Source organism: Actinoplanes palleronii (assembly GCF_016862315.1).
Classification (GTDB): domain Bacteria; phylum Actinomycetota; class Actinomycetes; order Mycobacteriales; family Micromonosporaceae; genus Actinoplanes; species Actinoplanes palleronii.
Map to the genome: position 1 here is coordinate 1 of NZ_BOMS01000002.1, position 51,307 is coordinate 51,307.

Consider the following 51,307-nt stretch of genomic DNA (forward strand, 5'->3'; position numbering starts at 1 on the left):
GTCCGCACCTGCCATGACTCAGTACTTGCGGTCCGGGAGGGCGGCCTTGGCCTGCTCCTGGGTGAAGGTGGTCTCCTGGGTGAGGATCCGCTGCTCGACCGACTCGCCGGCGTGGACCTTCTTGGCCAGCTCCATCAGCTGGGTGCCGAGGAGCGGGCTGCACTCCACGATGTAGTTGATCTTGCCGGCGGCGAGGGCGGTCATGCCGTCCTTGACCGCGTCGACCGTGATGATCTTGATGTCCTTGCCGGGCACCTTGCCGGCCGCCTCGATCGCCTCGATGGCGCCCAGACCCATGTCGTCGTTGTGCGCGTAGAGCACGTCGATCTTCGGGGTGGACTGGAGGAACTGCTCCATGACCGTCTTGCCGTCGGCGCGCTTGAAGTCACCGGTCTGCGACTTCACGATCTTGATGTTCGGGTTGGCCGCGATCGCGTCGGCGAAGCCCTTCTGCCGGTCGATGGCCGGCGCCGCGCCCGTGGTGCCCTGCAGCTCGACCACGTTGATCGGGCCGGTCTTGCCCGCGGAGTCCTTGACCAGCCAGTCGCCGGCCTCCTTGCCCTCCTTGACGAAGTCCGAGCCGAGGAAGGTCTTGTACAGCGAGGTGTCCTGCGAGTCCACCGCGCGGTCGGTCAGGATCACCGGGATGTCGGCGTCCTTGGCCTCCTTGAGCACCGCGTCCCAGCCGGACGTGACCACCGGCGAGAACGCGATGACGTCGACCTTCTGGGTGATGAAGCCGCGGATCGCCGAGATCTGGTTCTCCTGCTTGCCCTGGGCGTCGGAGAACTTCAGCTCGATACCGGCGGCCGGGGCCGCCGCCTTGATGTCGTTGGTGTTCGCGGTGCGCCAGCCGCTCTCCGCACCCACCTGGGAGAATCCCATGACGAGCTTGCCGTCGTCGCTGCCGCCGGCGGCGTCCTTGTCACCACAACCGGCCAGCGCGGACACGGCCAGCAGGCCCGTCATCGCTGCTGCCGCCATCATCTTCACGCGCACCATAACCTCCTGAGACTGTTACCGTTAACAAAAGAGCAGCGGAGGGCACACGGGTGCCCTGGCCGCGAAGATCTCCCTCGATGCTGCGACCGGGGTCACAGCTTGCGTTTCGTGAGTGTTACCGTTCTCAACGTGATCGTCAAGAGATCAGCATCGTTGTTTCAGGCAGATTGCAAGAACGCCGGTTTCACCCCAGGTCATCGAACGACTACCTGCTAGGAATCGTCCAATGCCGACCTCAGACCCGGCGCCGGACGTCGAACCGGCTGCCCCGATGCCCTCACCCGTCCTTCGGCCGCGATCCGGCAAGGAGCGGGGAAGCGTCATGCGCGACGTCGCGAAGCTGGCCGGCGTGTCCCACCAGACCGTCTCCCGGGTGATCAACGATCATCCCAACGTGCGGACGGAGACCCGCGAGCGTGTGCTCGCCGCGATGCGCTCGCTCAACTACCGGCGCAACCTCGCGGCGCGCACCCTGGCCACCCGGGAGTCCCGGACGCTCGGCATCATCGGCTTCGAGACCACGTTGTTCGGTCCCGAGTCGATGCTCTACGGCATCGAGAGCGCCGCCCGCGCAGCCGGATACCTGGTCAGCGTCGCGACCGTGCGCGAGCTCGCGCACCACCCGGTCCTCGAGGCGGTCGACCGCCTCGCCCAGCACGACGTCGACGGCATCATCGCGATCGCCCCGAAACCCGCCGTGACCACCGCGCTCACCCACGCGCCGGCCGGCCTGGCGTGCGTCGCGGTGGGTGGCTCCGGTTCCGGCGTCGAGCCCTTCCCGACCGTACGGGTGGACAACGTGACCGGCGCCCGCCTCGCCACCCAGCACCTGCTCGACCTGGGCCACGCCACCGTGCACCACGCGGCCGGCCCGCCCGACTGGCCGGAGGCACAGGCCCGGGTCGACGGCTGGCGCGAGACGCTCTACGCGGCCGGCGCGGTCGTCCCGGCGATCTCCCCCGGCTGGTGGGACGCCGCCGCCGGCTACGAGCAGGGCCGCCGCCTGGCCGCCGACCCCTCGGTCACCGCGATCTTCGCGGCCAACGACCGGATAGCGCTGGGCGTGCTGCGCGCCCTGCACGAGTCCGGCCGCCGCGTCCCGGACGACGTGAGCGTCGTCGGTTTCGACGACATGCCCGACTCCGGCTACTTCATGCCGCCGCTCACCACCGTGCACCAGGACTTCGCCGAGATGGGCCGCCGCGCCCTGGCCCTGCTGCTGCACCACATGGCCCGCGCCGACGGCGCCGACCCCCCGCCGAACGTCCTGGTCGCCCCGGACCTGGTCCTCCGAGCCAGCACCGCCCCCCGCTTCGACTGACCCCTTCCGCTCCGGACCGCGGTCCCCTCAGGCGCTTTTTCACGGTACGAATGTGCAGTCCCGCCCGCGGGCTACAAGCCACGCCCCGCCCGTGAGGCCACCGCGACGCCCTGCCCACTCCCGACCGCCGCGCGCCTCCCGCCCCCGGCTGGCTCTCACGGTTGCCTCGAGCCCCTCGAAGGGACCGCCAGCACCAGCCCGGGTCTCGCGCCGACGAGCGGACCCGGGGGGTGGCTGGTTCTCAGGGGTGCCTCGATCGCAGGGAGACACCCCTCACGACCAGCCGGGGTGGGGAGGCGCGGGGCGGTCCGGGGTGGCTGCGGCCTCGCGTGGCCTCACGGGCGGGACGTGGCTCGTAGCCTACGGACGGGCGCTCCTCGTTCGTACCGTGAAAGGGCGGACCGGAAGGGCGCGGACCTGGGCGGGACGGAGGTCCGGTGGTGGCTACCGGTGGGTACAGTGCGCGCCATGATGGAGGACGGGGTTCCGGCGTTCGGGCTGCTGGTGTCGGCGTTTCTGGTGCTGGTGCCGGCCGGGGTGGGCCTCTTCATGATCTACCGGGGGCTGCGGCACTGGAACCGGGCGCGGCGGCTGATCGCGACCGGGGAGCGGGCGGTGGCCGTCGTGATCGACAACTCGGTCGAGTCGCACAGTCACGGCCGGATGAGCTTCCTCCCGGTGGTCACGTTCCGCACTCAGCTCGGCCGTGAGGTACGCACGGTGATCGCCGAGAAGCGCAGCAACCTGTCGCACGTGCCCGGCACGCAGCACACGGTGGCCTTCGACCCGGAGCAGCCGGAGCGGGCCGTGCCGATCGACGGGCAGGGCGCCGGTATGGCCGGAGCGGTGATCGTGGGGGCGATCTTCCTGCTCTTCGCGGGGGTCGCGTTCTTCATGACCAGCCTGATCTTCCTGTCGCCGGACAGCCCGGTCTTCGACGACGGCACGTTCGGCGACTTCCCCGGCAGCTTCCCCTGAGTCGTCGCGAGGAGGATTCAGCTCACCCGCAGCGGTGAATGAACCCGCTCCGCACCGCTCACGCCGATTACAGTCCGAGGGGTGGTCGACGGCGACAGCGAACCCCCGTCCCGCGGAGGCGTCCCCGGCTGGCTACGCCGCCGGCGGCACCCGCGACTGTCCGGCACGCTGCGTGTCCGCGGCCCGCTCGGTCACGACGTGACGATCCCGTTGCGCGGCCGGGCCGCCGTTCTCACCCGCAACGGTTCCGGGCTGCCCGGCCACGGCGACGTCTGGGCGGTGCACACCGACCCGCAGGCCACCGCGGTCAGCCTGATGATCAGTTACGGTCGCACCGACGATCCGGCCGACCGGCAGACCGGGCTCTGCCCACCCGGCGCGACCATCACCCTGGCCGGGACCAGGTTCACCTGGCACCGCCCGGCCACCGGTGAGACGCCGGTCCCGCCCGCCGCCGCGATCCCCCGGCCGCGCACCGGCAACGGCGCTCCGGCAGCGGGCCACGAGCCGGGGGCGAATCGCAACACCCGCGCCCCGTTCCCGCGGTCCGGCAACGCCCGACCGGCGCCGGTCGGGCTCCGCCGGCGGGTCCGGGCGATGGTCCGCGAGATCACCGGCCGCTGAGGGACCGGACGATCAGCGGCCGCTGAGGGACCGGGCGGCGATCAGCCGCCGATACGCCTCGAACGCGGGCTTCGGCGTGTAGTCGTCGCGCAGCAACCCGAGCCGGAAGACCGGCTCGACACCGCCGGAATCCGCGTCCCGCAGCGCGTGGTACTCATACACCTCGATGGCCAGCCGCTCGGCGAGCCCGGCGACGATCCCGACCACCAGCTCCAGCACCTCCACCTGACGTTCCGCGCTCCGGCCCGGCCCGGTCCCCCAGCCGTGCTCGGTGATGTGCAGCGGCAGCGTCGCCGGGAGGCCGGCCGCGGCCAGGCTCGACTCCCGGAACCCGATCAGCGACCCGGTGACGATCGCGGCGAGCCGCCCGGCCGGGACGGGCCGGAAGACGTCCGGGAAGAAGTCGAGCCCCACGTAGTCCAGCGCGGAGCGGAACTCGTCGCCGCCGCGCCGGCCCAGGTCGGTCCAGAACTCCTGCGCCGGGTCGAAGTCCAGCGTGGAGTTGCAGCCGATCCGGACGTCGAGGCCGAGCCGCGTGGCCTCCCGCTTCGCCTCGATCACCCCGCGGATCAGCGCGTCGCGGACCGCCGGGGCGCCGCCGTCGCCGCCCGGCCCGGCGTGGTTCGGCTCCTCGGTGATCTGCAGCGACGCCAGCCGCGGTCCGTGTGTCCGGAGCTGATCACGCAGGAAGGCGAGCCAGCCGGTGAGGTCGGCGCCCGGTTCGCGGAAGCAGGCCACCAGGTCGAGGCGGCGCGAACCGGTCGCGTACTGCTCCGGCTCCGGCGGGGCGGCCGGCAGTCCCGCCCCGGCGTCGGCGTAGTGCACGTAGCCCCGGACCAGGAACGGGTGGTCACCGTGCAACGCGGTCAGGGCCGCCTCGATCCGGGCCGGGTCCTCGGCCGGGCCGGGCTCGCATCGGCGGTGGCGGCGCTGCGGCGGGCGTTCCTGACCGAGCTCGATCACGGCGCGGCGACGCTCGGGATCAACCCGGGGATGGCGGCGTTCTGGCGGGTGGTCGAGGAGAGCGCGGCGCTGCGGGCCCGGGTCCGGCAGATGCGCGACCGGGCCGAGGAGTTGCTCGCCGAGACGTTGCGGAGCGAGACCGGCGCGACCGGGGACGATCCGATGCCCCGGATCGCGGCCGCGCTGCTGGTCGCGGCGGATGCCGCGCTGCACGCCGAGATCCGGCGCCGGGTCCAGGCAGAACAAGACCCCGATGTCGTACGGGCGGAGGCCCGGCGGATGGCCGGGGCCGCGTTCGACGTGCTGGAGAAGGGGCTTCCGGCGTACGCGGTACGGCGTACGGCGAAAGCCCCTTGACCGGAAGTTATTGCCGGCCCGGGCGATGCTCCCAGCCACGCCCGGGCCGGCGGGCCGCGCCATCCCCCTGACCCGCTCTCAAAGGCGGGAGAAAGCGGCAACCCGAGAGGGCGCATCACGTTCTGTTCGGCACCGGCCGCTCGCTGCCGCGACGGCCGGTTACGGATGCGTCCCCGGGTGGATCAGGACTTGACGCCCGGGTTGCCGTAATAGGCGCCCGGGCCGTGCTTGCGTTTGAAGTGCCGTTCCTGCAGGTGCTGCGGCGTGAACGCGGCCGGGTTGAGCGCCAGCGTCTTGATCGCCATGTCGGCGACCGCCTCGACGATGATCGCGTGCTCGACCGACTTCTTCGGGCTGACGCCCCAGGTGAACGGGCCGTGGTTGGCGACCAACGCCGCGGGCATGGCGGCCGCGGCCTCGTCGTCACCGATCAGCTCGATGATCACCTGACCGGTGTTGAACTCGTAGTCGTTCGCGCACTCCTCGGGGGTGAGCCCCCGGGTCACCGGCACCGGGCCGTTGAACGTGTCGGCGTGCGTGGTGCCGAGCAGCGGGATGTCCCGGTCGGCCTGCGCGAACGCGACCGCGTTGGCCGAGTGGGTGTGGGTGATGCCGCCGATCGAGGGCCAGGCCAGGTAGAACGCGCGGTGTGACTCGGTGTCGACCGAGGGTCGCAGGTCACCACCGAGCACCTTGCCGGTCGCCAGGTCGATCGGGACGAGCATGTCGGGGGTGAGATCGTCGTACGACACCCCGGACGGCTTGATCAGGAAGAGCCCGGCCTCACGGTCGACGCCGCTGACGTTGCCCCAGGTGAGCTGGGCCAGTCCGGCCTTCGGGATGATCTGGTTGGCCAGCCACACGTCCTGGCGCAGGGCTTGCGATCCGATCGTCACGATGCCGCTTCCTTCCACCCGGTTGTTAACGCTAACTATAGGTGATCACGGGCTCGTGGTGAACTGGCTTGTGAGCGTGAACACCGAGGGTTACCGCAGGGTGGCGACCTCCGCGGCGACCCGCTCACGCAGCGTATCCGGCAGCGGTGCGTATCCGGCCCTCGACGCGGCAGCCTGACCCGCCGGACTCGCCGCGTGGGCCAGGAAACCGCGGGCCACCGCCGAGGCGCCGGTGCGGCACACCACCTCGTACGTCACCTGCACGAGCGGGTAGGCACCACCGTACAGATCCGGGTAGTTCACCTCGAGCCGTAGATCGCCGGTACTTCTCGCGGACGCGACGGCGGTCGCCGCGGCCTGGTCGGTGGGCGCGGCGAAGTCGCCCCGCGCGTCGCCGACCAGGGCCATGGCCAGCTCGTTCACCCGGGCGTAGGAGGCCTCGGCGTAGCCGATCGCGCCGTCGGTGCGGGCGATCGCCGCGGCCAGCCGGTCGCTGCCGGACCGGGCCAGACCGCCCGGGGCCGGCCAGGCGCTGCCCGGCGGGTAGGGCCAGTCCGCCCGGGCCGCGCCGGCCAGGAAACGGGTGAAGTTCGCGGTGGTCCCCGAGCTGTCCTCGCGGTGCACCGGGCGGATCGGGGTGGCCGGCAGCACCAGGCCCGGGTTGTCGGCGGCGATCGCCTTGTCACGCCAGGTGGTGACCTTGCCGTTGAAGATCTTCGCGATGGTGGCCGGGGTCAGCCGCAGCTCGGCGACGCCGGCGACGTTGTAGGCGAGCGCGATCGGGCCGATCACCAGGGGCAGGTGCGCGGCCGGGGTGCCGCCGCAGCGGGTGGTGGCGGTGGCCTGTTCGGTATCGGTCAGCGGGGCGTCGGTGCCGGCGAAGTCACCGGTGCCGGCCAGGAACGCGCGCACGCCCGCGCCGGAGCCGGTGCTGTCGTATCCGACGGCCGCCTCCGCGCAGGCGATCTGGTACTGGCGGATCCACTCGTTGATCGCGTTGGCCTGGGCCGAGGAGCCCTGGCCGCTCGCCGCACCCGTCGCGCACGGTACCGGGTCGGCGGACTCGGCGGGCTCGTCACAACCGGTCAGCAGCAGGAGGAGGGCGGCCAGGGCGGCCGCGGGGAGCTTTCTCACGTCGTACCTCTCAGCGGTTGTCGGCATCGACCGTCGGCGCACCGCAAGCGTTCCGCGTCCGTCTCAGCGATATTCCGCGAGGCGCCGGCGGACGCCGAGCGGGACCAGCAGGATCACCAGACCGAGAACCACCAGGGGGATGCCGGTCCAGCCGCGCAGCGTGCGTTCCGCGCCGCGCAACGCCCGGTCAAAACCCTGCTTCCGTACGGCGGTGACCGCGCCCACCGCCGCGTCGAAGTACGCGAAGTCGAACGCCGCGTCGCCCCGGCGGATGCCGGTCAGCGCGTCCACCGCCTCGCCGGTGCGACCAGCATCAGTCAGCTGCAGCACCTTCTCGTGATCGCGCCGGTAGGCCTGCCAGCGGCGCAGCGCCTCGTCCCCGGCCAGCGCGCCGACGCCCGGCCCGTCGCAGCCCTCGCCGGTCACGCAGCCGGACTTGCCGGCGAACCCGTCCCGGTAGAGCGCCAGGTTGCCGCTGACCAGGTACCGGCTGGTGTCCGCGGCGGCGTCGTACCCGACGGCGCGCAACCGGGACAGCTCCAGATAGGGGTTCAGATCAGCGGCGCGGGCGCCGGTCATCCGGGTGGCCTGCGCGGACAGCACGACGACCGAGGCGACCGTGATCAGCAGGCTGAGCCCGGTCGCGGCGAGCAGCGCCGGGTTCCAGGACCGGCGGAACCGGCGGGCCAGCCAGACCTGCAGCACGACCAGGAGTGCGAGCAGCGTGCCGCCGAGCAGCACCGCCAGGGTCAGGCCGACGGATTCGGTGACACGTTTGGCGGAATACGCCTCGTCGAGGCGGGTGGTGGCGGAGTCCCGGAGTTGCTGGGCGGCCGGGAGCAGACGAAGGTGAAGGATATTGGTGGCCTGGGTGAAATAGCCGAGGGCGTCCGGCGGCAATGCACCCGCGGCGCCCTTTTCCCCGGCGGCGAGGGTCTGACCGATGCGCTGGTGATAAACGGCAAGTCCGTCCAGGAGATCGACCGGCGCCGCGCTGCTCATCAGCAGTCGCAGGTCGGCGTCGACCTGCCGGGACCGGGACCGGTAGGCGCCCAGGGCGTCCACCCGGGTCCCGGCCAGCGCGTCCGCGTCGCCGGTCAGCAACAGCCGGGTGACCTGCGCGTCCATGTCGCTGAGCGCGAAGTAGAGGTCGGCCGCGGTGGCCGCCTGGGGCGCCGCCTCGCGGCCGATGATCCGGACCTGGTCCTGCACCCGGGCCATCACCAGACCGGTCGCGGCGAGCAGGGCGGCGGCCGCGGTCACCACGAGCGCCGACCAGAGGCGCAGACGGGCGGGGGTTTCGTTCCTTGTCGCTTCCCGGAGCGCTGACACGCGGGTCACGGTAATCCACCACCGCAATTCCCCGAAATCACGCTCTCGCGTTCATCTCACGTTTCTCGCGTGTCATTCTTCGCTTAATCCTTCGTATTTCAGGAAACGGCGAGAGCCGCATAAATCACCGGATCGTGGGCGGAGAGCAGGGTCAGGTCCGGCTCGGCGCGCTGATGAAGGTCGGCCAGCCGGGCGTGGTTGGCCCGGACCATGGCCCGGTCGAAGGCGACCCCGGTCTCGGCCAGGCGCAGACCCAGCGGTACGCGGTCGCCGGTCAGCGTGCCCCGGTGGTAGAAGGCGTCACCGCAGTGCAGCAGCCAGCGGGAACCGGTGTCGACGGCCACCGCGGCGTGTCCCCGGGTGTGGCCGGGCAGCGCGACCAGGACGAAACCCGGTGCGATCCCGGTCAGCTCCTTCGCGGCCGCGAACCCGCGCCACGTCTCCCCGGCCGGGGTGTGCTCGACCAGGTCGGGGCCGTGCGCCCACTGCACCGCGCGGAACCGGCGGCGCTCCTGAGCGGTCGAGGGACGCAGCGCGCCCTGCACCTCGGCCGCGGTGACGTGCACCTTGGCGTGCGGGAAGTCGGCCAGGCCACCGATGTGGTCGAAGTCGAAGTGGGTGACCACGATGTGCCGGACGTCCTCGATCCGGAACCCCAGCCGCTCGACCTGGGCGGCCGCGGTCTCCGCCGGGGCCAGCACCGGGCGCAGCAGGTGCCGGGGCGGGCCGAGGCGGGTGGCCGGGTCGGCGAGGTCGGCCCGCCCGAACCCGGTGTCGACGAGCACCAGGCCGGCGTCGCTCTCGGCCAGCAGCACGTGGCAGACCAGGTCACCGCCGGGGACGCGCATGGTGCCGCAGTTGAGGTGATGGACCCGCACGTCGTTCTCGCTCTCCCGGTGGGCCTGGTTTCCGGGTCATCCTCGCTTGACCCTGCCCCAGGGGCAAGGTTCAGCCTGGTTCCGGGTCCTCGAACGGGCCGGCCGCCCTGCTCTCTCGCAGGGCGGCCGGGTGACGGTGGGAGCGGGTGGGGTCAGTGGCGGGTGGGGTGGTGCGCCGGGCGGCGGGCGGCGTCGTGCCGCCGCAACTGCGTCGGGTCGGGCAGGCCGTGTGCGGCCGAGAGGCCGTCCGGCTGCTGCAGCAGGTGTCCCTCGGCGACCAGGTCGGCCAGCAGGCCGGTCAGGCGGGCGTCGAGGTCGGTGGACCGCCGGGCCGACCAGCCGTAGAGCCGGGTGACCGCGGCCAGCAGGTCGTCGACCGGCAGCATCCCGCCGTCGATCACCAGGTTCTCGCAGGCGACGACGAGCTCGGCGTCGGAGACCTGGTCGGCCTTGCGGGCCACGCCGCCGGCCCGCTGCCGGACCACCGGGAAGGCCTGGTCGGGGTCGCCGACGAAGGTGCCGTCCCAGGCCACCCCGGCCTCCTCGATCGCGGCCTCGATCGCGGACCGGGCCGGGCGGGTGATCCGGGCCAGGCCCCACTCCTCCCGCATCCGTTGCAGGGCGACGCTGATGTGCACCGGCCCCTCGATCTCGGCCAGCCGCTGCACCGCGGCGATCAGCTCGGGCCGCAGGGCCGGGTCGGTGAGGACCGCTTCCGGCGGCAGCGGCGCCAGGTCCGCCTTCCGGTAGGGCTGGGCCCACTCGTCGGCGTGCGACGACCGCGGTTCCGCGGCCGTCACCGGCTCGTGATGCGTCCAGCCGGGCGGGGCGGCCATCGTCTCCTCGAACTCGGCGACCGCGGCCGCGATGTCCGGCTGCCCTTCCAGGGCCTGGTACCACGCCTGCCGGTGGAGATCCTCGCCGGCGCGCAGCGTCTGCTCGGCCACCGTCGCCGCGGCGTCGGCCAGGTCCGGGTCGAGGTTGGCCGACTCGGCCAGCTCGGCGCGGACCTGTGAGATGGCCCCGAGCCGGTCGGCCGGTTCGGCGGTCTCGTGCAGCCCGGCCAGGAACTGCGCGGCGGCCGCGGCCAGCTCCTCGGTGCTGACGCCGAACCGGGCGGCGACCTCGGTGAGGTCCTCCCGGCTGGCGGCGGTCTGATCGGCGGGAGCGGCGGTGGGCCACTCGATCAGGGTGGGGGTGCGCTCCGGCTCGGCCGGCGCCTCGCGCTCCCCGTGACGGCCCGCCGATCCTTCCCGCTCCTCGTGGCGGCCGGCCGGTTCCTCCCGCTCCTCGTGGCGGCCGGTCGGTTCCTCCTGGGCGGCGGGTGCGTCGGAGCGCAGGGTGGAGGGCCATTGCAGGGACGTCTCCGGCTCGGGCCGGGTGGCGGACGGCCACGCGACCGACGGGACCCGCCGCCGGCCGGTCCCGGCCGGCTCCGCACGGGTGGCCGTGGGCCACTCGATCGGCGACGCGTGCCGGCCGACGGTCTCGGTGGGCTCGTCGCCGGCGGCCGAGGGCCACTCGATCGACGCGGCGTGCCGGCCGGCGGGCCGCTCGGCGGTCGCGGAGGGCCAGGTCACCGCGGAGACGCGCGGCTCGTCGGCGGCCTGGTTGACGGTGGCCCAGGTGTCGGCGGCCGCGGGCTCGGTGCGGTTCGCCGTGGGCCAGGTGACGGTGGAGACCGTCGGCTGGTGTGCGGTGGGCTCGGGTTCCTGGTCGCGGGTCACGGCGGCGGGCTGCCGCTCGTCGGCGTTCCTCGGGGCGGCGGTGGGCCACACGAAGCGGTCCGGGTCCTCGGCACGGACCGGGGTGGAGGCGGGCCAGCCGGGGCTCTCACCCTGGTCGGTGCGGAGCTGGGCGACAGCGGTCTCCAGGTTCGCGCCCAGGTAGGCCTCGGCGGCCGCGAGCTCCTCCGCGCCGGCCTGGGCCGCGGCGAACTGCGCCGAGAGCCGGACCAGCCGGTCGTGCCCGGCCGGGACGGTGTCCTCCTCGAGGATCTCGGTGAGGACCGGTTCGGCGGGCGACGCCCACGGATCCTCGGCGGGAACGGCCGCAGCGCGGACGAGCGGCGGCTCGTCGTGATCCGCATCGGCCACCAGGTCGGCGTCGTGGATCTCGGTGGAGAACCCGCCGGCGACGGCCGGCGACAGGTCCGTGATCCGGGGACCGTCGGTGGCGTGGGCGGCGGCCAGGTCGGCCTCGGCGGACGCCTCGGCCTCGGCCAGCCCGACGTCGTCGGCGTCGGTCCAGGCGTGGAGGTGCGCGGGCTCGACGATCTCCGGGAGGTCGCCGGGCGGGGTCGCGGCGGGCGCCGGCGCGACTCCGGAGACCGCGGCGGCCAGCTCCTCGACGGAGATCGGCTCCCGCTCGACCCGCTCGGGCTCCGGCCCGCTCGCGCCCCGGGCCGGGGCGGAACGGGCCCCGGACCCCTGCTCGGCCGAGCCCCGGGCGGGGGCGAAGGCGGCCGCGCTCATGTCGTACGTGAAAGCGGTGACGGTCTCGGCATCCCGATCGCCGTAACCGGCGGCGTAGCCCTCCGCGGCCTCCGCGACCGGGTACTCCGCGGCGCCCTCGGGCGCCGGCGACACCGGCGCGATCTCCTCGGCCGCATCGGCGGTGGCGACGGTCAGCTCCGGCGCCTCCTCGTCCGGCAGCGCCGCGAACGCGGCCTCGATCGCCACCCGCAGGCGGGTCTCCTCGCCGGCCCGGTCCAGGTACCAGGCGGTCCCCCAGACCCGGTGCAGCTTCCAGCCGAGCCCGTCGAGCAGCTGCTCGCGCAGCCGGTCCCGGTCCCGGGCGGTCGGCGCCGAGTCGTAGGACGTGCCGTCGCACTCGATGCCCAGCGCGTACGGGGCGTTGCGCCGCGACGAGCGGGGCACCGCCAGGTCGATCCGGAACGCGCCGGTGCCGACCCGGGAGTTCACCCGGTATCCCCAGCCGCGGATGACGTCGCGCACCGAGTCCTCGAACGGGGTCTGCGACTCCTCGGACTGCGGTTGCTCCTCCAGGCCGAGCGCCGGGATCCCCCGGGCGGCGTACTCCAGGTACTCGCCCAGGCGCTGCATGCTGTCGTCGCCGTCCGCCAGGTCACGGGCCCGGACCGCGGAGACCACCTCGATCCGCCGGCGGGCGCGGGTGATCGCCACGTTGAGCCGGCGCCAGCCGTCCGGGCCGCGCAGGCCGCCCAGCTCGCTGCCGATCGCGAAGATCACCACGTCGCGCTCGTCGCCCTGGACGACGTCCAGGTCCTTGATGAAGAAGCCGCGCAGCCGGTCGTCCTCGGGCGGGACGACCATGTCCGCGACCGCGGTCTCGATCTCGAAGGCGTCCTCCGGCGTGCACACCACCACGCCGAGGCTCAGGTCCGGCCGGGTCACCAGGTGGTGCGCGATCCGGGTGGCGACCAGATCGGCCATCGACTGGTCACCGGTGGCCGGGTACAACTGCACGCCGCGGTCCGGGCCGGACGGCGCCCAGGCCGGGAACGTGTTGAGCCGCCCCTGGTAGAACGCGTGGTTGGCGAAGGCGATCAGCGACTCGTCGCGGCTGCGGTAGTGCGTGGTCAGGTCGATCGTGCGGAACGCCCCGCAGCTCAGGGCCAGCTCCAGGATCGAGCGCGGGTCGCCGCCGGGGATCGGTGCGGCGGTGAGTTGCCGGTCGTCGCCGCAGACCACCAGGGCGTTGCCCCGGTAGACGCAGGTGATCGCGTCCGGCACCGGCACCCGGGAGGCCTCGTCGATGATCACGACGTCGAAGGCCAGGTTGATCGGGAGCAGCCGGCTCACGTCGGCCGGCGACATCACCAGGCACGGCTTGACCGCCATGGTGGCGTGGGTGGTCCGGGCCAGCAGCTCCCGGACCGGCAGGCGCCGGCCCTGCTGGGCGGCGGACGCCCGGAGCAGGGCGGCCTCGCCGGCCGCCGACTCGGCCGGCTGGAGCGCGTCGACGGCGTTCATCACCTCGGCCGCGGCGGCGCGCTGCAGCAGCGCGTCCCAGTGCCGGAACTCCTCGACCAGCCGGTCCCGGGCCACCGCGTCGAGCGGGGACAACCGGTCGTCGTCCCGGATGATCGTGTCGGCCCAGGCCTGGAAGAGGGCCCGGCCGAGCACCGGCAGGATCTGCTCGACGGCCAGGTCCTCGCGGGCGCAGAAGTCGACGACCGCGTCCAGGCCGTGCTCGGCGAGCACCGCGCGGGCCGACTGGTGGTCGAACCACTCCTGCTGGCCGCGACTGTCCTCGAGGAGTTCGCGGATCAGGTCGCGGGCGGATTCCCGCTCGTCCAGGGCGGCGCCGAGACCGGGGTGCCGGCTCGGCGCGAAGGCCCGCAGGATCCAGTCCCGGGTGGCCTGCCACTCGGTGACCCGGGCCGGCAGGCTGTCGCTGGGCCGGCTCCGGCCGAGCGCCGCGGCCTGCTCGGGGGTGAACGCGATGTCCCCGCCGTTGCGCACCCGCCGGGCCTCGGAGGTCCAGGCCATCGCGGCGGCGAGCGCCTCCACGTCGGTCTGGTGGCCGCGGTAGGCGGCGCCGAGCACGGTGGCGTACTCCTTGGCGTTGGCCGTCAGCGCCGTGGCCGCCTCCGACGCGCTCTCCCGCAGCAGGCCGATCGAGGCCGCCTCGGCGAGGGTGAAGTCCCGGCTGGCCGCCGCGCTGTACGCCTGGACCAGCTCGGCCACCGCGGTGAACGGCTCGACGTGGGCGCGCAGCCAGGTGACCGCGTCGTGGATCGGGCCGGCGCCGAGCTGGGGCCGGGGCGCGGGCTCGGGGGCCGGACGCAGCGCGGCCGTCCACCTGGCGAACTCCTTGGTGGCCTCGCCGACGATCCGGATGATCGCGCTGTTCGGGGTCGGTGCGCAGATCCGCTCGATGATCGAGGGCAGCGCCTCCGGCGGGGTGACCTTCAGGGTCTCCTCGGCGGTGGCCAGCGCCCGCTCCAGCGCCTCGAAGTCGGTGTCCTGCCGCTGCCAGTGCCGGCCGAGGATGCCGGCCTGCTCGGCCTCGGCCTCGTCCAGCTCCTGCAGGGCGCGCTTCCAGGCCGCGGCCGCGTTCAGGTTGGCGACCGCCTCGGAGCGTTTGACGTCCGGCCGGGCGATCTCCGCGGCCGCCTTCTTGTCCCGCCGGTAGTGCGCCCCGAGCTTGCGGATGCCCTTGTGCTCGTGGGCGAACCGCTCGGCCAGCTCGTCCACCGGCTCGGCCAAGGCCTCCTCGCTGAAGTGCTCGCGGGCCCGGGTCTCGGCGGCCTTCACCACGTTGACCACGCGCCGCAGGTTCCGCGCCGCGGCGTGCGCGGCGGTCGTGCCCAGGTTGTCGAACCAGGCCGGTTCCGGCTTGTCCGGCCGGGCCAGCAGGTCGACGATGGCGGCCAGCCGGGCCAGGTCGGTGAACGCGACCACGTTGGGCAGCCCGAGCCGGGCGGTGACCCGGTCCAGGCTGTGCTGGTGCTGCTCGATCCGGTCGGCCTCGTCGGCGAAACGCCGGGCCAGACCCCGGGCCTGTGCGGCGGTGAGCGGCAGCAGCTCGACCGCGGGCGGCTTGAGCTGGGCCAGGCTGGGGATCATCGGCAGCTTGCCGGGGGCCGGCAGCGTGCTCCAGGTGACCCCGGTCCGGGTGCGGACCGCCTCCTCGGCCTGGTTCAGCGTCTTCAGGTGGCGCAGCAGCCCTTCGGCGGCCCGGGCCACCGGCTCCAGACTGGGCATGGTGAGCCACTCGTCGGCGGCCTCGGCCGGCCGCCGGGCGGCGTGCCCGACCAGCGTGGTCAGGGTGATCGCCTCAGCGATCGTGCCGATCAGGAACGCCTCGGCCAGCGGGTCCCGCTCGATCGCCTCGGCCAGGTGGTCCAGGGCGGCCTGCGCCTGGTGCAGCCGGGCGTCCAGGCGGTTGTGGTCGATCACGTCGCGCCAGAGGAAGTCCTCGCCCTCCCGGGCCGGGCGCCAGGCCCGGCCGAGGCGTTCGGCGGCGTCCCGGACCCGCTGCAACGACTGGGTGGTGAGCGGGATCAGCAGCTCCGCCGGGGCCGGCGCCTGCGGCACGTCGGTCATCTGCGCGCACATGCCGAGCACGTCGTGCAGGCGGTGGCCGAGCGGTTCGCGGACCTCGTTCATCGCCTCGGCGTACGCGTTGAGCCGCTGCCGGTGGTCGCGCAGCGCCGCGCGTTCGTCGGTGGACAGGTCCGGCGGCGGCAGCGGGATGAAGTCCAGCGCCGCGGCCAGGGCGGCCGCCACGTGGTCCCGGCCGGTCCGGCCGCTGTGCAGCTCGAGCAGGTAGTCGTCGAGCCCGAGCGGGGTGAGCCGGTCCCGGACGGTGTCCAGGGCGGCGGCCTTCTCGGCGACGAACAGCACCCGCCGGCCGGCGTGCATCAGCCCGGCGATCATGTTGGCGATCGTCTGCGACTTGCCGGTGCCGGGCGCGCCCCGCATCACGAAGGTGCGGCCGTGCAGCGCGGCGCTGACACAGGCCCGCTGCGCGGCGTCGGCGTCGAGCACCAGCGGCACGTCGTCCGGGGTGGCCACCTCGTCGATCCGGCGACCGGCGACCACCTCGAACTTGAACGCGTCCGGCTGCGCCTCGGGGGTGCTGGCCAGGGCCCGGATCACCGGGTGGGCGAGGATCTGCCGCTCGTGGTCGAGCAGGTCGGTGTACATCACCTCGCGGTGCACGTTGAACCGGGTGAGCAGCACCGCCTCGTCGGAGTGCCAGTCCGGGTGGTCGCCGAGAGCGGCGTCCAGCCGGGCCCAGAACACCGTGACGTCCAGCGCCGCCAGGCTGTCCACCGCGGGCAGCTCGATGTGGTGCCGGCGCAGGCAGATGTCCAGCGCCGGGTTCACGATCGGATCCTCGGCGCGGGCCCGCAGCCGGGGATAGTCCTGCGGGTCCGGGGTCACCAGGTCGACCGGGATCAGCAGGATCGGGCTGACGTGCTCGTTCCCGCCGTCCCGCCAGCTGACCGTGCCCAGGCCCAGATAGAGCGTGGCTACGCCCTGTTCCAGCAGGTCACGACGTGCGGAGCGCCGGAGCTCCCGCAGCGTGGTGTCCATCTCCGCGTCGGCCATCGCGGTCTGGAAGACGTGCGCGGCCCGTGGCCGCGGACCTTCCGCCTGTTCCTCGACCCCCAGGAAGCCGCACTCGCGACCCTGCTGGAGCGCCTCGACGATACTGCGCGGCGAGGGGCTGACGATCTCCACCACACCAGGCGCCGTAGTCCGCACGTCGATCAGCGGATTCGCGCCGGTCAGATCCAGCAGCCCATCCCGCCACTGTTCGAGTGTCGCCCGTACCCGGGCATCAGGCCGCCCGGTCAACCCGTCCGATTGATCCCACCGCATTTTTCCATTCCAGCAAGGCGACGGGCCGCATGGTGGCGTTTTTTCGGGTTAATCCGACGTTTCGCTCGGATCGGACCAACTTGGCGACACACCCGCCCCACCCGCCCCAGATCAGTCCCAGGTCGGGACCCACCACTGCCAGCCGGAGGGTGCGAGCGGCCACGCGGCCTCCGGTCGCCAGCCCTCCGGCGGGTACCACCCGTCCGGCGGGGTCGGCCAGCCCGGCGGCACCTGGAACTTGACGCCGGTGGGCGCGACCGGGATCGGCGGGTGCCGGTTCGGGTCGGGCGCGGGCGACACCGGCGCGGAGCCGGTGACCGTGGCGGCGTGCTGCTTCATCACGGCGCTGAGCGCCGGGATCACCGTGGTCTCGGCGATCTCGCCGGAGCCGCCGAACAGGCCGGCCGGCTGCCCGCCCCCGGCCGGGCTCACCGGCGCGTTGCCGCCGAACTGCCCACCGGCCGGGCTCACCGGGCGGTTGCCGTCGAACAGCTGCCCACCGGCCGGGCTGACCGGGCGGTTGCCGTCGAACGACGGCCCACCGGAGGGGCTGGTCGGCGCGCCACCGAACGACGGCCCACCGGCCGGGCTGACCGGCACGCTGCCGTCGAACAGGCCGGCCGGCTGCCCGCCGCTCGGGCCGGCCAGTTGCCCGCTGCTCGGGCCGGACGACAGCCCACTGCCCGGGCCGACCTGGCGGCTGCTGTCGAACAGGCCGGTGGGCTGCCCACTCGGAGCGCTCCCACCGAACTGCCCCGGCGATCCGCCGAGCTGGCCGGACGATCCACCGGCCGGGCTGGCCGGCATGGTGCCGCCGGGCATCGGCGAGGTCGGCACGCCCGGGATCGGGTGGGCCGGGACGCCGGGGACGACCTGCTCCTCGGGCGCCGGGGTCTTGCCGGCGATCGTCGGCACCGGGCCGCTGACCGAGGCCGCCCAGCTCGGCACCGGGCCGCTGGCCTGCACCCAGCTCGGCACCAGCTCGCTGCGGTCCATCCAGGTGGGCTGCGCGTCGCTGGGCGCGGACGCCCAGGTCGGCACGGCGTCGCTGGTGGCCATCCAGCTCGGCACCGCGGAGGTGCCGGCGGCCGGCAGGTCCGGGCCGGTCGACGTGGCCAGGACCGGGGTGGTGGTGGCCGGCGGCGAGACCGGTGCGACCCGCCCGCTGGTGGCGAGCCGGGCGGCCGGGCCGGCCACGCTCTCCGGCAGGTCCTGGACCCGGGCGACGTAGAGCAGCACCTCGGTCTTGTTGACGTTGCTCTTGACGATGGCGCGGGCCGCGACGACCAGGCCCCTCTCGGACTGGTACCGCAGCACCGGGGTCAGCTCGACGCTCATCTTCGGGCTCAGGTCACCGACCCGGATGTCACCGAGGCGCACCTCGACCAGGTGGTCGGCCATCTCGTGCAGGGTCACGTACGCCCAGCACTCGCCCTCCGGCCGCTGGAACGGGGCCAGCGCGTCGGCGTGCCGCTCGTACCCGTTGACCTGCAGGGCGGAGCCGGTCGGCAGCAGCCGGTGCTCCTGGCGGGGCGGGTCGTTGGCCGGCACGATCATGTGCGGCTCGGCCAGGTCGAGGCGGATGGTGCCGACGAAGGCGGGCGGGCGGCCGTCGTACTCGCCCCACTCCCGGCCGTGGATCTGGGCGTTCACCTCGGGGACCAGGTTGCGCTTGGTCAGCGCGGTGAGGACGTGCACGTACCGGGCGGCCTCGGGGCGCGGCAGGTGGCCGAGCAGCGCGGTGCCGGACCAGACACCGACGGCGTTGCGATCGTGGCGATTGCTGCGGTCGGGTATCAGCTGGACCGGTACGGTCAGGTCGGTTCCCTGTGGGTTGAAGTCGCCGTTGAAAAGCGCTCGTATCGCCTTGGCGTAGTGAGTCTCGCCGACGACCTCGGCACTTGCCCAGCCCGCTTGTCCCCAGAGTTGGAACCGATTTGCCACACGCGAACGCTAGTGTCTGCTTTCCGTCAGCAGCGTCGTCCATACGGATGACTACGCTCAGCCGGACGGACCGTATCTAAAAGATCAACTCTCCGCTGCCAGCGCGCGGTCCAGGTCAGCGAGTTGCCCGCCGATCTGGCCGAGGGTGAGCAGTCCGCTACCGGAACCGGCCCATTCGGCCGCGGCGGGGGCCAGCGCGGTGCGTGCCCGCAGCATCGCCGCACGGTCACCGGCCGCCAGCGCCGCCGTCGCCACCAGGCTCCAGAGCGCCTCGGCGAGCAGATCCGGCGGCGGGTCCGGGAGGTCCCGCAACTCCCGGTGGTCCCAGAGCGGCAGGACCCATGTCCGGTACGGCCCGAAGTCGTCGCCCCGCTCCCCCAGCGGCAGCCCCCGCCGCACCCGCACCCCGAGCAGCGCCAGCGGCACGAGCCCCGCGCTGAGCCCGGGCATCCCGGCGCCGTCCAGCCGCGGCGCCAGCTCCCGGTAGGCCCGCTCGACGTCGGCCGGCGGAGCGCCGGTCATGTCCAGCCGCAGCGCCGCGTACCCCTCGGTGAACACGCCGACCAGCGGCAACTCGTAGCGCGCGCCGAGCGCACCGGCCGCCGCCGCGTGCCGGTCCGCGCCGGCCAGGTCGCCGAGCGCGGCCCGCCCCTGAACCCGGATCAGGTGGCCGAGCACCTCGGCGGTGACCAGGCCGTGCCGGGCGGCCAGCCCGATCAGCTCCTCGCCGATCGCGTCCCGGTCCGGCGCCAGCCCGGTCCGGTGACAGCTCTGCAGGTAGACCGCGTTCAGCGCGAACGCCAGCAGGCCGGGGTCGTCCAGCCCGCGGGCGATCCGCTCGGCCTCCCGGGCGCACTCCCGCGGCCACGGGTCGGTGGTGCCGCGCGACTCGCACGCGACGGTGGCCAGCAGCCGGGCCCGGGCCGCGTGGTGGCCGGCCGGCAGCGCGGCGAGGGTCCGGGCGGCGGCCGCCACGATCCCGGCCGCCTGCTCCGGGTCGTCGGCACGGGTCCAGACGGCCGGCACGTCGTAGGCGCCGATCACCCGGGCGGCCAGTTCCGGGTCGCCGAGCTGTTCGGCCGCCGCGACGGCCGCGCTGCGCTGTTCCCGGGCCGCGGACAGGCCACCGGCGCCGGTCACCGCCAGGTTCCGCAGCAGTCCGACCGCCGACTCCAGCCGGACCCGGGTGCCCGCGACCCGGTCATACGCCTCCGCCGCCCGGGCCAGCACGCCGGCGGCCAGGTCGGGGCCGGGCGGCACCTCCGCTGCCGGGCCGGGGCCGCGCGCCGGGCCCGTGACCAGGTCGAGGGCCGGGGACTGGCGCAGGACGTCCTGTTCCAGGCGGCGCAGGGCCGGGCCCGGGTCGACGCCGAGCTGGCCGACCAGCAGGGCGCGGGCCCGGCGCAGCACGGCGAGCGCGTCGCCCTGCCGCCCGGTCCGGTAGAGCGCCAGGGCCAGCAGCCGCCAGCCCTCCTCCCGCCACGGGTGCTCGGTGACGTAGGCGTCCAGATCGGGGACCGCCTCGGCGGCACGGCCCCGCTCGAGGCGGGCGGTGGCCTGGCGCTCCAGGGCGCGCAGGCGCAGCTCGGCGAGGCGGGCGCGGTCGGCGGCGGCCCACGGGGCGTCCGGGAAGTCCGCGTAGGCCGGGCCGCGCCACCAGCCCAGCGCCTCGTCCAGCCGGGCGAGCGGTGGGACGGCAGGGGCGTGGACGATCTCCTCGAAACGCCAGGCGTCGACGGTGCCGGGGGCGGGGCGGAGGGCGTACCCGGAAGCCTCGGTGACCAGCAGCGTGCCCGGCGCCCGGCGGATCCGGTCCGGTTCCACCGCCCGCCGCAGGGCAGCGACGAACGTCCGCACCGCGGCGATCGCGCCGCCCGGCGGCGCCACCCAGAGATCGGCGACCAGAACGCCGACCGGGACCACCCGGCCGCGGGCGACCAGCAGGCGGGCCAGGACCGCGCGGTGCATCGGGCCCTTGAGGGCGATCGGCGTGCCATCGGCCCCGGCCGCGGCCACCGGCCCGAGCACCGCGAAGTCGGTCACCCGCGACCCTCCTACTCGCTGATCTTGATGACCATCTTGCCGGTGTTCTCGCCCCGCATCAGCCCGAGGAACGCCTCCGGCGCGTTGGCCAGCCCCTCCACCACCGTCTCCGGCGCCGAGATCTGCCCGGCCCGCAGCCAGCCACCGACCTCCTCGACGAACTCCGGCATCCGCTTGCCGTGGTTGCCGACGATGAAGCCGCGCAGGGTGAGCTCCTTGCCGATGGCGAGGGCCAGGTTGCGCGGCGCGGCCGGCGCGGACGTCTCGTTGTACTGCGAGATCGCGCCGCAGAGCGCGACCCGGCCGAACTTGTTCAGCGAGCCGATCGCGGCTTCCAGGTGCTCGCCACCGACGTTGTCGAAGTACACGTCGATGCCGTCCGGGGCCGCCGCGCGCAGCTGCTCGCGGACCGGGGCGTCCTTGTAGTTGAACGCGGCGTCGAAGCCGAGGTCGTCGACCAGGTGGCCGACCTTCCCGGCGGAACCGGCGCTGCCGATCACGCGCTTCGCGCCGCGCAGCTTGGCGATCTGCCCGACCACGCTGCCGACGGCGCCGGCCGCGCCGGAGACGAAGACCGTGTCGCCCTCGCGGAACTGGGCGATGTCCAGCAGGCCGACGTACGCGGTGAGCCCGGTCATCCCGAGCAGCCCGAGGTACGCGGAGAGCGTGGGCGCGGCCGCCGGGTCGATCACCCGTACCTTGGCGGCGTCGGTCACCGCGAAGTCACGCCAGCCGAGCCCGTGCACCACTGTCGCGCCGACCGGCACGCCCGGCGAGTTCGACGCGACGACCTGGCCGATCGCCCCGCCGTCGAGGGCCGCGCCGAGCGGGAACGGCGGGACGTACGACTTCACGTCGTTCATCCGCCCCCGCATGTACGGGTCGACCGACATGAACTGGTTGCGGATCAGCACCTGGCCCTCGCCCGGCTCCGGGGTGGGCAGCTCGACCAGCTCGAAGTTGTCGGCGGTCGGCCACCCGCTGGGCCGGCTGGCGAGACGGATCTCCTGCATCAGTTCCTCCACACGTCGTCGTTACTCCTCGACAGTATGTCGAAAAACTCGACACTGTGTCGACTCCAGCCGGACAGCCGCGTTACCGTGATCGGCATGAGCACCGCCCCCGCCGGCCGACGCCGCGGTCCCAGCAAGGGTGACCTGCGCGAGCAGGCGATCCTGGCCACCGCCCGGGACCTGCTCAGCCGCAAGCCGCTCGACGCCATCACCATCGACGAGCTGGCCGCCGGCGCGGAGATCTCCCGGTCCAGCTTCTACTTCTACTTCGACTCCAAGCTCGCCGTGGTGGTCGCGCTGCTGCACGGCCTGGCCGGCGAGGTGGGCCGGGACGCCGGGCCGTGGCTGGACGGCGCCGGGCCGGACGAGCCGGCGCTGCGCCGTTCGCTCGCCGCGCTCGCCGCTCTCTGGCGCGACCAGGGCCGGCTGCTGACCGGCGCGCTGGCCGCCGCGCCCGGCTGCCCGCCGATCGCCCGGTGGCGGGCCTGGCTGCGCGAGGCACACGTGGAGCGGCTCGCCGCCCGGATCGCCCGGGACCGGGCCGCCGGGGTGGCGCCGCACGGTCCCGCACCGCGGGTGCTCGCCGAGATGATCGACGACCTGCGCACCGCGGCGTTCGCCGCCGCGAGCGACCCGGAGGGACTCGTCGACGACCTGGTCGTGGTCGAGCTGCGAATGATCTACGGGGTTCTCCCGGCTCACCACGCGGAAGGATGATCTACAGGATTCTCCCGGCTCACCATGCGGAAGGATGATCTACGGGGTTTTCCCGGTTCACCACGCGGACGGGTGATCCGGCAGGCACCCTGGGATCATGCGAATCGGTGTCATTGGAGCAGGTCAGCTCGGCGGCACGCTCGCCACGTGGTGCGCCGAGAGCGGGCACGAGGTCGCGGTCACGTCCCGGCACCCGGACCGGCTGACCGACCTGGTCGAGCACGGCGACGGGCACATCCGGGCGATGACGATCCCGGAGGCGGCGTCGTACGGCGAGGTGGTGTTCTTCGCCCCGAACTGGGAGTCGGCCAAGGAAGCGGTCGACCTCGCGCACCACGCGCTGGCCGGCAAGGTGGTCATCGACGCCACCAACCCGGTGGCCACCGGCACCGTCCCCGGAGAGACCGGCCCGGGTGGTCTCGGCTCCTTCGCGCCGGGCTTCCCGTCCACGCTGGACATCCCGTCGGTGCTGACCGTGCCGGACGGCCCGTACGGCAAGAGCGGCCTGGAGACCCTGATCGAGTGGGCGCCGGAAGCGCACTGGGTGAAGGCGTTCAACACCATCAGCACCGACGTGCTGGGCCGGCGGCGCGGCCACGACCCGCTGCTCGCCGAGTTCCTCTGCACCGACCAGCGCGACGCCCGGCTGGCCGCCTGCCGGATCATCCAGGAGCTGGGGTTCGCGCCGTTCTTCGCCGGTGGCGCCGAGGCCGCCCGGCTGACCGAGACCGGCGGGCCGCTGCAGCGCCTCGAGGTGGACGTGCAGGACGCCAAGGACGTGCTCGCGGAGGCGCTGAGCCACGTGCGCTGAGCGCCGCCGGGCATAGACTCCGGCCGGTGGAGATAGTCGAGCTGCTGGCCTCACCCGCGCACCGCTTCGAGGGCCGCCCGGCCGACGGCCCGGCGCCGGCCCCGGACGGCGAACTGGTCCCGGAGGTCAGGGTCCGGGCCGGTCTCGGCATCGTCGGCGACCGCTACTTCAACCACGCCGCGCACCGCGACGCGGCGATCACCGTGATCGCCCGGGAGTCGCTTCCGGACGGTGCCGGCCTGGCCCAGGCGCGGCGCAACATCCTGGTCGCCGGGCTGCGCTTCGGCGAGAAGACCCTTGACGACCTGGTCGGCGCGGTGCTCACGCTGGACTCCGGCGACGGGCCGGTCCGGCTCGCGGTGCGCCGGGCCGCCAACCCGTGCGCGTGGATGGACGTCAGCATCGGCCCGGGCGCGTGGAAGGCGCTGCGCGGCCGGGGCGGGGTCCGCTGCGTGCCGCTCGACGACGGGATCCTGCGCGTGGGACCGGTCCGGGCCACTCTGGAGGACTTGCCGCCAGCGCCTCAGCGATGACCGCAATCGGTCGATAGTTCTACGTCAGACGTCCGGCAGGAGGTGGCGGGTGACGACTGGCTACCGGCTCTCGCTGGCCCGGACCGTGCTGTTCGCCCTTCTGTACGCCGCCGCCGTCTACGCCGGCCGGCGCACCGCGATGGTCGCCGACGGGGTCAGCCTGGTCTGGCCGGCCGCCGGCGTGGCCGCGGTCTGGTGCTGCGCCCAGCGCGGCGCGCCCACCCGCCGCCTCGACCTGCTGCTGCTCGCGGGGATCCTCGGCACCGGGAACTGGCTCACCGGCGCCTCCCCCGCGGTCGGTGTGGTCGCCGGGCTGGTCGGGCTGATCGAGGTGGGTGTCTTCCTCCGCGCGCTGCGCCGCTGGCGGCCGGGCCTGTGGGGCGCCGGCGGCAGCGAGACCCTGCGCTCGCCGCGCGACCTGTGGGCCCTGCTCGGCGCCGCGCTCGCCGCCAGTTGCGCCGCCGGCGTCAGCGGTCTGCTGGGCCGCTGGCTGGTCACCGGCTCGATGCCGATCGCATCCTCGATCATGTCGATGGCCCGGCACCTGACCGGCATCCTGATCATCGGGGCGGCCGGGATCTGGGTCGGCGCGGCACTGCGCGCCCGCCGGAAGATCCGGCGGCCCTCCTTCTGGCGGTCGGTCGAGGTCGCCGGTCTTCTCGCGGTGAGCGTCGCGGGCCAGATCAGCGCTTTCGCGTACGATCACCGCCTCCCGTTGTCGTTCGCCCTGCTCGGGTTCACCGTCCTGGTCGGCACCCGGCTGCGCACCCCCTGGGTACTGGTGCACAACTCGGTGATCAGCGCCATCGCGGTGCAGTACACGCTGCTCGGCTCCGGCCCGTTCGCGCAGGTCGGCGACATCGACCAGCGCACCGTGCTGGTCCAGCTGTTCTGCGTGCTGGTCGCCCTGGTCGGCCTGGCCCTGTCCCTCGGCCGGGACGAGCGGCACACCCTGCTCACCGCGCTGGCCGAGGAGAAGTCCGAGCTGCACGCCCGGCAGGCCGAGCTGGCCGCCCAGCAGGAGCAGGCCTCGCACCACGCCGACCTGCTCACGGCGATCATCGACTCGATGGCCGACGGGCTCGCGGTGATCGGCCCGGACAGCCGGGTGACCCTGCGCAACCCCGCCGTGACCGAGCTGCTCGGTGAAGACGAACCGGCCCACCTGCGGGCCCTGGCCGGCGAGGACGTCCGCGGGGTGGACATGCCGGTACGCAGCCCGGGGGTGCCCGAGGGACGGGTGGTACGGGTGACCGCCACCTCCCTGCCGCACCCGGACGGCACCCGCAGCGCGGTGGTGCTCTTCCACGACGTGACCGCGGAACGGCGGCACCGCGACGAGCTGACCAACTTCGCCGGGGTGGTGGCGCACGACCTGCTCAACCCGCTGGCCAGCGTGGACGGCTGGACCGCGGCGGCGCTGGAGGCGCTGGACGGCGTACCGGAGCACCCCGGTCTCCACCAGGCCCAGGACGACCTGGCCCGGCTGACCCGGGCCTCGGCGCGGATGCGCGGGCTGATCGACGGCCTGCTCTCGTACGCGACGGCGCGGGAGGCCACTGTCGCACCGGTCGTGGTGGAGCTGGCCGAGGTGGTCGCGGACATCGTGGTGGCCCGCGCGGACGCGGCGGTGGCGGCCGGCAAGCCGGAGCCCCGGTTCAGCATCGGGCCGCTGCCCGCCGTGCGGGCCGATCCGGTGCTGGTCCGGCAGCTGGTGGACAACCTGGTCGGCAACGCGATCAAGTACACCGGGCCCGGGGTGGTGCCGGCCCTGGAGATCAGCGCCGTCTCGTCACCGGCCGACCCGCTGGTGACGGTGCGGATCGCCGACAACGGCATCGGCATCCCGGACGGGCAGCACGAGGCGATCTTCGGCAACTTCCACCGGGCCCACCTGACCGGCGACTACCTCGGCACCGGCCTCGGCCTGGCCATCTGCAAACGGATCGTGGAACGCCACGGCGGCGTGATCAGCGCCGCGGACCACCCGGGCGGCGGCTCCTGCTTCGAGTTCACCCTCCCGGCCGTCACCGGCTCGCCGACGTCCGCTCACACCAGGATGTTGACCGCACTGCCCTGATCCATCCGCGCGATCGCGTCCCGGCTCGCCAGCACCGCGACCTTGTCGCCGTCGAGTTCCGGCCGGTCCGCACCCTGCAGCACGTGATCGAAGAGCTGCTGGCAGTCACCGCGCAGGCGGAGCCACGCGGCGTGCGTCTCCCAGGCGGTGGACGGGGTGGACGTGCCGATGCTGATGCTCATGGGAGGCTCCTTGATCACTTCGAGGGGTCGCTCTGTCGAGGGCCCGACCATCGGCCGCCATCGGCGGAACTGAGGTTTTCCCCACGCGCTTCTTCCGGTCAGGTAGCGTCGGAACGTCTGCCGCACACCGAGCCTGGCGGGGAGAGATCGTGATCCTGTCGACGCACACCGCCCGGTCCGCCGCTGACGCCCTGGCGTGACGCCGGTGTGGCTCGTCCTGACCGCGGTCCTGCTCGCCCTGGCCGCCGGCGCCGTGCTGGTCCGCCGCACCAGCCTGCGCCGGGAGGCCGGCTCGGGCGACGCGAGCGCCGGGCCGGACACCCTGGCCAGCGCGCGCCTGATGATCGCCGAGCTCGGCGAGGCGCTCCGGCAGCGCGACGCCGAGATCGAGCGGATGCTGGCCGACCGGGCCGAGCAGGCGCAGGCCACCGCGCTGGCCCAGAAGCAGAACAACCAGCGGCTGCGGCGCCGGGCCAAGGAGGCGATCGACGGCACCGCCGCGGTGATCGGCACCAAGCTGGAGGACGTGGTCGTGCAGGTCGGCGCGGCCCGGGACGCCGCGGCGGCCACCCACGAGCGGGTCACCGTCACCAACGACGCGGCCGAGGCGCTGGGCCGCCGGGCGCTCAGCGCCGACGAGGCGGCCACCGCGCTGAACGCCAGCCTGCGGCAGGTCGCCGGGATCGCCAGCGTGATCTCCGGGATCGCGTCGCAGACCCGGCTGCTCGCCCTGAACGCGACGATCGAGGCGGTCCGGGCCGGCGACGCGGGAAGCGGTTTCGCGGTGGTGGCCGACGAGGTGAAGAGCCTGGCCGACACGACCGCGACCTCGACCGAGCAGATCACCCGGACGATCGCCGCGCTGGAGTCGGACGTGGCGCAGATGGGCCAGACGCTCAGCGCGATCATCCACGACGTCGGTGACATCGAGGACACCATGCGCCAGCTCGGCGGGATCGCCGATCAGCAGCACGCCATCGTGCAGCAGCTGCACCGCAGCGTGGACGCCACGATGGCGCAGATCGGCGACCTGTCCGACGTGGCCGAACGCCTGGAACGCCGCCGGCACGACCGGCTCAACGCCGAGGGTACGGTCCGGTTGCGGGTGCCGTCCCGGCCCACGCCGGTCGACGCGCAGGTGGTCGACCTGAGCTCGGACGGGCTGGGCTGCACCGTCCCGGCCGACGTCCGGGTGGCGATCGGCGACGTCGTCCGCACCGAGTTCACCATGGACGGCCTGGGCGGTTCGGCCGAGGCCAAGGTGATGCGCCGGACAGTGCGGGACGGTCTGATCGAGATCGGTCTGCAGTTCCAGGACCTGCCGACGACCACCCGCAACGCGATCGACAGCTACCTGACCACGCTCGGCGGCGACGTCGACTGATCCGGCAGCGGGTCCATCAGGTAGCGCTGCACGGTCGGCCCGACGATCGCCACGATCGTCTCGGACGGCACGGACGCCAGCGGCTCCACCTTGATCACGTACCGCGCCATCGCGACGCCGACCATGTGGCTGGCGGCCAGGGTGATCCGCAGCGGGCCCTGCTCGTCGTCGAGGCCGAGCTTGGGCACCGCCCGCCGGAGGATCTGGGTCACCACGAACTCTCGGAACAGCCGGGTGGTCCACTCGTTGCCGACCGCGGAGCGCAGCAGGGCCACCCCGGCCGCGCCGCCAGGCCCGTCCCAGATCGTCAGGAACAGCCGGACGAAGCGCTCGCCGACCTGGCCCAGGTCTCCCTCGGCGACCGCGTCGAGCAGCTCGGCAGGGTCCATCGGCGCCTGCATCGCGGCCAGGAACAGCTTGTCCTTGGTGCCGAAGTAGTGGTGCACCAGGGCCGGGTCGACCTCGGCGGCGGTGGCGATGGCACGGATCGAGGCGCCGTCGAACCCCTTGTCGGCGAACGCCGCCCGCGCGGCGGTCAGGATCACCTCCCGGGTGTCCTGGTTGCCGGGCCGCCGCCCGGTCCGTCGTGCCATCACAAAACCCCTTCCGGTACGACGCGGCCGCTACCCGTCGTACGCGATCATTCTGTCCTGCGTCGCAACGTCGCGGCGCCCACCGCGAGCGCCACGATGATCGCGCCCAGCACGACGCCCAGGTCACGCCACATCGTGCCGGTCGGATCGGCGTGCTGGCCGACCTCGGTGAGCGCCTGCACCGAATAGGACATCGGCAGCACGTCGCTGATCGCCTGCAACCAGCCGGTCATCGCCTCACGGGGCACGAAGAGCCCGCACAGCAGCAGCTGGGGCGCCACCACCAGCGGCATGAACTGCACCGCCTGGAACTCGGTGCGAGCGAACGCGCTGCACAGCAGGCCGAGCGCGACGCCGAGCACGGCGTTGGCGACCGCGATCAGCACGACCAGGCCGAGGCCGCCGGCCGCGCGCATGCCCAGCACCCCGTAGGCGAAACCGGCCGCGACCGCCGCCTGCACCGCGGCCGCGCCGCCGAACGCGATCCCGTACCCGAAGAGCAGGTCGAGTTTGCCGACCGGGGTGGTGAACAGCCGCTCCAGGGTGCCGCTGGTGCGTTCCCGGAGCATGGCGATCGAGGTGATCAGGAACATCGTGATGAACGGGAAGATGCCCAGCATGGTCAACGCGATCCGGTCGAAGACCCGGGGCTGGCCGTCGTACATGAAGTAGATCAGGGTGATCAGCAGGGTGGGCACCACGACGATCAGCGCGATGGTGCGCGGGTCGTGCCGCAGCTGGGTGAGGATCCGCCGGATCGTGCTCAGCATGATCATGCTGTGCCCTCCTTCGGCATGCTCTCCGGGCCCTCGCCCGCGAGGACGCTCCCCGGGGCGGCGAGGTGCCGCGCGGTGCAGCCGTTCATGCCGCCACCGCCTCGTGCGCGCGGATCAGGTTGAGGAACGCCTGGTCCAGGTCGTCGCTGCCGGCCGACTTCTTCACCGCGGCCGGGGTGTCGTCGGCGATCAGCACGCCCTCGCGGATCAGCAGCAGCCGGTCGCAGCGGTTCGCCTCGTCCATCACGTGGCTGGAGACCAGCACGGTGGCGCCGTCGGCGGCCATCCGCCGGAAATGCGCCCACAGCTCGTCGCGCAGCACCGGGTCCTGCCCGACGGTGGGCTCGTCGAGCACCAGCAGCTCGGGCCGGCTCACGATGGCGCAGGCCAGCGACGCCCGGCTGCGCTGGCCGCCGGACAGGTCGGCGACCAGCTGGCCGGCGGCGCCGGTCAGCCCGACGGTCTCCAGTGCCTGATCGGCGGCGTCCTTGCCGAGCCGGTGGAGCGAGGCGAAGTAGCGCGCGTTCTCCCGGACGGTGAGGTCGGCGTAGACGCTGGGCGCCTGGGTCAGGTATCCGATCTTGCTGCGCAGCGCCGGCGCGCCGGCCGGGACGCCGAGCACGGTCACCGTGCCGGCCACGACCTTCTGCACGCCGACCACCGTGCGCATCAGGGTGGTCTTGCCGCTGCCACTGGGGCCGAGCAGCCCGGTGACGCTGCCCCGCGGGACGGAGCAGGAGAAGCCGTCGAGCACGGCTCGCTTCCCGCGTCTGACGACCAGGCCGGTGACCTCGATCGCGGTGTCCATGGTTCCTCCCCGGAACTCATCAAGTGTTGAACTCAACGCTAGATGAATTCCGGGGAGCGGTCGAGAGTGTATTTCAACGCATGATGAAATCCGGCGGTCTCAATCCCACCGGCGGGCCACGGCCAGGTGCTGCAGCGCCGGATGCCGGCCCGCCGGCCGGCGCATCGCCGGGGTGAGGAACGACCCGAACCACTCCGCGGCCTCCTCGGCCACCGAGTCCAGCGCACCCGGCTCCTCGAACCGGCGGGTCGCGCCCGGGATGATCCGCAGCTCGGCGTGCACCCGCATGGTGTTGCGGGCCTCCTCGTTGAGCGCGAGCACCGCCTCGTCCCGCTCACCGGCGATCAGCAGGGTCGGCGCCTCCACCTCGATCAGCGCTGGTCCGGCCAGGTCGGGACGGCCGCTGCGGGACACCACCGCACGAACCGCGTCCGGCCGGGTCACCGCCGCGACCAGCGCCGCCGCCGTGCCCGCACCGGCGCCGAAGAGCCCGAGCGGCAGGCCCGCGGTGGCCGGATGCAGGCGCACCCAGTCGATCATGGTGACCAGCCGGTCGGCGAGCAGTCCGATCTCGAGGCCGCCCGCCCCGGTGTCCTCCTCCGGCGCGAGCAGGTCGGCCAGCAGGGTGGCGAACCCGCGGCGGTTCAGCTCCCGGGCCACCGCCTGCCGGCGCGGGCTCTGCCGGGAACCGCCGCTGCGGTGTGCGAAGAGGACCACGCCCGTGGCGTGCTCGGCGATGGTCAGGTCGCCCTCCGGCCTCACCCCGCCGAGGTCGATCCGTTCCGTGATGGTCCAGCTGGTCACGTCCATCCCTTTCTGCTCGGCCACGTCCGTGGCGCGCATCCGGGGGGACGGCTCCCACCGTACGCGTCCTCCGTTGCTCCCTCAGGTGCTCCGGAGGGTGGCCGATCTGGAGGATGACGAGTGCCTCAGGAGGTCCATCCCCGATGTCCGTTTCCCGGTTGAACCGCACCCCGCAGACGTCCTCGGTGCCACCGGTCCGGCCGTCCGCCAGGGAACGCCACCAGCATGCCCACGACGACGCGGACGCCCTCTCCGATCGGGACCGCGAGCTGATCTACCAGGCCACCGGCCAGCGCATCGACCCCGGCCAGCGCAGTTCCGGCTGGATCAACTCGCTGGCCGGCGCGATCGCCGCGGACCGCACGGCGGGCCGGCTCGCACCGGGGCAGGAGGTGACCCCGGCGTATCTGAAGGACCTGTCCCGCCGCTACGACCAGGCCACGCCGGGCCGCAACCCGGTCGCCGGCTACCTCGAGCCGGCCCTGCGCTACCTCTCCCAGCGCGGCGACGGCCGCCTCGACGTCACCGCCTGACCGTTGCCCCTCCCGGCCTGCGGCGTGGATTCACCCGCACGGGCCGCCGGGCGGTTCGGCGCTGCCCGCCGGGCGAAACGGGGTAAGGAGGGTGACCATGACGCAGGATCCGATGGACCCCACCGCCGCCTTCCGTGAGCTCGCCCGGATCAATCTGGGCGAGACCGACCTGGACGGGGTCCTGGCCACCGTCGCGGAGCTGGCCAAGCGGACGGTGCCCGGCGCGTACGAGGTCTCGGTGACCCTGATCCGCGACCGCGGCCCGCACACCGTCGCGAGCACCGGCGAGGCCGCCGACCGGATCGACAAGTGGCAGTACGAGCGCGGCTCCGGCCCCTGCTTGGACGCCTGCCGGGACCGGACCACGCTGCTCGTCGACGACGTCGGCGCGGAGCGTCGCTGGCCCGGCTGGGAGGAGAACACCGACGTCGTCGGCGTGCACAGCGCGCTCAGCGTCGGCCTGCAGATCCACGAGCGGGTGTCCGGCGCGCTCAACATCTACGCCACCTCGGCACGTGCGTTCGACCCCGACGCGGTGGTGCTGGCCGAGACGTTCGCCGGGTACGCCGCGATCGCCCTGGCCAACGCGCACCTCTACAACACCACGCTGGCCCTGACCCGGAACCTGCAGGTCGCGATGGAGAACCGCGCGGTGATCGAGCAGGCCAAGGGCATCATCATGGGCCAGCGGCACTGCACCGCCGACGAGGCGTTCGCGATCCTGGCGAGGGCGTCCCAGGAGTCCAACCGCAAACTCCGCGAGGTCGCCACCGGCCTGGTCGACCGCGCCCAGCGGGGCTGACCCGGCCGGAGATGATCAGAGGGTGCGGTCGAGCAGGTTGCGCCAGTGCCGGACCAGCGGCGCCGGGCAGGAGATGTCGTGCACCCCGGCGGCCCGCAGCTGGTCGTGCAGCCGGACGCTGGGCCGCAGGTCGACGGCGACCAGGCACGGCACGGACCGGGACGTGGCGATCGAGGCGGCCCACTCGACCAGCTGGGCCACGATCGCCGGGAGCCGGTCCACCGGCAGCAGCACGTCGTTGCGGATGCTCCGGTCCCAGACCAGGGTGTGCTGGGCCAGGTCGGCGGTCGCGACGGTGAGCAGGTGACAGTCGTCGACCAGATCGGCGACGGTCAGCGCGGCGGCCGGGGTGGCGATGTCCAGGCCCAGGCGCCAGCGGGCGTCGGTGACCGCGGTGAACGCGGAGATCTCCCGCCGGTCCGAGACCATCGGGAGCACGACGAGCGGGTCGCCGCCCGGGAACGCCTCGATGATCGTACGAAAGGAATCGACGGCATCCGGGAGCAACGAGCGGACGCCGCGCCGGCCGAATGACGCCGCCGGCGGACCGCCGGCCTGCTCGTCGAACCACCGGACAGCCGGCAGCGAGCGGTCCGACCCGGCCAGCAGCCGCCACAGCTCGGCGCGATCGGTCGCGGTCAGCGCGCGCAGGTCCTCGGCGCGCAGCGGCGCCCAGCCGTCGGCCAGGTGAGCGGCCGCCCGGGCCTCGGCCGGACCGGTCACCTCGGCGTGCACGCGCAGGGTGGTGGCGCCGGCCGGCACCGGCGGCGCGGTGGTCCCGGCGTCGAAGTCGACCACCACGTCGTGGCCGAGCCAGCTGTCGTCGACGGTCACCCCGGTCAGCACTGGGACCGGCAGCGACCACAGCGCGCGGGCCTCCGGCGCGTACGGGGTGACCGCCTCCTCGACGATCACCCCGGAGAGCCGGGGTGCCATCGCGCGGATCAGGTCGGCGTCGGGTTTCTCCAGGTAGAGCAGGACCTGACCGAAGACGATCTCCTCGATGCCGGTGCGGTCCACCAGGAGGCCGCGGTGCCGGCCGTAGCCGTACGCGATACCTGGCTCGTCGCCGGTCCGGTCACTCATCCGCCACCTCGCCTCGTTGAGGCCGACAGTAGCCGCGACCGGACGTCACCGCTGCCCGCGCTTCGGGCAGTCGGGCTCACCGCTTCGTATAGATGACCCCCACCTTGTCGAGTTCGGTGCCGGCCCGGCCGTGGAACCCGGCGATCTGCCAGCCGGCCGGCGCGGTACGCGTCACGCAGTCCGATGTGGTGCTCCCGCCGGCCAGGGTGCGGCCCAGGCTGGTGGTGAACCGGGCGTAGAAGATCCGGGTCCGCGAGTTGTAGACACCCCGGCACAGGGAGAGGCCGGTCACGTACTCGCCGCTGCCGAGGGTCAGCGCCGTGGCCGTGCCGCCGGTCCCGCCGTGGCTGAGCGCGCCCAGCGACACCGCGTCGACCCGGGAACCGGCCCGCAGCCCCACGGTGGTGGCCGCCGCGGCGCGCTCGACGTCGTTGAAGTAGTCGCCGTGCGGGCCGCCGAACTGCTCGCTGAACTGGTACGCCGGGTTCACCGTCCAGGAGAAGCCGGCGCTGATCGGGTCGTGGTCGGAGAGCATCAGCCCGTCCGCGGTGAGGAACGACGCGTGCTCGTTGTGGTACGAGGTCGCGGTCAGCGTGACCAGCCGGCTGCCCCGGTACAGGATCTTGTCGACCACCTCGCAGGTGTCCTCGGGGCAGAGCAGCGGGTCGGCGCCCTTGGCCGGGGCCACCCCGCCGCGTTCCAGCTGCACCCACGCGTCGGTCAGGCCGTTGGCGCCGGCGAACTCCGCGATGGTGTCGCCGGTCCGGGTGTACCGGGTGTTCGTGTCGCCCATCACCACGACCGCGTTGCCGGCCGAGTGGCCGGCGATGAACGTGGTGAGCTGGCTCAGGTTGTCGGCCCGGGAGGCCAGGTCACCGGCGTTCGTGCCGGCGTTGGTGTGCAGGTTGTAGAAGTCGACGTAGACGCCCTCGGCCAGCCGGGTACGACTGAACGTGAAGCCCTTGGGGGTCAGGCAGTCACCGGAGTCGTACTGGCAGGAGTTCCATCCGGCGCGCTCGAAGTCGTCGGTGTCGTACGCGTAGGAGGACAGGCTGTTCAGCCCGGAGCCGATGCCGGCGCCGCCGCTGGTCGGGGTGCGGTAGGCGTGCGTGTCGGTGGCGTACAGATAGGCGTGGTAGTTGAAGTCCTCCTGCACGTGGATCACGTCGTACCCGGAGATCCGGGAGCCGATCGCGGTCGTCGCGGACTGCCGATCCGTTTCCGCACTGGACAGGATGTCGGGTAGTCCGGCAATGTTGTAGGAAAGAACCTTCAGAGTTCCGCCGGTGGGTGCGGCGGACGCGGGGGCGGTGGGGACGGCGATCAGGGTGGCGGTCAGCGCCACGATCGCGACGGGGATGCGTGTGGTGAGCACGATCCGGACGCTAGGGCCCGAACCGCCCGATAGGAAGACCCCAGCATCGGTACGTTCATCGATGTTCACGCTCACATCCGCGGTTGTTACCCGCGAGTTGGAAACCCGCACGAAAGCTGGGCCGCGATCTTGCCCCGCTACCGCCTCGTGGAGTTTCCCCATGCCTCCGATCTCCGTGAGCCGCCGGACCGTCCTGCGCGCCTCCGCCGCCGGCCTTCTCGCCGGCCCCGTACTTCGCGGGTCCGCCGCCTCCGCCGCCGTCGTCCCCGCGGCTTTTGTGGACAGCTACCAGACCAACCTCACGGCGAACCTGACCGTCGAGACCAACGCCGCCGTGCGGATCCTCTCCGGCGTCCAGCGGGTCTGGGCCACCGGCGCCACCTGGAACACCGGCACCGTCCTGGACCGCGCGTTCCTGCGCGCCAACATCCGGTACGTCGAGCAGGTCACCACGCACCGCACCGACGCCGAGGCGGCCACGGCGTTCGTCGTCGACCGCCAGCACCAGAGCTACTCGACGATCGCCGGGCTCGGCCCGCTGGCCCCGCTCTACCGGGCCGGCGCACTCGCCGTCACCGGCATCACCACGGCGCCCGCCGGCACGCCGGCGACCACGGTCAGCGACGCCGTACCGGCCGGCGCCCCGGCCGGCTCGGCGCTCGGCGCGGGCTCCACCACCTCCGCGCTCGGCAAGGTGGCCACCCTGGTCAACACGCTGCGCGGCAGCTTCTCGTCGGGCAACCCGGCGAAGTTCGCGTTCCAGTACCCGCGCCCGTGGCGGCTCACCGGGGACAGCCGGGTCGCCGACACCGGCGCGGTGGACGCGTTCGGCTTCCCGGTCTACGCGTCCGGCGTGGTCGTGGCGCCGGCGCTGCTGCGTCAGCGCGGGACCAGCCCGGCCGAGGACGGCGGGTACGTCAGCGGCCACACCAACGCGCTCTTCCTGGCCGCGCTCGCCTACGCGTACGCCGTGCCGGAGCGCTTCCAGGAGCTGGTGGCCACCGCGTACGACCTGGCGCACACCCGGATCGTGGCCGGCATGCACTCCCCCGCCGACGTGATCGGCGGCCGGATCCTGGCCACCGCGCTGGCCGCCGCGATCCTGCGCGACCCGGCGAACGCCACGGTCAAGGCGGACGCGCGGGCGCAGGCCCTCGCCTACTTCCAGGCCCAGGTCGGCCCGGACGTCCTCGGCTACGCACGCTCCACCGAGGCCGAGCGCAAGATCAACGTCAAGAACGTCAGGCACAAGCACACGTACGACCTGCCGGCGCACGGCAAGCGCGTCCCGGTCACCGTGCCCACCGGCGCCGAGGTGCTGCTCGAGACCCGGCTGCCGTACCTGGACGCCGAGCAGCGCCGCGAGGTGCTCCGGACCACCGGCCTGACCTCCGGCCACCCGATCCTGGACGGCCCGGAGCAGTGGGGCCGGCTGAACCTGTTCGCGGCCGCCGACGGCTACGGCGCGTTCGACGCCGGCGTCGCGGTGACCCTGGACGCCGCGCTCGGCGGCTTCCACGCCGCCGACACCTGGCGCAACGACATCGGCGGCCGGGGCGGGCTGGTCAAGCTCGGCTCGGGCGCGCTCACGCTCGCCGGCGACAACGACTTCCGGGGCGGCGTCACCCTGGCCCAGGGCACGCTGACCGCGGACTCGCGGACCGCGCTGGGCGGCGGCGACGTGACCGTCACCGGCGGCACGCTGCGCCTGGCGGACGACGGCGTGCGGGTGCGCGGCGGGTTCCGGCAGAGCGGCGGCACCCTCGCGGTGACCCTCGAGCCGCACGGCAAGACCGCGCTGACCGTCGAGGACGACGCCGTGCTCGGCGCGCACGTCACGCTGTCGATCACCGTCGGCCGGGGCTCGTTCCGCGGCCCGGTACCGGTGATCAAGGCTCGGCGCCTGCGCGGGACATTCGCCTCGGTCGTCGTGACCACGCCCGGGTTCCGGGCCGAACCGGTCACGCACGGCGACACGGTCGCGGTGCGGATCCGGGCCGTCTGACCGGGCCGGCACTGTCCACAAAGCCGCGGCGTCCTTGACAAACATCGATGCCCGGCCATTGGATGTGTCCGGGAGGTAACACGATGACCATGCGCCGGAAGTGGCTCGCCGTTCTCACCACCGCACTGGCCCTGGTCACCGCTCTGAGCGCGCCGGCCTCCGCCGCGCCCGTGGCGTGCGCCGCGCCCGCGCCCAGCACCACCCAGCCCGGATACCTGGTCTTCGATCCGGCCTGCGACCTCTCCGGCGCGCCGTTCACGCCGCTCGCCGACACGGCCGGCAAGCCGCTGTCCCGGGTGCTCACCGGCATCCGGGACGGCGCGGCGTACCGCATCGAGGTGCCGCTGCGCTGGAACGGGCAACTCGTCGTCTACGCGCACGGCTACCGCGGCACCGGCACGGTGGTCTACGTCGACAACCCCGCGCTGCGCGCGCACTACATCGCGTCCGGGTTCGCCTGGGCCGCGTCGAGTTACGCCACCAACGGGTACGACGTGGGCCAGGGTGTCCGTGACTCGTACGCGATGATCGACACGTTCCGTCAGGCCACCGGCCGGCGCGCCCGCTCGGTGATCATGAGTGGCGCGTCGATGGGCGGGCAGGTCACCGCGGTGGCGATCGAGCGGTTCCCGCGGGCGTTCGACGCGGCCATGCCGTACTGCGGGGTGCTCGGCGACACCAAGCTCTACGACTACTTCCTGGACGCGAACGTGACAGCGGCCGCGCTCGCCAAGGTGCCGATCGACTTCCCGCTCACCCCGCCCGCCGACTACCCGGCGCAGTGGCGCGCCAAGGTCGGCCAGATCCTGCCCGCGCTCGGCGTGAAAGTGGGCGCCCCGCCGGTGCTCACCCCGGCCGGCCGCACCTGGTCGGACGCGGTGGAACGGCGCAGCGGCGGGGACCGGCCCGGGTTCGACTCGGCGTTCGCGTACTGGAACGCCGCGACCTCCCTCGCCCCGCTCAACGACCTGCCGTTCCTGTTCGGCCTCTACCCCGGCCTGTCCGGCGGCACCGGCGGCATCGCCCCCGGCAACGTCACCGACAACCGCCGCACCGTGTACCGGCTCACCGACACCATCCTGCCGACCTTCCCCGAGTTCCGGCTCAACGCCGAGGTGCTGCGGGTCCAGCACACCGCGACCGCCGACCCGGGCCTGGCGGGCATCCCGCGCGTCGAAGGCCGCCCGTCCGTCCCGGTCCTCTCCCTGCACGACGTCGGCGACCTGTTCGTCCCGTTCTCGATGGAGCAGGAATACGCCCAGCGCGCCGCCCGCAACGGCCGCGCCGGCCTGTTCGTTTCCCGCGCCATCCGCGGCGTGGGCCACTGCGACTTCACCGAGCCGGAACTCGCCAAGGGCTTCGACGACCTGACCACCTGGATCCGCACCGGCCACCGCCCGGCCGGCGACGCCATCCTGGACCGCCGCACGGTAGCCTCCGCCACCTTCGGCTGCCGCTTCACCAACGGCACCCACACCGTCTTCACCGCCCCGGCCTGCCCCACCACCCCGCCCCGCCCCTGACGGACCGCTTCCCCGGTACGAGTACGGAGCACCCGCCGCAGGCCACGAGCCGCGTCCCGGGCCGGTCCCGCGCGACACCGCCGCAGGCCCGGACCGCAGCGCGCCTCACAGTCTCGGCTGGTGCTCAGGGGTGCCTCAAGGTCCTTGAGGCACCCCTGAGCACCAGCCGAGTTCCAGAACCGGGCGGGAAATCGCGACCGGCGCGCATTTCGATCAGATAGCTGCATATCTGAAATACGCCAGAATGCCACCTGGCAGATTGCCATCGCGCAATTATCCGGCCAAATGAATGAATGTACCCTCACTGGCTCCGGTTGGGCACAATAGAAACAGATGCCCCGGGGGTGCCCATGACAGCCGACGATTCTCCGAGATCAAGGAATCGCACCGGAGACGTTTTCCGCCGTCTGATGCCGGCCGCCGTCGTGCTGATCGTCGCCGCCACGATGATCAGCACGTTCCTGGCGCCGTTCGTCCTGGCCCGGCTCTACCCGGGCGACACCGACTTCTCCCGCGTCAGCGACATCGGCCAGGCCTACGGCGCCGCCTCCGCCGTGATCTCCACCCTGGCCCTGGGCGGCGTGCTGGTCGGCCTCGTGGTCCAGTACCGCCAGTACGCCGCCGCCCGCCTGCAGAACCTCGAGGACGCCACCGAGGACCTGATCCGGCTGGCCATGGAGGAGCCGTTCTACCAGCAGTGCTGGGGCAGCCGTCTCGCCCCGGAGGAGATGGAGGAACGAGCATTCCTCTATTGCAACCGGGTGATGAAGGTCTGGAAGAAATCCTGGGCGATAAACGATCTCTCCGAGGACCAGGCACGCGCCTACCTGGCGAGCTTCTTCGACAGCACGGTCCCCCGCGAATTCTGGCGGCGACACGGCGATTGGCACACCAGGGTGAAGTCCACCAACCGTCGCGACAGCTTCCTCGCGATCGTCAATGAGGAATTCCTGCGTGCGGAAAAGGCCGGCCCACCGTCACGACCCTATGAGCCCGCGAAGCCGGTCGCGCGGAACAGGCCCACCGAGATCAACAAAACTAGCCGAACTCGCCAGCCTTGACCCCGGCGATCAGATCACGCCAAACCGCCTTGGGGACGATCAGCACGTCCTCTGGGCGCTGCGAGTTCCGCACACCCACCTCGGCGTCCAGATCGGCGACCTCCACACAGTGATGATCGCTAACGCAACGTGACGCCTTGAACCACCTAGTGTCCGACATAATCCCTTTTTCGCACTAAAGGATGATCTCAGATACTTTACACCTGATCTTGGCCGGGTGCGGCCGAGTTCGGCGAGTGTCACCAGCGCGAGCGACCCTACCCACTCGGCCTCTCCGGGCGACCAGCAGGGGCGTGCGCGACCGTCTCCTCCAGGATCTGCCGGAACGTGCGGGCCGCCGGCGACTCCGCACCCGCGAGCCGCTGGGACGTGAAGATCGTCCGACGCGGGGTGTCGGCCAGCGTCAGCAGCCGGCACGACGTCGGCCGGCCGGCCCAGACCAGGTCCGGGATCAGGGCGACGGCGTTGCCGGACTCGACCAGGCGCATGTGGGCCTGCAGGTCGGCGGTTTCGTAGCGGACGTCCGGTTCGAAGCCGGCCCGGCGGCACAGCTGTTCGGCGAAGTGGCGGGAGGCCGCGCCCCGGGGTTCCATCACCCAGGGCATCCGGCGGGCGGCGTCGAGGGAGTCGACCGGGTGCAGGGACTCCGACTCGGCCGGGAGCGCCAGGCGGATCGCGTCGGTGCACAGGTCGCGGCGATCCAGGCCGGGGTGGTGTGGGGCGGCGTGTGCCGGGTACTGCTCGGCGATCACCATGTCGAAATCGCGGAGCCAGGTCTCGCGGAGCGCCTCCTCGGGCTCGCGCTGGACCATCTCCACCCGTACGTCGGGAAAACGCGCGGCCGTGGCGCGCAGAGCGGCCGGCATGAACGCGAGCGCCGCGGATTGGAAGACGGCTACCCGGACCCGGCCGGTGACCCGGGTGGCCGCGGCCTGCAGTCGCGCCTCGGCGCGCTCCAGGGTGTCGAGCACCTCGGCGACCGAGGCGACCAGCACCTCGGCCTGCGGGGTGAGCTGGACCCGGCGGCCGGCCTTGCGCAGCAGCACCGTGCCGGTCTCCTTCTCCAGCTGGCTGAGCTGCTGGGAGACCGCGGACGGGGTGAAGTTGAGCGCCTCGGCGACGGCGGCCAGGGTGCCACGGATGGCGAGCTCGCGGAGCAGGATCAGACGGCGGATCTCCAGCACGCCGACACATTAGCTCAACTGAAGATTACCCATCATGAATGGTCGCTTTTCCTAACCGGATGCCGGACGCAGACTGACGGCGAAACCGAAAGGAGCATCCCGATGCCTGAGATCGCCGAAGAGACGATCACCCTCGTGCGTCGCTGGCTGCGTGAAGCGTCGACCGTGCCGGTCGGTGGCTCCGCTGCCCAGCTGGCCGGCCTGCTGCGCGACCCGAAGGGGCTGGCGTTCGCGGTCGGTTTCGTCGACGGGGTGGTCCGGCCGGAGGACCGCCGGGTCAGCGCCCGCACCCTGCACGCCCTGGCCGCTGACGTGCCCGCGTTCCTGCCCGCGCACCTGCGCGCCGCGGTGAAGCTCGGCGGCGCGCTCGCCCCGATCATGCCGGGGGTGGTCGTCCCGATCGCCCGCCGCGCGCTGCGCCAGATGGTCGGTCACCTGATCGTCGACGCGTCCGACGCCCGCCTCGGCCGGGCGATCAAAAAGATCAAGAAGCGTGGCGTACGCCTGAACGTCAACCTGCTCGGCGAGGCGGTCCTGGGCCGTGGTGAGGCGTCCCGGCGGCTCGGCGACACCGAGCGGCTGCTGGCCCGCGCCGACGTCGACTACGTGTCGATCAAGGTGTCGGCGACCGTCTCCCCGCACAACGCGTGGGCGTTCGACGAGGCCGTCGACGACATCACGGCGAAGCTGCTCCCCCTGTTCACCACGGCCGCCCGGACCGGCAAGTTCGTGAACCTGGACATGGAGGAGTACAAGGACCTCGACCTGACCATCGCGGTCTTCACCCGCCTGCTGGACCGTCCCGACCTGCTCGGGTTGGAGGCCGGCATCGTGCTGCAGGCCTACCTGCCGGACGCGCTGGGCGCGATGACCCGGCTGCAGGAGTGGGCCGCGGCGCGGCGCGAGCGCGGCGGCGCCGGGATCAAGGTGCGCCTGGTCAAGGGCGCCAACCTGCCGATGGAGCGGGTCGAGGCGGCCGTGCACGGCTGGCCGGTGGCGACCTGTGACAGCAAGCAGGCCACCGACACCAACTACAAGCGGGTCCTCGACTACGCGCTGCACCCGGACCGGATCCGCAACGTCCGGCTGGGCGTGGCCGGGCACAACCTGTTCGACGTGGCGTACGCCTGGACTCTGGCCGGCCACCGGGACGTGCGGGACGGCATCGAGTTCGAGATGCTCCTCGGGATGGCCGAAGGCCAGGCCGAGGCGGTCCGCCGTGAGGTCGGCGGGCTGCTGCTCTACACGCCGGTGGTGCACCCGAAGCAGTTCGACGTGGCGATCGCGTACCTGATCCGCCGCCTCGAGGAGGGCGCCAGCTCGGACAACTTCATGTCCGCGGTCTTCGAGCTGCACGCCGACCAGTCGCTGTTCGAGCGGGAGAAGGAGCGCTTCCTCGCATCCCTGAGCGACCTCGGCTCCGCGGTCGCGCCGACCCCGAACCGGGTCGCGGACCGCTACGCGGCCGTCCCGGTCTCCTCGCCCGGCCACTTCGAGAACACCCCGGACACCGACCCGGCCATCGCTTCGCACCGTGATCGGATGCGCGCCCTGCTGGCCCGGGTGCCGTCCTCCACGCTCGGCCTGGACCTGGTGCGGGTCGACAAGGCCGGGGTGCTCGACGAGCTTCTCGGCAAGGCCGCCGCCGCCAATTGGGGCGGCGCGGACCGCCGCGCGGTGCTGCACCAGGTCGGCGTCGCGCTGGAGAAGAACCGCGACGTCCTGCTCGAGGTGATGGTCGCCGAGGCCGGCAAGACCATCGACCAGGCCGACCCGGAGGTCTCCGAGGCGATCGACTTCGCGCACTACTACGCGGAGCTGTCCGCCGCCGAGGTCGACGGCGCCACCCCGGTGCCGGCCCGGGTCACCCTGGTCACGCCGCCGTGGAACTTCCCGGTGGCGATCCCGGCCGGTTCCATGCTGGCCGCGCTGGCCGCCGGTTCGGCAGTGGTGCTCAAGCCGGCCGGTCCGGCCGAGCGCTGCGGGACGGTGCTCGCCGGGATCGTCCGGGACGCGCTCGCCGCGGCCGGCGCCGACCCGGACCTGGTCACCCTGCTGCAGGTGGACGAGGCCGGGCTGGGCCGGGAGCTGATCTCGCACGCGCTGGTCGACCGGGTGATCCTGACCGGCGCGTACGAGACCGCCGCGCTGTTCCGGTCGTTCCGCCCCGAGCTGCCGCTGCTCGCCGAGACCAGCGGCAAGAACGCGATCATCGTGACCCCGAGCGCTGACCTCGACCTGGCCGTGAAGGACGTGGTGGCGTCCGCGTTCGGGCACGCCGGGCAGAAGTGCTCGGCCGCGTCGCTGGTCGTCCTGGTCGGGTCGGTGGCCCGGTCGCAGCGGTTCCGCACCCAGCTGATGGACGCGGTGTCGTCGCTCGAGGTCGGCTGGCCGTGGGAGATGCGCACCCAGGTCGGCCCGCTGGTCGAGCCGGCCACCGGGAAGCTGCTCGACGGGCTGACCACGCTCGGCGCCGGCGAGAGCTGGCTGCTGGCGCCGGCGAAACTGGACGAGTCCGGCAAGCTGTGGAGCCCGGGCATCCGGGACGGGGTGCGGCGCGGGTCGGCGTACCACCTGACCGAGTACTTCGGGCCGATCCTCGGGATCATGACGGCGGACACCCTGGACGAGGCGATCGACCTGGTCGACGAGGTGGACTACGGGCTGACCTCGGGGCTGCACTCGCTGGACGCGGGCGAGGTGCGTACCTGGCTGGACCGGGTCCAGGCCGGCAACCTCTACGTGAACCGGAGCATCACCGGCGCGATCGTGCGCCGGCAGCCGTTCGGCGGCTGGAAGCGCTCCGCGGTCGGCCCCGGCACCAAGGCCGGCGGTCCGAACTACCTGGTCGGGCTGAGCGGTTGGGCTCCGGCTCCGGCGACGGTCCAGACCGACATTGCACATCCTTCGGTACGGACATTGCTCGCCGCCGCGGCACCCGCCCTGACCGAGGACCAGCTGGCCTCGGTGACACGGGCGGCCGGCAGTGACGCGGCCGCGTGGGCGGCGGCGTTCGGGCGGGCCGAGGACGTGTCGGCGCTCGGCGTCGAACGCAACGTGCTGCGCTACCTGCCGGCACCGGTCACGGTGCGGCTGTCGGCCGACGGGTCGCTCGCCGACCTGGTCCGGGTGCTCGCGGCCGGGCTGCTGGCCGGCGCGCCGGTCCGGGTGTCCAGCGCCCAGCCGGTGCCCGCGGCGCTCGCCCCGGACGCGGTCGTGGAGCCGGACGCCGCGTTCGCGGCCGGGCTCACCGGCGCCGGCCGGGTCCGCCTGATCGGCGGCTCGGTCACCTCGCTGGCCGTCACCACCGGCGGGCGCCCCGACCTGGCGATCTGGTCCGGCCCGGTGGTCGAGGCCGGCCGGGTGGAGCTGCTGCCGTTCCTGCGCGAGCAGGCGGTCAGCATCACCGCCCACCGCTTCGGCAACCCCCTCCCCCTGGCCGCCGAAGTCCTGTAACTCCCGGTCCCCCGGCTGGCCCTCAGGGGTGCCTCAGCACCCCTGAGACACCCCCGAAAACCAGCCGGGGCACGGTCCACCGGCTGGGCCTCAGGGGTGCCTCGGCACCCCTGAGGCACCCCTGAGAGCCAGCTCGCGGTCTGCGGCCGTCAGACGATCGTGAAGCCGGGTGGGAGGGGCTCGCGGCCGGTGAGGGCGCGCAGCAGGGGGACGCCGGCGCCGAGGGCGAGGGCGGAGCGGTAGGCGAGCCGGACCGACTCGGCGACCGTCTCCACCGGCAGGTCCAGGTCGAGGCCGGTCGCGGCGGCCGCGTCCAGCCCGTGCACCACCAGCTCGAACGTGCGCGTCGGGATCCAGTCCCGGACCCGCATGCCACCCGCCGCGGTGAGCACCAGGTCGTCGTCGTTGACCTGGGACAGCGCCGCGGTGGCCCGCCCGATCAGCGTGCTGATCTGCTCGGCCGGCTGCTCGCCCAGCTCCTCGGCGGCGATCACCTGCTCGGCCTCCCGGGCGTACGCGAAGAAGCCCTCGGTGGTCTCCACGTCCACCTGCGGCGCCCGGGTGGCGAGCACCTCGGGCACCTGACGCAGCGCCGAGCCGGCCGTGTGGCCGAGCAGCTCACGCAGCGTCCAGTCACCCAGGCCCGGCTCGTCCAGGCGCTCCGGCGGGAGGTTCGCGACCAGCCCGGCGTACGCGATCGCGGCGGAGCGGAAAGTCCGTCGGTAGTCCATCGCTCCAATCTGCCAGACCGGAGCGATCTCGCTAACAGCGTTCCGCCCCGAACCTGGGTAGCCTCCGCGCGTGCTTCTCCCGCTGCCCCCGGGCAATTTCCAGGCGTACCTGTTCGACTGCGACGGCACCATCACCGACTCGATGCCGCTGCACTACCAGGCGTGGACCACGACCCTCGCGCAGTGGGGGTGCGAGTTCCCGGAGGACCTGTTCTACGCGTGGGGCGGGCGGCCCGCCGTCGACATCGTCGCCGACCTGAACGCGCGGTACGGGCTGGCCATGCCGGTGGCCGCGGTCGCCGACCAGCGGGAAGCGGTGTTCCAGGCCGGGCTCGGCACGGTCCGTGCGGTGCCCGGGGTGCTCGAGCACATCGAGGAGGCGTACCGCAGGGTGCCGTTCGCGGTGGTCTCCGGCAGCACCCGGGACTCGGTGACCACCTCGCTGACCGCGCTCGGCCTGCTGGACCGGTTCCCGGTGCTGGTCTGCGCCGAGGACTACGCCCGGCCGAAGCCGGACCCGGAGGGATATCTCACCGCGGCCCGGCTGGTCGGCGTCGACCCGGAGAAATGCCTGGTCTTCGAGGACACCGAGCTCGGCGTGCAGGCGGCCGAGGCTGCCGGGATGGCGTGCGTCAAGGTTCCGGCCCCGTGGGAACGTTAAGGTCATCCAGATGATCGATGCCTTCCAGGAGATCCCGCCGACCACTCTCGCCGACGTGCTCGGCCGCGACCAGGTGATGGACATCGGGATCCGGCCGCTCTGGACGCCGGTGCCCCGGGTCGCCGGTCCGGCGTTCACGGTGCGCTGCCAGCCCGGCGACAACCTGATGCTGCACGCCGCGATCTACCGGGCCGCGCCCGGCTCGGTGATCGTCGTCGAGTCCGGTGACCTGGACTACGCGCTGGCCGGCGGCAACGTCTGCGCGGTCGCCCACCGCAACGGCGTGGCCGCGTTCGTCCTGGACGGGCTGATCCGCGACCTCGGCGAGGTGCGCGAGCTCGGCTTCCCGGTCTTCGCCCGCGGTGTCATCCCGATCCCCGGCACCAAGGACAAACGCGGTGCGCACGGCGAGCCGGTCCGGTGCGGCGGCGTCACGGTGCGCCCGGGTGACACCGTGGTGGCCGACGAGGAGGGCATCGTGGTCGTCCCGTCCGCCCGGCACGACGAGGTGCTCGCCGCGGCACAGGCCAAGCTGGCCAAGGAGGCCACCGAGTCGCTCGACGACTGGGCGACGGCGCACCGCGCCCGGATCGAGAAGGCCCTGGGCCAGGGCTGATCACCAGCGGTTGTGGGACTCCTCGGCCCAGCCGGTGAGGCCGTCCAGGTCGATCTTGCGGCCGTCGGAGGCGCGGGCCCAGCCGGAGAAACGGCCGAAGCACTGGTGGGTCTCGCCGGCCACCACGCCGAGGCTGGTCCGGGACACCCGCTCGTGGAACGGCTCGAACGTCACGTCGACGCCCTGGCCGGTGATCCGCCAGGGTTTCAGCCAGTCGCCGCGGTCGTACTCCCAGCGCAGGTCGGCACCGATCTTGTGGAGGCGGCCCTCCTCGAAGACGCCGTTCTCGGTGTTGCCGGTGCCGTCGGTCCACTTGCCGCCCAGCTGCACGGCCCGGTCGCCGTCCGCGCCGGCCGCCCAGTTCCAGGTCGCCGAGTACGGCCACCGGCCCCGGCCGTGGTCGAGCGTCGCGTACGCGCCCCGCTCCGGGATGACGTGCTCGACGCCGTTGACGACCAGGCGGCCGTGCACCGGGCGGCCGACGTCCTTGACCGTGTACTGGAACCGGCTGCGGCTCCAGGCGACCACCACGCCCAGCGAGTCCCGGCCCTCGACGGACGGCATGGACAGGTCGACCTCCAGGCCGCCGCCGTGCGCGCGGACCGTCGTACCCTCGGGATTTTGATCGATGTCGATCGTGACGCCGCCGCCGGACACCGACACCCGCCCGGTTCCGCTGCGGTCCGGAAGGACCGCGCCGCGGGCGAGCGGGACCGTCGCGTCCACCGCGATCTCCTTGCCGCTGACCCGGTCGAGCAGGTAGAGGCTGTTGACGCCGGCGTAGTCCAGCGAGGACGCGACCACACCGAGGATGTGCGCCGGGGTGACCACGCCCCAGTACTCCCAGCGCTTGTTGCGGCCCCAGCCCCGCAGGTTCGACCGGTGCAGCGGCTTGCGGCTCCAGCCGACGGCGGCCGGGTTCAGACGGCCGTCCGGCAGGCACAGGTCGACCGGCTCGGTGATCTGGATCTCGTGCGTCACCGGCGCAGGTTACCGCCGAGTCAACCCGGCGTCGCGCGGTGGATGGTCAACTGACCAGCACGCGTCCGCTTTGCGGCTTTAGCCACCCGGCGACGGTCATAAGGTGGGTGGCACCGGCCGCCGCCCGGCACCGGAGGCGAAGGAGGCGATCAGCGTGTTCCTCGACGAGAAGACCTGGACCGGCAACATCCTCATCGGCGGTGAGTGGCGCCCCGGCCGTGCGGAGGCGTACGACGTCGTCGAGCCCGCCACCGGCGACGTCCTCGGCCGGATCGGCCGGGCCACCCCCGCCGACGTGGCCGAGGCCGCGGAGAAGGCCGCCGAGGCGCAGCGGGCCTGGGCCACCACCCCGCACCCGCGCCGGGCCGCCGTGCTGCGCCGCGCCGCCGCGCTCTGGGCCGAGCACGGCGAGGAGATCGCCTGGTGGAACGTGCGCGAGGTGGGCGCCATTCCGGCGATGGCCGGTTTCGCCCTGCACGTCGCCGAGCAGGAGTGCTACGAGGCGGCGTCGCTGCCCAGCCGCCCGTACGGCGAGCTGCTCCCCAGCGAGGAACCGCGGCTGTCGATGTCCCGGCGGGTGCCGGCCGGCGTGGTCGCGGTGATCGCGCCGTTCAACGTGCCGATCATCCTGGCCATCCGCTCGGTCGCGCCGGCCCTGGCGCTCGGCAACGCGGTGCTGCTCAAACCGGATCCGCGCACCGCGGTCACCGGCGGCGTCACCCTGGCCCGGATCTTCGAGGAGGCCGGCCTGCCGGAGGGGCTGCTGCAGGTGCTGCCCGGCGGCGCCGACGTCGGCGAGGCCCTGGTCACCCACCCGCTGGTCCGGGTGATCTCGTTCACCGGCTCGACCCGGGCCGGCCGCCGGGTCGGCGCGCTCGCCGGGGAGCACCTCAAACGCGCCCACCTGGAGCTGGGCGGCAACTCCGCGATGATCGTCCTCGACGACGCGGACGTCGACCAGGCGGTGGCCGCCGCGTCCTTCGGGTCGTACTTCCACCAGGGTCAGATCTGCATGACCACCGGGCGGCACCTGGTGCACGAGCGGCTCTACGACGACTTCGTGGAGCGGCTCGCCGCGAAGGCCGCGGCGCTCCCGGTCGGCGACCCGGCCCGGGCGCAGGTGGTGCTCGGCCCGATCATCGACGCCGCCCAGCGCGACAAGATCCACTCGCTGGTGACCGGCTCGGCCACGGCGGGCGCCCGGATCGCGGCCGGCGGGACGTACGAGAATCTGTTCTACTCCCCCACCGTGCTGGCCGACGTCACCGAGACCACGCCGGCCTTCACCGAGGAGATCTTCGGGCCGGTCGCGCCGGTGATCCGCTTCCGCGACCCGGCCGAGGCGATCCGGCTGGCCACCGCCGGGGAGTACGGGCTGTCCCTGGGCATCATCACCCGGGACGTCCTGGCCGGCCTGGCCCTGGCCGACCGGGTGCCGACCGGCATCGTGCACATCAACGACCAGACCGTCAGCGACGAGGCGAACAGCCCGTTCGGCGGGGTGGCGGCGTCCGGCACCGGCGCGCGGTTCGGCGGCGCGGCCGCCAACGTCGAGGCGTTCACCGAGACCCGCTGGGTGACGGTCCGCGATCAGCCGCCGTCCTATCCGTTCTGAGCATCCGGGCAACTGGTTTCGGGCTCGTTACCATCCGCCCGGGATGCTTGCCTTTCATGCATCCTCATCAATAATGACGCCATGAGAAAGGCCGAAACAGGGGCTGTCGAGCACCGCGGCACGGATTCTCATCCCGCGGCTCGACCCCGCCCACCCGATGCCATCCACCCGTCACCACCGGCCCGGCGAACGCCGATGAGGCCGGTGGTGCCATGAGCCCGGTGGCCGCTCCAGCGGCTCCATCCCGCGGCCGGGCCGCTTCCTCGTCCCGGTCCGTCCTTCCGTCCCGGCCCGCTTCTTCGTCCCGGCCCGCTGCCCGGCACGGTCAGAACCGGCCACCAGGCCGCCGGCCCACGATCAGATCAACCCCTTTCCGGTACGACCAGCTGACCCCCGCCACCCCGTCCGGCCCGGCGACATCCGCCCCGCCGCGGGAGCACCCGACTCCTGCCCCGGCCCGGGTAACCCCCGCGCGCGCCCCGGCATCGGAGCACACCGTCCTCGCGTCGACCCCCGGCCACCCGCCGGCGGGACCGCGAGTGAGCTGCGTCCGTACCGAAAAAATCAGATCTCGAACCGCAAGTGACGCACCCGCCGCGCTGATCGACCACCTCGCGCGCCCACCACCCTCGGCCCGGTGGTTGGGAAGCGGGCTCGGGCGGGTATGCCGGAGGCACCTGCCGACTTCCTCAGGAGCGTTCGCATGCCCGCAGTACCCACGATCGAGCTCAACAACGGGATCACCATGCCGCAGGTCGGTTATGGCGTGTTCCAGATCCCGGAGGACGACACCGCGACCGCGGTGACCGCCGCGCTGGAGGCCGGTTACCGCAGCATCGACACGGCCGCCGCGTACGGCAACGAGGCCGGGGTCGGCGCCGCGCTGAAGGCCTCCGGGATCCCGCGCGACGAGCTGTTCGTCACCACCAAGCTGTGGAACAGCGACCAGGGCTACGACAGCACGCTGCGCGCGTTCGACACCAGCCTGGACCGGCTCGGGCTCGACCACCTCGACCTGTACCTGATCCACTGGCCGACGCCGAAGAACGAGCTCTACCTGGACACATGGAAGGCCTTCGAGAAGATCTACGCGGAGGGCCGGGTCCGGGCGATCGGCGTGTCCAACTTCCTGCCGGCGCACCTGCGCGCGGTCGTGGAGCTGGGCGGCACGGTGCCGGCGGTGAACCAGATCGAGGTGCACCCGGCACTCCAGCAGCGCGACGCCCAGCAGGCGAACAGCGAGCGGGGCGTGGTGACCGAGGCGTGGAGCCCGCTCGCCCAGGCCGGTGTCCTGGAGGACCCGGCGGTGACCGCGATCGCCGAGGCGCACGGGCGGACCCCGGCGCAGGTGGTGCTGCGCTGGCACGTCCAGCAGGGCCGGGTGATCATCCCGAAGTCGGTGACGCCGTCGCGGATCCGGGAGAACCTGGACCTGTTCGACTTCGCGCTGACGTCCGAGCAGGCCGCGATCATCGACGCACTGGAGAACGACGGGCGGACCGGGCCGCACCCGGACTATTTCAACTAGTGCTCTCCAGCGGCCGCTTCGTCAGCGGCCTTGTTGTCAGCGGCCTTGTTGTCAGCGGCCTTCCTCGCGTCGGCCGACCTCCACGAGGGCCAGCGCGGATTCCCCGCTGAACGGCGCCGCCGGGTCGGTGAGACGCACCCCGGCGGCGCGCGGCAGCTCCAGGTGCCCGGCCGCGAGTGCCGGCTTGACGTGCACGGCCGCGGCGATCGGGACGTCACCGGCCAGGAACTCGTGCAGCAGGCCGACCGCGACCGTGACATCCCGCCGGGCGGCTCTCATGAGATCGAACAGCTCGCCGATTCGCCTCAAGGGCGTCGCCGCGCAGACGACTAACAGCAAGTGATCCGTCACCCATCGCAGGTAAGCCCACAGCCATCGCTCAGCAACCTCACAACCACGCGCGTCACAGTAGGGGCACGTCCCCCGGTTCATGGAGGTAAGTGATGGGTCTGTTAGGCATCGTCAGCCTGGCCCTGCTGCTCGTGCAGTTCCTGCTGATCGCCCGCGCGGTGCTCGACTGGAGCGTGGCCCTGGCCGGCCCGGCGATGCCCGGCTCGATCCGCTCCCGGGTCTCGCACGGCGTCTTCGTCGTCACCGAGCCGATCCTGGCCCCGGTCCGCCGGCTGGTCCCGCCGCTGCGCGCCGGCGGTGTCTCGATCGACCTGGCCTTCATCATCGTCTTCATCGCCATCACCATCCTGCGCCGCCTGATCTGATCCGGCTCCTTCCGGCTGTCCCCATGCTCGGTCCCACCTCTTCCCGCCGCCCGATCCGGCCTTTCCGGCCGCTCGATCCGGCTTTCCGACGCTCGGCCGGTCGTCCGGTGGCCTCGCGTCGCGTGATCTGACCGGTTGACGACATCGGCCGCGTGCCCCTGGGGCGCGCGGCCGTAACGTGTCTACAGTCGCCGGGTGACCGACGCACATCGGGAAATCTTCGAACGTTATCTCTACGCCGGCGCGCTCACCCGCGACCCGGATGCGGTCGCCGGCCTGTTCACCGAGGACGGCGTCTACGAGGCCCCGCTGCTCCCGCCGGACGGCCCGCTGCCGACCCGGCTGGCCGGCCGCGAGGCGATCAGGGCCGGCATCAGCGCGTTCCAGCAGGACGACCCCGGCCCGGTCGACCCGGCCCGCTCCGGCTTCGTCCTGCACGACACCACCGACCCGGACGTCTTCATCGCCGAGATCGACGTGGTGGCCGGCGGCACCCCGTTCGCCCTGATCCAGATCTTCCGGCTCCGCGACGGCCGGATCGCCCACCTCCGCGACTACTTCCCACCCCCGAAGTAACCACGCCGCGGCCCGCAGCCGCGTCATCCGCCGCCGCGTCATCCGCGTCATTTGCGCCACGTCATCCAGCGCCGCGTCATCCGCGTCATCCAGCGCCGCGTCATCCGCGTCGTTTGCCGCCGCGTCATCCGCGTCGTCGGCCGCCGCGTTTCTGTCGCCGCGCCGTCTGTTGCCGCGCGTCGTCTGTTGCCGGCTCCGGGCCGCGGCGCGTCTCGCGGTTTCTGGCTGGTGCTCAGGGGTGCCTACCGGGCCGGGAGGCACCCCTGAGCACCAGCCGGGACCAGGACCCGCCCGGCGATCCGGGCCGACAGCGAAGGTCGCGCGGTGCGTGGCTCGGGTCAGAGGCGAAGGGCGCGCAGTGCGTCG

Annotated in this window: 43 protein-coding genes; 21 read left to right on the top strand and 22 right to left on the bottom strand. The window is 73.0% G+C overall.

The window, feature by feature from the left end; all coding sequences use genetic code 11:
* Positions 1–18 precede the first annotated feature (18 nt).
* Positions 19–987 carry an ABC transporter substrate-binding protein gene (locus tag Apa02nite_RS00245; protein ID WP_373872799.1) on the bottom strand — a complete coding sequence of 323 codons (969 nt, stop codon included), beginning with the start codon at positions 985–987 and terminating at the stop codon, positions 19–21.
* Positions 988–1,324: 337 nt separating this feature from the next.
* On the opposite strand from Apa02nite_RS00245, the gene Apa02nite_RS00250 reads away from it, so the two are divergent.
* From Apa02nite_RS00250 to Apa02nite_RS00260, 3 genes are all read left to right on the top strand, one after another.
* Positions 1,325–2,323, top strand: coding sequence for a LacI family DNA-binding transcriptional regulator (locus Apa02nite_RS00250; protein ID WP_157441691.1), 999 nt, complete (start codon positions 1,325–1,327; stop codon positions 2,321–2,323).
* 468 nt (positions 2,324–2,791) lie between these two features.
* Complete coding sequence (locus Apa02nite_RS00255) at positions 2,792–3,301, top strand: DUF3592 domain-containing protein (RefSeq protein ID WP_203823264.1); 510 nt, start codon at positions 2,792–2,794, stop codon at positions 3,299–3,301.
* Positions 3,302–3,382: 81 nt separating this feature from the next.
* Complete coding sequence (locus Apa02nite_RS00260; protein ID WP_203823265.1) at positions 3,383–3,925, top strand: hypothetical protein; 543 nt, start codon at positions 3,383–3,385, stop codon at positions 3,923–3,925.
* Between the two features lie 12 nt (positions 3,926–3,937).
* Here Apa02nite_RS00260 and Apa02nite_RS00265 read toward each other — a convergent pair whose 3' ends face one another.
* Complete coding sequence (locus Apa02nite_RS00265) at positions 3,938–4,888, bottom strand: hypothetical protein (RefSeq protein ID WP_203823266.1); 951 nt, start codon at positions 4,886–4,888, stop codon at positions 3,938–3,940.
* Between Apa02nite_RS00265 and Apa02nite_RS00270 the strand changes: the two genes are divergently transcribed.
* Complete coding sequence (locus Apa02nite_RS00270; protein ID WP_203823267.1) at positions 4,847–5,245, top strand: hypothetical protein; 399 nt, start codon at positions 4,847–4,849, stop codon at positions 5,243–5,245. The two genes, Apa02nite_RS00265 and Apa02nite_RS00270, sit on opposite strands and share 42 nt — an antisense overlap.
* 182 nt (positions 5,246–5,427) lie before the next feature.
* On the opposite strand, the gene araD is transcribed toward Apa02nite_RS00270, so the two are convergent.
* From araD to Apa02nite_RS00310, 8 genes are all read right to left on the bottom strand, one after another.
* Complete coding sequence (araD, locus tag Apa02nite_RS00275; protein ID WP_083971924.1) at positions 5,428–6,141, bottom strand: L-ribulose-5-phosphate 4-epimerase AraD; 714 nt, start codon at positions 6,139–6,141, stop codon at positions 5,428–5,430.
* A gap of 90 nt (positions 6,142–6,231) precedes the next feature.
* Positions 6,232–7,275, bottom strand: a complete 1,044-nt coding sequence (pstS, locus tag Apa02nite_RS00280; protein ID WP_203823268.1) for a phosphate ABC transporter substrate-binding protein PstS — start codon at positions 7,273–7,275, stop codon at positions 6,232–6,234.
* 63 nt (positions 7,276–7,338) lie between these two features.
* Positions 7,339–8,607 carry a GlnX family signal transduction membrane protein gene (locus Apa02nite_RS00285; RefSeq protein ID WP_239164006.1) on the bottom strand — a complete coding sequence of 423 codons (1,269 nt, stop codon included), beginning with the start codon at positions 8,605–8,607 and terminating at the stop codon, positions 7,339–7,341.
* A 98-nt stretch (positions 8,608–8,705) separates the two neighbouring features.
* The gene (locus Apa02nite_RS00290; protein WP_203823270.1) at positions 8,706–9,485 is read right to left on the bottom strand and encodes an MBL fold metallo-hydrolase; all 780 of its coding nucleotides are present in this window, start codon (positions 9,483–9,485) and stop codon (positions 8,706–8,708) included.
* Positions 9,486–9,637: 152 nt separating this feature from the next.
* Complete coding sequence (locus Apa02nite_RS51825; protein ID WP_203823271.1) at positions 9,638–16,804, bottom strand: DUF3320 domain-containing protein; 7,167 nt, start codon at positions 16,802–16,804, stop codon at positions 9,638–9,640.
* Positions 16,805–16,915: 111 nt separating this feature from the next.
* Positions 16,916–18,748, bottom strand: coding sequence for a hypothetical protein (locus Apa02nite_RS00300; protein ID WP_203823272.1), 1,833 nt, complete (start codon positions 18,746–18,748; stop codon positions 16,916–16,918).
* An 84-nt stretch (positions 18,749–18,832) separates the two neighbouring features.
* On the bottom strand, positions 18,833–20,791 hold the full coding sequence (locus Apa02nite_RS00305) for an AfsR/SARP family transcriptional regulator (RefSeq protein WP_239164007.1): 1,959 nt from the start codon (positions 20,789–20,791) through the stop codon (positions 18,833–18,835).
* An 11-nt stretch (positions 20,792–20,802) separates the two neighbouring features.
* Positions 20,803–21,804, bottom strand: coding sequence for an NADP-dependent oxidoreductase (locus Apa02nite_RS00310; protein ID WP_203823273.1), 1,002 nt, complete (start codon positions 21,802–21,804; stop codon positions 20,803–20,805).
* 96 nt (positions 21,805–21,900) lie between these two features.
* Between Apa02nite_RS00310 and Apa02nite_RS00315 the strand changes: the two genes are divergently transcribed.
* The 4 genes from Apa02nite_RS00315 (at position 21,901) to Apa02nite_RS00330 (ending at position 25,945) form a co-directional block, all read left to right on the top strand.
* Entirely contained in the window at positions 21,901–22,521 is a 621-nt protein-coding gene (locus tag Apa02nite_RS00315; RefSeq protein WP_203823274.1) for a TetR/AcrR family transcriptional regulator, read from the top strand.
* A gap of 97 nt (positions 22,522–22,618) precedes the next feature.
* Entirely contained in the window at positions 22,619–23,332 is a 714-nt protein-coding gene (locus tag Apa02nite_RS00320) for an NADPH-dependent F420 reductase (RefSeq protein WP_067698245.1), read from the top strand.
* Positions 23,333–23,358: 26 nt separating this feature from the next.
* Positions 23,359–23,865 (top strand): molybdenum cofactor biosysynthesis protein, encoded by a 507-nt coding sequence (locus Apa02nite_RS00325; RefSeq protein WP_203823275.1) that lies wholly within the window; start codon positions 23,359–23,361, stop codon positions 23,863–23,865.
* Positions 23,866–23,914: 49 nt separating this feature from the next.
* Positions 23,915–25,945 (top strand): sensor histidine kinase, encoded by a 2,031-nt coding sequence (locus Apa02nite_RS00330; RefSeq protein ID WP_239164008.1) that lies wholly within the window; start codon positions 23,915–23,917, stop codon positions 25,943–25,945.
* On the opposite strand, the gene Apa02nite_RS00335 is transcribed toward Apa02nite_RS00330, so the two are convergent.
* The gene (locus Apa02nite_RS00335) at positions 25,915–26,127 is read right to left on the bottom strand and encodes a hypothetical protein (protein WP_203823276.1); all 213 of its coding nucleotides are present in this window, start codon (positions 26,125–26,127) and stop codon (positions 25,915–25,917) included. The two genes, Apa02nite_RS00330 and Apa02nite_RS00335, sit on opposite strands and share 31 nt — an antisense overlap.
* Positions 26,128–26,332: 205 nt before the next feature.
* Here Apa02nite_RS00335 and Apa02nite_RS00340 point away from each other — a divergent pair, with 205 nt between their 5' ends.
* Positions 26,333–27,511 (top strand): methyl-accepting chemotaxis protein, encoded by a 1,179-nt coding sequence (locus Apa02nite_RS00340; RefSeq protein ID WP_239164009.1) that lies wholly within the window; start codon positions 26,333–26,335, stop codon positions 27,509–27,511.
* Here the strand turns inward: Apa02nite_RS00340 and Apa02nite_RS00345 are convergent.
* From Apa02nite_RS00345 to Apa02nite_RS00360, 4 genes are all read right to left on the bottom strand, one after another.
* A complete protein-coding gene (locus tag Apa02nite_RS00345; RefSeq protein WP_203823278.1) occupies positions 27,478–28,104 on the bottom strand; it encodes a TetR/AcrR family transcriptional regulator in 627 nt (208 codons plus the stop codon). The two genes, Apa02nite_RS00340 and Apa02nite_RS00345, sit on opposite strands and share 34 nt — an antisense overlap.
* A 47-nt stretch (positions 28,105–28,151) precedes the next feature.
* On the bottom strand, positions 28,152–28,880 hold the full coding sequence (locus tag Apa02nite_RS00350; RefSeq protein ID WP_203823279.1) for an ABC transporter permease: 729 nt from the start codon (positions 28,878–28,880) through the stop codon (positions 28,152–28,154).
* Between the two features lie 85 nt (positions 28,881–28,965).
* On the bottom strand, positions 28,966–29,688 hold the full coding sequence (locus Apa02nite_RS00355) for an ABC transporter ATP-binding protein (RefSeq protein ID WP_203823280.1): 723 nt from the start codon (positions 29,686–29,688) through the stop codon (positions 28,966–28,968).
* Between the two features lie 99 nt (positions 29,689–29,787).
* Positions 29,788–30,498 (bottom strand): dienelactone hydrolase family protein, encoded by a 711-nt coding sequence (locus tag Apa02nite_RS00360; RefSeq protein ID WP_373872800.1) that lies wholly within the window; start codon positions 30,496–30,498, stop codon positions 29,788–29,790.
* A gap of 137 nt (positions 30,499–30,635) precedes the next feature.
* Here Apa02nite_RS00360 and Apa02nite_RS00365 point away from each other — a divergent pair, with 137 nt between their 5' ends.
* Together Apa02nite_RS00365 and Apa02nite_RS00370 are read left to right on the top strand one after the other, a co-directional pair.
* Positions 30,636–31,025, top strand: a complete 390-nt coding sequence (locus tag Apa02nite_RS00365) for a hypothetical protein (protein WP_203823281.1) — start codon at positions 30,636–30,638, stop codon at positions 31,023–31,025.
* Between the two features lie 97 nt (positions 31,026–31,122).
* Positions 31,123–31,827, top strand: a complete 705-nt coding sequence (locus tag Apa02nite_RS00370) for a GAF and ANTAR domain-containing protein (protein WP_203823282.1) — start codon at positions 31,123–31,125, stop codon at positions 31,825–31,827.
* 15 nt (positions 31,828–31,842) lie between these two features.
* Here the strand turns inward: Apa02nite_RS00370 and Apa02nite_RS00375 are convergent, their stop codons facing one another.
* Both Apa02nite_RS00375 and Apa02nite_RS00380 read right to left on the bottom strand, forming a co-directional pair.
* Positions 31,843–32,913 (bottom strand): putative PEP-binding protein, encoded by a 1,071-nt coding sequence (locus tag Apa02nite_RS00375; RefSeq protein WP_203823283.1) that lies wholly within the window; start codon positions 32,911–32,913, stop codon positions 31,843–31,845.
* Between the two features lie 76 nt (positions 32,914–32,989).
* Positions 32,990–34,288: a jacalin-like lectin gene (locus tag Apa02nite_RS00380; RefSeq protein ID WP_239164011.1), complete on the bottom strand. Its 1,299-nt coding sequence runs from the start codon at positions 34,286–34,288 to the stop codon at positions 32,990–32,992.
* Between the two features lie 160 nt (positions 34,289–34,448).
* Here Apa02nite_RS00380 and Apa02nite_RS00385 point away from each other — a divergent pair, with 160 nt between their 5' ends.
* From Apa02nite_RS00385 to Apa02nite_RS00395, 3 genes are all read left to right on the top strand, one after another.
* Positions 34,449–36,293, top strand: a complete 1,845-nt coding sequence (locus Apa02nite_RS00385) for a phosphatase PAP2 family protein (protein WP_203823285.1) — start codon at positions 34,449–34,451, stop codon at positions 36,291–36,293.
* Positions 36,294–36,376: 83 nt separating this feature from the next.
* Positions 36,377–37,816, top strand: a complete 1,440-nt coding sequence (locus Apa02nite_RS00390) for an alpha/beta hydrolase family protein (protein ID WP_203823286.1) — start codon at positions 36,377–36,379, stop codon at positions 37,814–37,816.
* 350 nt (positions 37,817–38,166) lie between these two features.
* Positions 38,167–38,877, top strand: coding sequence for a DUF6082 family protein (locus Apa02nite_RS00395; RefSeq protein ID WP_203823287.1), 711 nt, complete (start codon positions 38,167–38,169; stop codon positions 38,875–38,877).
* On the opposite strand, the gene Apa02nite_RS00400 is transcribed toward Apa02nite_RS00395, so the two are convergent.
* Both Apa02nite_RS00400 and Apa02nite_RS00405 read right to left on the bottom strand, forming a co-directional pair.
* The gene (locus Apa02nite_RS00400; protein ID WP_239164012.1) at positions 38,855–38,983 is read right to left on the bottom strand and encodes a DUF397 domain-containing protein; all 129 of its coding nucleotides are present in this window, start codon (positions 38,981–38,983) and stop codon (positions 38,855–38,857) included. The genes Apa02nite_RS00395 and Apa02nite_RS00400 overlap by 23 nt on opposite strands.
* 151 nt (positions 38,984–39,134) lie before the next feature.
* Positions 39,135–40,061, bottom strand: coding sequence for a LysR family transcriptional regulator (locus Apa02nite_RS00405; RefSeq protein ID WP_203823289.1), 927 nt, complete (start codon positions 40,059–40,061; stop codon positions 39,135–39,137).
* Positions 40,062–40,163: 102 nt separating this feature from the next.
* On the opposite strand from Apa02nite_RS00405, the gene Apa02nite_RS00410 reads away from it, so the two are divergent.
* Complete coding sequence (locus Apa02nite_RS00410) at positions 40,164–43,517, top strand: bifunctional proline dehydrogenase/L-glutamate gamma-semialdehyde dehydrogenase (protein WP_203823290.1); 3,354 nt, start codon at positions 40,164–40,166, stop codon at positions 43,515–43,517.
* Between the two features lie 149 nt (positions 43,518–43,666).
* On the opposite strand, the gene Apa02nite_RS00415 is transcribed toward Apa02nite_RS00410, so the two are convergent.
* Positions 43,667–44,248, bottom strand: coding sequence for a maleylpyruvate isomerase family mycothiol-dependent enzyme (locus tag Apa02nite_RS00415; RefSeq protein WP_203823291.1), 582 nt, complete (start codon positions 44,246–44,248; stop codon positions 43,667–43,669).
* A 70-nt stretch (positions 44,249–44,318) separates the two neighbouring features.
* Between Apa02nite_RS00415 and Apa02nite_RS00420 the strand changes: the two genes are divergently transcribed.
* The gene (locus Apa02nite_RS00420; protein WP_067698211.1) at positions 44,319–44,909 is read left to right on the top strand and encodes an HAD family hydrolase; all 591 of its coding nucleotides are present in this window, start codon (positions 44,319–44,321) and stop codon (positions 44,907–44,909) included.
* Positions 44,910–44,919: 10 nt separating this feature from the next.
* Complete coding sequence (locus Apa02nite_RS00425; RefSeq protein ID WP_203823292.1) at positions 44,920–45,525, top strand: RraA family protein; 606 nt, start codon at positions 44,920–44,922, stop codon at positions 45,523–45,525.
* Here Apa02nite_RS00425 and Apa02nite_RS00430 read toward each other — a convergent pair whose 3' ends face one another.
* On the bottom strand, positions 45,526–46,506 hold the full coding sequence (locus Apa02nite_RS00430) for a DUF2804 domain-containing protein (protein ID WP_203823293.1): 981 nt from the start codon (positions 46,504–46,506) through the stop codon (positions 45,526–45,528).
* Positions 46,507–46,609: 103 nt separating this feature from the next.
* On the opposite strand from Apa02nite_RS00430, the gene Apa02nite_RS00435 reads away from it, so the two are divergent.
* The gene (locus Apa02nite_RS00435) at positions 46,610–48,121 is read left to right on the top strand and encodes an aldehyde dehydrogenase family protein (RefSeq protein WP_239164013.1); all 1,512 of its coding nucleotides are present in this window, start codon (positions 46,610–46,612) and stop codon (positions 48,119–48,121) included.
* A 703-nt stretch (positions 48,122–48,824) separates the two neighbouring features.
* Complete coding sequence (locus tag Apa02nite_RS00440; protein WP_203823294.1) at positions 48,825–49,649, top strand: aldo/keto reductase; 825 nt, start codon at positions 48,825–48,827, stop codon at positions 49,647–49,649.
* A 51-nt stretch (positions 49,650–49,700) separates the two neighbouring features.
* Here the strand turns inward: Apa02nite_RS00440 and Apa02nite_RS00445 are convergent, their stop codons facing one another.
* Entirely contained in the window at positions 49,701–49,928 is a 228-nt protein-coding gene (locus tag Apa02nite_RS00445) for a hypothetical protein (RefSeq protein WP_203823295.1), read from the bottom strand.
* Positions 49,929–50,092: 164 nt separating this feature from the next.
* Here Apa02nite_RS00445 and Apa02nite_RS00450 point away from each other — a divergent pair, with 164 nt between their 5' ends.
* Together Apa02nite_RS00450 and Apa02nite_RS00455 are read left to right on the top strand one after the other, a co-directional pair.
* A complete protein-coding gene (locus Apa02nite_RS00450) occupies positions 50,093–50,365 on the top strand; it encodes a YggT family protein (protein ID WP_203823296.1) in 273 nt (90 codons plus the stop codon).
* Between the two features lie 195 nt (positions 50,366–50,560).
* Entirely contained in the window at positions 50,561–50,941 is a 381-nt protein-coding gene (locus Apa02nite_RS00455) for a nuclear transport factor 2 family protein (RefSeq protein ID WP_203823297.1), read from the top strand.
* Positions 50,942–51,307 lie beyond the last annotated feature (366 nt).

Excerpts from the sequence above, each read along its gene's own strand:
- Apa02nite_RS00390 (WP_203823286.1), top strand. The coding sequence starts at position 36,377 with ATGACCATGCGCCGGAAGTGGCTCGCCGTTCTCACCACCGCACTGGCC.
- Apa02nite_RS00395 (WP_203823287.1), top strand. The coding sequence starts at position 38,167 with ATGACAGCCGACGATTCTCCGAGATCAAGGAATCGCACCGGAGACGTT.
- Apa02nite_RS00410 (WP_203823290.1), top strand. The coding sequence starts at position 40,164 with ATGCCTGAGATCGCCGAAGAGACGATCACCCTCGTGCGTCGCTGGCTG.
- Apa02nite_RS00445 (WP_203823295.1), bottom strand. The coding sequence starts at position 49,928 with ATGAGAGCCGCCCGGCGGGATGTCACGGTCGCGGTCGGCCTGCTGCAC.
- Apa02nite_RS00345 (WP_203823278.1), bottom strand. The coding sequence starts at position 28,104 with ATGGCACGACGGACCGGGCGGCGGCCCGGCAACCAGGACACCCGGGAG.
- Apa02nite_RS00315 (WP_203823274.1), top strand. The coding sequence starts at position 21,901 with ATGAGCACCGCCCCCGCCGGCCGACGCCGCGGTCCCAGCAAGGGTGAC.
- Apa02nite_RS00415 (WP_203823291.1), bottom strand. The coding sequence starts at position 44,248 with ATGGACTACCGACGGACTTTCCGCTCCGCCGCGATCGCGTACGCCGGG.
- Apa02nite_RS00450 (WP_203823296.1), top strand. The coding sequence starts at position 50,093 with ATGGGTCTGTTAGGCATCGTCAGCCTGGCCCTGCTGCTCGTGCAGTTC.
- Apa02nite_RS00255 (WP_203823264.1), top strand. The coding sequence starts at position 2,792 with ATGATGGAGGACGGGGTTCCGGCGTTCGGGCTGCTGGTGTCGGCGTTT.
- Apa02nite_RS00335 (WP_203823276.1), bottom strand. The coding sequence starts at position 26,127 with ATGAGCATCAGCATCGGCACGTCCACCCCGTCCACCGCCTGGGAGACG.
- Apa02nite_RS00365 (WP_203823281.1), top strand. The coding sequence starts at position 30,636 with ATGTCCGTTTCCCGGTTGAACCGCACCCCGCAGACGTCCTCGGTGCCA.
- Apa02nite_RS00355 (WP_203823280.1), bottom strand. The coding sequence starts at position 29,688 with ATGGACACCGCGATCGAGGTCACCGGCCTGGTCGTCAGACGCGGGAAG.
- Apa02nite_RS00370 (WP_203823282.1), top strand. The coding sequence starts at position 31,123 with ATGACGCAGGATCCGATGGACCCCACCGCCGCCTTCCGTGAGCTCGCC.
- Apa02nite_RS00350 (WP_203823279.1), bottom strand. The coding sequence starts at position 28,880 with ATGATCATGCTGAGCACGATCCGGCGGATCCTCACCCAGCTGCGGCAC.
- Apa02nite_RS00440 (WP_203823294.1), top strand. The coding sequence starts at position 48,825 with ATGCCCGCAGTACCCACGATCGAGCTCAACAACGGGATCACCATGCCG.
- Apa02nite_RS00425 (WP_203823292.1), top strand. The coding sequence starts at position 44,920 with ATGATCGATGCCTTCCAGGAGATCCCGCCGACCACTCTCGCCGACGTG.
- Apa02nite_RS00245 (WP_373872799.1), bottom strand. The coding sequence starts at position 987 with ATGATGGCGGCAGCAGCGATGACGGGCCTGCTGGCCGTGTCCGCGCTG.
- Apa02nite_RS00250 (WP_157441691.1), top strand. The coding sequence starts at position 1,325 with ATGCGCGACGTCGCGAAGCTGGCCGGCGTGTCCCACCAGACCGTCTCC.
- Apa02nite_RS00310 (WP_203823273.1), bottom strand. The coding sequence starts at position 21,804 with ATGCAGGAGATCCGTCTCGCCAGCCGGCCCAGCGGGTGGCCGACCGCC.
- Apa02nite_RS00375 (WP_203823283.1), bottom strand. The coding sequence starts at position 32,913 with ATGAGTGACCGGACCGGCGACGAGCCAGGTATCGCGTACGGCTACGGC.
- Apa02nite_RS00385 (WP_203823285.1), top strand. The coding sequence starts at position 34,449 with ATGCCTCCGATCTCCGTGAGCCGCCGGACCGTCCTGCGCGCCTCCGCC.
- Apa02nite_RS51825 (WP_203823271.1), bottom strand. The coding sequence starts at position 16,804 with ATGCGGTGGGATCAATCGGACGGGTTGACCGGGCGGCCTGATGCCCGG.
- Apa02nite_RS00320 (WP_067698245.1), top strand. The coding sequence starts at position 22,619 with ATGCGAATCGGTGTCATTGGAGCAGGTCAGCTCGGCGGCACGCTCGCC.
- Apa02nite_RS00360 (WP_373872800.1), bottom strand. The coding sequence starts at position 30,498 with ATGGACGTGACCAGCTGGACCATCACGGAACGGATCGACCTCGGCGGG.